This window comes from Limnohabitans sp. 2KL-27 (genome assembly GCF_001269345.1).
GTDB lineage: Bacteria > Pseudomonadota > Gammaproteobacteria > Burkholderiales > Burkholderiaceae_C > Limnohabitans_A.
In genome coordinates, this window is record NZ_CXOP01000002.1 from 1677220 (window position 1) to 1734890 (window position 57671).

The 57671-nt window shown below is 58.8% G+C and carries 49 protein-coding genes and 2 tRNA genes (2 of these 51 only partly in view); 37 read left to right on the forward strand and 14 right to left on the reverse strand.

Features of this window, described 5'->3' with window-relative positions; translation table 11 throughout:
* Nucleotides 1-997, reverse strand: the 5' portion of a protein-coding gene (gene msbA, locus LHAB_RS10910) for a lipid A export permease/ATP-binding protein MsbA (RefSeq protein WP_090046244.1). The gene continues 797 nt to the left of window position 1, outside the view; 997 of the gene's 1794 nt are visible here — the first part of the coding sequence; it begins with the start codon at nucleotides 995-997; the stop codon falls past the left edge of the window.
* 141 nt (nucleotides 998-1138) lie between these two features.
* Between msbA and tolB the strand changes: the two genes are divergently transcribed.
* The 6 genes from tolB (at nucleotide 1139) to LHAB_RS10940 (ending at nucleotide 5825) form a co-directional block, all read left to right on the forward strand.
* A complete protein-coding gene (gene tolB, locus LHAB_RS10915; RefSeq protein WP_228763466.1) occupies nucleotides 1139-2410 on the forward strand; it encodes a Tol-Pal system beta propeller repeat protein TolB in 1272 nt (423 codons plus the stop codon).
* A gap of 37 nt (nucleotides 2411-2447) precedes the next feature.
* The gene (gene pal / locus LHAB_RS10920; protein ID WP_090046249.1) at nucleotides 2448-2984 is read left to right on the forward strand and encodes a peptidoglycan-associated lipoprotein Pal; all 537 of its coding nucleotides are present in this window, start codon (nucleotides 2448-2450) and stop codon (nucleotides 2982-2984) included.
* A gap of 5 nt (nucleotides 2985-2989) precedes the next feature.
* Nucleotides 2990-3784, forward strand: a complete 795-nt coding sequence (gene ybgF / locus LHAB_RS10925) for a tol-pal system protein YbgF (protein ID WP_090046251.1) — start codon at nucleotides 2990-2992, stop codon at nucleotides 3782-3784.
* A gap of 64 nt (nucleotides 3785-3848) precedes the next feature.
* On the forward strand, nucleotides 3849-4919 hold the full coding sequence (locus tag LHAB_RS10930) for a YeeE/YedE family protein (protein ID WP_228763413.1): 1071 nt from the start codon (nucleotides 3849-3851) through the stop codon (nucleotides 4917-4919).
* On the forward strand, nucleotides 4916-5704 hold the full coding sequence (locus LHAB_RS10935; RefSeq protein WP_090046253.1) for a tRNA threonylcarbamoyladenosine dehydratase: 789 nt from the start codon (nucleotides 4916-4918) through the stop codon (nucleotides 5702-5704). The genes LHAB_RS10930 and LHAB_RS10935 overlap by 4 nt, the downstream gene beginning before the upstream one ends.
* Before the next feature lie 45 nt (nucleotides 5705-5749).
* A tRNA-Lys gene (locus LHAB_RS10940) sits at nucleotides 5750-5825 on the forward strand.
* A gap of 177 nt (nucleotides 5826-6002) precedes the next feature.
* Here the strand turns inward: LHAB_RS10940 and LHAB_RS10945 are convergent.
* The gene (locus tag LHAB_RS10945) at nucleotides 6003-6578 is read right to left on the reverse strand and encodes a recombinase family protein (RefSeq protein WP_090046257.1); all 576 of its coding nucleotides are present in this window, start codon (nucleotides 6576-6578) and stop codon (nucleotides 6003-6005) included.
* Between the two features lie 104 nt (nucleotides 6579-6682).
* On the opposite strand from LHAB_RS10945, the gene LHAB_RS14685 reads away from it, so the two are divergent.
* From LHAB_RS14685 to LHAB_RS10950, 3 genes are all read left to right on the forward strand, one after another.
* Nucleotides 6683-6973 (forward strand): hypothetical protein, encoded by a 291-nt coding sequence (locus LHAB_RS14685; protein ID WP_194943162.1) that lies wholly within the window; start codon nucleotides 6683-6685, stop codon nucleotides 6971-6973.
* 64 nt (nucleotides 6974-7037) lie between these two features.
* Nucleotides 7038-8495 (forward strand): hypothetical protein, encoded by a 1458-nt coding sequence (locus LHAB_RS14690; RefSeq protein WP_194943163.1) that lies wholly within the window; start codon nucleotides 7038-7040, stop codon nucleotides 8493-8495.
* 281 nt (nucleotides 8496-8776) lie between these two features.
* Nucleotides 8777-9028, forward strand: a complete 252-nt coding sequence (locus tag LHAB_RS10950) for a hypothetical protein (RefSeq protein WP_090047911.1) — start codon at nucleotides 8777-8779, stop codon at nucleotides 9026-9028.
* Nucleotides 9029-9090: 62 nt separating this feature from the next.
* Here LHAB_RS10950 and LHAB_RS10955 read toward each other — a convergent pair whose 3' ends face one another.
* The 4 genes from LHAB_RS10955 to dapC form a co-directional block, all read right to left on the reverse strand.
* Nucleotides 9091-11109 (reverse strand): ABC-F family ATP-binding cassette domain-containing protein, encoded by a 2019-nt coding sequence (locus LHAB_RS10955; protein WP_090046259.1) that lies wholly within the window; start codon nucleotides 11107-11109, stop codon nucleotides 9091-9093.
* A gap of 178 nt (nucleotides 11110-11287) precedes the next feature.
* Nucleotides 11288-12166, reverse strand: coding sequence for a 50S ribosomal protein L3 N(5)-glutamine methyltransferase (gene prmB, locus LHAB_RS10960; protein ID WP_090046261.1), 879 nt, complete (start codon nucleotides 12164-12166; stop codon nucleotides 11288-11290).
* Nucleotides 12163-13332, reverse strand: a complete 1170-nt coding sequence (dapE, locus tag LHAB_RS10965) for a succinyl-diaminopimelate desuccinylase (RefSeq protein ID WP_090046265.1) — start codon at nucleotides 13330-13332, stop codon at nucleotides 12163-12165. Before dapE ends, prmB begins: the two co-directional genes overlap by 4 nt.
* A gap of 3 nt (nucleotides 13333-13335) precedes the next feature.
* Nucleotides 13336-14550 (reverse strand): succinyldiaminopimelate transaminase, encoded by a 1215-nt coding sequence (gene dapC / locus LHAB_RS10970; protein ID WP_090046268.1) that lies wholly within the window; start codon nucleotides 14548-14550, stop codon nucleotides 13336-13338.
* A gap of 161 nt (nucleotides 14551-14711) precedes the next feature.
* Between dapC and smc the strand changes: the two genes are divergently transcribed.
* Genes smc through def form a run of 4 tightly spaced genes read left to right on the forward strand, consistent with a single transcriptional unit; the run spans nucleotide 14712 to nucleotide 21979 of the window.
* Entirely contained in the window at nucleotides 14712-18239 is a 3528-nt protein-coding gene (smc, locus tag LHAB_RS10975; RefSeq protein ID WP_090046270.1) for a chromosome segregation protein SMC, read from the forward strand.
* A gap of 19 nt (nucleotides 18240-18258) precedes the next feature.
* Nucleotides 18259-19296: a cell division protein ZipA C-terminal FtsZ-binding domain-containing protein gene (locus LHAB_RS10980; protein WP_090046273.1), complete on the forward strand. Its 1038-nt coding sequence runs from the start codon at nucleotides 18259-18261 to the stop codon at nucleotides 19294-19296.
* 17 nt (nucleotides 19297-19313) lie between these two features.
* Nucleotides 19314-21443: an NAD-dependent DNA ligase LigA gene (gene ligA / locus LHAB_RS10985; protein WP_090046275.1), complete on the forward strand. Its 2130-nt coding sequence runs from the start codon at nucleotides 19314-19316 to the stop codon at nucleotides 21441-21443.
* The gene (def, locus tag LHAB_RS10990; protein ID WP_090046277.1) at nucleotides 21440-21979 is read left to right on the forward strand and encodes a peptide deformylase; all 540 of its coding nucleotides are present in this window, start codon (nucleotides 21440-21442) and stop codon (nucleotides 21977-21979) included. The genes ligA and def overlap by 4 nt, the downstream gene beginning before the upstream one ends.
* A gap of 63 nt (nucleotides 21980-22042) precedes the next feature.
* Here def and LHAB_RS10995 read toward each other — a convergent pair whose 3' ends face one another.
* From LHAB_RS10995 to lptF, 5 genes are read right to left on the reverse strand one after another with little or no spacing between them, the layout of a single operon-like run.
* A complete protein-coding gene (locus LHAB_RS10995) occupies nucleotides 22043-23212 on the reverse strand; it encodes a pyridoxal phosphate-dependent aminotransferase (RefSeq protein ID WP_090046280.1) in 1170 nt (389 codons plus the stop codon).
* A gap of 5 nt (nucleotides 23213-23217) precedes the next feature.
* Entirely contained in the window at nucleotides 23218-24159 is a 942-nt protein-coding gene (locus tag LHAB_RS11000; protein ID WP_090046283.1) for a CysB family HTH-type transcriptional regulator, read from the reverse strand.
* Nucleotides 24160-24202: 43 nt separating this feature from the next.
* Nucleotides 24203-24595 carry a sirohydrochlorin chelatase gene (locus tag LHAB_RS11005; protein WP_090046286.1) on the reverse strand — a complete coding sequence of 131 codons (393 nt, stop codon included), beginning with the start codon at nucleotides 24593-24595 and terminating at the stop codon, nucleotides 24203-24205.
* A complete protein-coding gene (gene lptG, locus LHAB_RS11010; protein ID WP_090046290.1) occupies nucleotides 24592-25698 on the reverse strand; it encodes an LPS export ABC transporter permease LptG in 1107 nt (368 codons plus the stop codon). The genes LHAB_RS11005 and lptG overlap by 4 nt, the downstream gene beginning before the upstream one ends.
* A complete protein-coding gene (gene lptF / locus LHAB_RS11015; RefSeq protein WP_090046293.1) occupies nucleotides 25695-26804 on the reverse strand; it encodes an LPS export ABC transporter permease LptF in 1110 nt (369 codons plus the stop codon). Before lptF ends, lptG begins: the two co-directional genes overlap by 4 nt.
* A 23-nt stretch (nucleotides 26805-26827) precedes the next feature.
* On the opposite strand from lptF, the gene LHAB_RS11020 reads away from it, so the two are divergent.
* The 4 genes from LHAB_RS11020 (at nucleotide 26828) to LHAB_RS11035 (ending at nucleotide 30308) form a co-directional block, all read left to right on the forward strand.
* Nucleotides 26828-28315 (forward strand): leucyl aminopeptidase, encoded by a 1488-nt coding sequence (locus LHAB_RS11020; protein WP_090046296.1) that lies wholly within the window; start codon nucleotides 26828-26830, stop codon nucleotides 28313-28315.
* Between the two features lie 10 nt (nucleotides 28316-28325).
* Nucleotides 28326-28760, forward strand: a complete 435-nt coding sequence (locus LHAB_RS11025; protein ID WP_090046298.1) for a DNA polymerase III subunit chi — start codon at nucleotides 28326-28328, stop codon at nucleotides 28758-28760.
* On the forward strand, nucleotides 28757-29017 hold the full coding sequence (locus LHAB_RS11030; protein ID WP_090046301.1) for a hypothetical protein: 261 nt from the start codon (nucleotides 28757-28759) through the stop codon (nucleotides 29015-29017). The genes LHAB_RS11025 and LHAB_RS11030 overlap by 4 nt, the downstream gene beginning before the upstream one ends.
* A gap of 124 nt (nucleotides 29018-29141) precedes the next feature.
* Nucleotides 29142-30308, forward strand: coding sequence for a branched-chain amino acid ABC transporter substrate-binding protein (locus tag LHAB_RS11035; protein ID WP_090046304.1), 1167 nt, complete (start codon nucleotides 29142-29144; stop codon nucleotides 30306-30308).
* Nucleotides 30309-30418: 110 nt separating this feature from the next.
* Here LHAB_RS11035 and LHAB_RS11040 read toward each other — a convergent pair.
* Nucleotides 30419-30509: transfer RNA gene (locus tag LHAB_RS11040), tRNA-Ser, on the reverse strand.
* A 196-nt stretch (nucleotides 30510-30705) separates the two neighbouring features.
* Here LHAB_RS11040 and LHAB_RS11045 point away from each other — a divergent pair.
* A complete protein-coding gene (locus LHAB_RS11045) occupies nucleotides 30706-32979 on the forward strand; it encodes an arginine/lysine/ornithine decarboxylase (RefSeq protein ID WP_090046307.1) in 2274 nt (757 codons plus the stop codon).
* A gap of 432 nt (nucleotides 32980-33411) precedes the next feature.
* Here the strand turns inward: LHAB_RS11045 and fabI are convergent, their stop codons facing one another.
* Nucleotides 33412-34227: an enoyl-ACP reductase FabI gene (gene fabI / locus LHAB_RS11050; protein WP_062404610.1), complete on the reverse strand. Its 816-nt coding sequence runs from the start codon at nucleotides 34225-34227 to the stop codon at nucleotides 33412-33414.
* A gap of 37 nt (nucleotides 34228-34264) precedes the next feature.
* On the opposite strand from fabI, the gene LHAB_RS11055 reads away from it, so the two are divergent.
* From LHAB_RS11055 to LHAB_RS11110, 12 genes are all read left to right on the forward strand, one after another.
* A complete protein-coding gene (locus LHAB_RS11055) occupies nucleotides 34265-36145 on the forward strand; it encodes an extracellular solute-binding protein (protein WP_090046309.1) in 1881 nt (626 codons plus the stop codon).
* Between the two features lie 3 nt (nucleotides 36146-36148).
* Entirely contained in the window at nucleotides 36149-37186 is a 1038-nt protein-coding gene (locus tag LHAB_RS11060; protein WP_090046312.1) for a microcin C ABC transporter permease YejB, read from the forward strand.
* Complete coding sequence (locus LHAB_RS11065) at nucleotides 37183-38238, forward strand: ABC transporter permease (RefSeq protein ID WP_090046315.1); 1056 nt, start codon at nucleotides 37183-37185, stop codon at nucleotides 38236-38238. The genes LHAB_RS11060 and LHAB_RS11065 overlap by 4 nt, the downstream gene beginning before the upstream one ends.
* Nucleotides 38235-39836 carry an ABC transporter ATP-binding protein gene (locus LHAB_RS11070; RefSeq protein WP_090046318.1) on the forward strand — a complete coding sequence of 534 codons (1602 nt, stop codon included), beginning with the start codon at nucleotides 38235-38237 and terminating at the stop codon, nucleotides 39834-39836. Before LHAB_RS11065 ends, LHAB_RS11070 begins: the two co-directional genes overlap by 4 nt.
* A 154-nt stretch (nucleotides 39837-39990) precedes the next feature.
* Nucleotides 39991-40554, forward strand: coding sequence for a ribosome maturation factor RimP (gene rimP, locus LHAB_RS11075; protein WP_090046320.1), 564 nt, complete (start codon nucleotides 39991-39993; stop codon nucleotides 40552-40554).
* 69 nt (nucleotides 40555-40623) lie between these two features.
* Nucleotides 40624-42108: a transcription termination factor NusA gene (nusA, locus tag LHAB_RS11080; protein ID WP_090046322.1), complete on the forward strand. Its 1485-nt coding sequence runs from the start codon at nucleotides 40624-40626 to the stop codon at nucleotides 42106-42108.
* A 26-nt stretch (nucleotides 42109-42134) separates the two neighbouring features.
* Nucleotides 42135-45101 (forward strand): translation initiation factor IF-2, encoded by a 2967-nt coding sequence (gene infB, locus LHAB_RS11085; protein ID WP_090046324.1) that lies wholly within the window; start codon nucleotides 42135-42137, stop codon nucleotides 45099-45101.
* Complete coding sequence (gene rbfA / locus LHAB_RS11090) at nucleotides 45102-45476, forward strand: 30S ribosome-binding factor RbfA (protein ID WP_090046327.1); 375 nt, start codon at nucleotides 45102-45104, stop codon at nucleotides 45474-45476.
* 2 nt (nucleotides 45477-45478) lie between these two features.
* Nucleotides 45479-46459 carry a tRNA pseudouridine(55) synthase TruB gene (gene truB / locus LHAB_RS11095; protein ID WP_090046331.1) on the forward strand — a complete coding sequence of 327 codons (981 nt, stop codon included), beginning with the start codon at nucleotides 45479-45481 and terminating at the stop codon, nucleotides 46457-46459.
* A 13-nt stretch (nucleotides 46460-46472) separates the two neighbouring features.
* Nucleotides 46473-48290 carry a translational GTPase TypA gene (gene typA / locus LHAB_RS11100; protein ID WP_090046332.1) on the forward strand — a complete coding sequence of 606 codons (1818 nt, stop codon included), beginning with the start codon at nucleotides 46473-46475 and terminating at the stop codon, nucleotides 48288-48290.
* Between the two features lie 13 nt (nucleotides 48291-48303).
* Nucleotides 48304-49188: a DMT family transporter gene (locus tag LHAB_RS11105; protein WP_090046334.1), complete on the forward strand. Its 885-nt coding sequence runs from the start codon at nucleotides 48304-48306 to the stop codon at nucleotides 49186-49188.
* Complete coding sequence (locus LHAB_RS11110; RefSeq protein WP_090046336.1) at nucleotides 49181-50263, forward strand: enoyl-CoA hydratase/isomerase family protein; 1083 nt, start codon at nucleotides 49181-49183, stop codon at nucleotides 50261-50263. Before LHAB_RS11105 ends, LHAB_RS11110 begins: the two co-directional genes overlap by 8 nt.
* Before the next feature lie 7 nt (nucleotides 50264-50270).
* Here LHAB_RS11110 and smpB read toward each other — a convergent pair whose 3' ends face one another.
* Nucleotides 50271-50765 carry an SsrA-binding protein SmpB gene (gene smpB / locus LHAB_RS11115; RefSeq protein WP_090046339.1) on the reverse strand — a complete coding sequence of 165 codons (495 nt, stop codon included), beginning with the start codon at nucleotides 50763-50765 and terminating at the stop codon, nucleotides 50271-50273.
* Between the two features lie 94 nt (nucleotides 50766-50859).
* Here smpB and LHAB_RS11120 point away from each other — a divergent pair, with 94 nt between their 5' ends.
* The 7 genes from LHAB_RS11120 to tadA form a co-directional block, all read left to right on the forward strand.
* Entirely contained in the window at nucleotides 50860-51300 is a 441-nt protein-coding gene (locus tag LHAB_RS11120) for a type II toxin-antitoxin system RatA family toxin (RefSeq protein ID WP_090046342.1), read from the forward strand.
* A complete protein-coding gene (locus LHAB_RS11125; RefSeq protein ID WP_090046345.1) occupies nucleotides 51293-51661 on the forward strand; it encodes an RnfH family protein in 369 nt (122 codons plus the stop codon). The genes LHAB_RS11120 and LHAB_RS11125 overlap by 8 nt, the downstream gene beginning before the upstream one ends.
* A gap of 7 nt (nucleotides 51662-51668) precedes the next feature.
* Nucleotides 51669-52577 (forward strand): class I SAM-dependent methyltransferase, encoded by a 909-nt coding sequence (locus LHAB_RS11130; RefSeq protein WP_090046348.1) that lies wholly within the window; start codon nucleotides 51669-51671, stop codon nucleotides 52575-52577.
* A gap of 96 nt (nucleotides 52578-52673) precedes the next feature.
* Entirely contained in the window at nucleotides 52674-54143 is a 1470-nt protein-coding gene (gene guaB, locus LHAB_RS11135; protein WP_090046350.1) for an IMP dehydrogenase, read from the forward strand.
* Nucleotides 54144-54213: 70 nt separating this feature from the next.
* Complete coding sequence (gene guaA / locus LHAB_RS11140; protein WP_090046353.1) at nucleotides 54214-55827, forward strand: glutamine-hydrolyzing GMP synthase; 1614 nt, start codon at nucleotides 54214-54216, stop codon at nucleotides 55825-55827.
* A 45-nt stretch (nucleotides 55828-55872) separates the two neighbouring features.
* Entirely contained in the window at nucleotides 55873-56487 is a 615-nt protein-coding gene (locus LHAB_RS11145) for an FMN-binding negative transcriptional regulator (RefSeq protein WP_090046355.1), read from the forward strand.
* Nucleotides 56484-57671, forward strand: partial view of a tRNA adenosine(34) deaminase TadA gene (gene tadA, locus LHAB_RS11150; RefSeq protein WP_090046357.1) — the 5' portion only. The gene runs 192 nt beyond the window's last position; the window shows 1188 of its 1380 coding nt (coding positions 1-1188); its start codon is at nucleotides 56484-56486; its stop codon lies off the right edge, out of view. The genes LHAB_RS11145 and tadA overlap by 4 nt, the downstream gene beginning before the upstream one ends.

Consider the following 57671-nt stretch of genomic DNA (forward strand, 5'->3'; position numbering starts at 1 on the left):
CCTTGGCCTCGTGCAACAGGGCCAGGCCTCTTTCAAGTGCCGCCAAACCGCGGGTGATGGGGCTGGAAATTTCTGCCAGGCGCTTGATGGGGGCGACCAGCATCAGCATGGCGGTGATGAAGGCCACAAAACCACCCACGGTGGTGCCTGATGCGCCGTTCTGGCTTTGGTAAAGCGCGATCACCAGCACCATGGACAAGGACAAAGCCGCCATGATTTGGGTCAGGGGCGTCATGGCGGCGGACGCCACCGTGGTTTTGAGCGCGAGTCGGCGCAGCACCTGGGCCAACTGGCCAAAGCGCGCCATCTGGTGCGCCTGCCCGCCTTGCAGCCGAACCACCCGGTGCGCCAGCACGTTTTCCTCGACCACATAGGCCAGGTTGTCGGTCGCGGTTTGGCTTTCCTTGGTCAGTTTGTAAAGGCGACGGGTGAGGGCCTTGATGATCCAGCTCAAGCCCGGGGCCACGGTAAAGACCACCAGCGTCAGCTTCCAGTTGAGCCACATCAGGTAGCTGAGCAAGGCGATCAGCGTGAAACCGTCACGCGCCAGGGCGATGACGGCCGACACCAACTGCGCTGCACCGTTTTGGACTTCGTAAACAATGGTGTTGGACAAGGCGCTGGCCGATTGTCTGGAAAACAAGGACAAATCGGCCTTCATCAGTTGGGCAAACAACTGCGACCGGAGTTTTTCCATGCCATCGTTGGTCAACCTGGACAGCGCGTACTGGGAAATGAAGTTGGCGACGCCGCGCACGGTGAACAGGCCAACCACTGCGGCAGGAATGGCCCAAAGCGGGAGTTTGTTCTCGGCAAACCCCTTGTCCAGCAGGGGTTGAAACAGGGCCGGGATCATCGGCTCGGTCAGGGCCGCCATCAAGGTGCCCGCAATCGCCACCGCCCAGATGCCCCTTTGACTGCCGAAGTAGGGGACCAGTCGTTGCAGCCGGGCCCAGATGCTGGCTGGGGGCGTGGAAGGGAGGGGTGGCTGGCTCATGCCTCGATTGTAAGGAGGGCGCCGCAGATCAGCGGCCGACAATCATCCCTGATGGGGCATAAAGCTGTTTCTACGGTGTACGATCAGGGCTTTCCTGTTTTGAACAATCACCCTGTCCCCATGAATCTTCTTTTTTTGCGCATGGGCTGTTTGCCCTGGCTGTTGAAGCTGTTGGTTCTGAGTGCTTTGGCTTTACCCGCATGGGCCCAGTTCAGGGTCGAAGTGGCGGGCGTGGGCATGACCCAGTTGCCCGTGGTGATGGTGCCTTTCAAGGGCGAAGCCACCGCGCCGCAAAAGTTGGCTGGCATTGTTCAAGCTGATCTCGAGCGCAGTGGCCAATTCAAGGGCCTGGCCGCAGGCACCGCCTTGATGGATGAGAACAGCCGCCCCGAATGGACCCCTTGGCGTCAGTTGTCGGCTGAAGCCTTGCTGGCCGGCTCGGTCACTCGCTTGGCCGACGGTCGATACGATGTGCGTGCCCGTTTGTGGGATGTGGTCAAAGGCCAGGACAAAGGCGACTTCAAGGACACCGTGAGCGCCGCAGAACTGCGCTTGTCTGCACACCGGATCGCCGATTGGGTTTACCTACAGCTCACTGGAACACCGGGTGCCTTCGCGTCGCGCATCAGTTATGTCACCAAGTCGGCTGGACGCTATTCCCTTTGGATTGCTGACTCTGATGGCGAAAACGCGGCCTCGGCGCTGATCAGTCCTGAGCCCATCATCTCCCCCTCTTGGTCACCCAGCGGCACCCACTTGGCCTATGTGTCTTTTGAGCAACGCAAACCGGTGGTGTACGTGCACGAACTGGCCACAGGGCAGCGCCGCGCTGTGGCCAACTTCAAGGGTTCCAACAGTGCGCCTGCGTGGAGTGCCGATGGCAAGGCTTTGGCGGCCACCCTGAGCCGCGATGGCGGCTCCCAGCTGTTCAGGATCGATCTGCAAGGCGGTGAGCCGCGGCGTCTGACCCAATCGGGCAGCATCAATACCGAGCCCGCTTTCTCACCCGATGGCAGTGCACTGTTTTTTGTCAGTGACCGGGGTGGCAGCCCCCAGATTTACCGCATGCCAGCCCAAGGGGGCCCGGCCGAGCGGGTGACGTTTTCCGGCACTTACAATATCTCTCCCGCCGTCAGCCCCGACGGCCGTTGGTTGGCTTACGTGTCACGCATGGGTGGGTCATTTCGCTTGCACCTGATGGAGCTGTCCTCGGGCCAAGTCACTGCTTTGACCGACACATCGGCCGATGAGCGCCCCAGTTTCGCCCCCAACAGCCGCATGCTGGTCTATGCCACGGTTTTTCAAGGCCGTGAATCCTTGATGACCACTTCGCTGGACGGCCGCGTGAAGGCGCGTTTGGCGGGCCAGGGCGGCGACATCCGGGAGCCCCATTGGGGCCCTGTGCGCAAATGATGTTTGAGCAGACATTTTTTTAATTGACGAGGTAATCATGAAGAAGACATTTCTGAGCAGTTTGTTGTTGGCCGCTCTGCTGGCCGGTTGTGCATCTGGTGTGAAATTGGACGATGTGCCGGTGGAGGACAAGTCGGCCACATCATCGGGCGTGTCGACACAAGGCATTGACAACAACCAGAGCGGCGCCCAAACGGGTGTGGCCGGCGTGGTGGTCGACAAATCAGGAACTGGCATCGGCCCTGCAGGTGTTGCGCACGTCGTGTTTTTTGATTACGACAGTTTTGTGGTGCGTGCCGAGGCCCGTCCCGTGATCGAAAACCATGCCCGCTTCCTGCAAGCCAATAAGCAACGCAAGGCCAATTTGGAAGGCCATACCGACGAGCGCGGTGGCCGTGAGTACAACTTGGCACTGGGCCAAAAACGTGCAGAAGCTGTCCGTCAGGCCTTGAGCCTGTTGGGTGTGTCTGAAAGCCAGTTGGAAGCGGTCAGCTATGGCAAAGAAAAACCTGCTGCGCCAGGTGCTTCCGAAGCCGATCTGGCCAAGAACCGTCGCGTTGAAATCCGGTACTGAGCACCATGACCATGCGCGCGATGTCTTCTTTGGCCATTTTCCGTTGCGTTTGGGTGTGTGCGGTGTCTGCTCTGCTGGGCACGGCGCATGCCAGTCTTTTTGAAGACGACGAGGCCCGCAGGGCCATTTTGGATTTGCGTCAGCGCGTCGAGCAGTCGAATGCGGCGATCAAAGAGTCGAATGCGGCCATCAAGGGTCTTGGCGATGAAAACGGCCAGTTGCGCCGTGCATTGCTCGATTTACAGGGTCAAATCGAAGGGCTCAAGGCTGAACTGTCTCGAGGCCGCGGGGCTCAAGAGCAATTGGCCCGCGATTTGTCTGAAGTTCAAATGCGTCAAAAAGATGTGGTCACCGGCATGGACGAGCGCTTGCGTCGGTTTGAGCCTGTGAAGGTCACACTCGACGGCCAAGACTTCCTGGCCGAGCCCTCCGAAAAACGCGACTACGAAGCGGCCATGGAGATCTTCCGCAAGGGTGAGTTTGCGGCAGCCCAGTCGGCTTTGGGTCAATTTGTCCAGCGTTACCGCAAAAGTGGTTACACCCCGTCTGCCATGTTCTGGCTGGGCAATGCCCAATATGCCGTCAAGGACTACAAGGAGTCGATGGCGAATTTTCAGCAAATGCTGAAAACCGCACCGACCCATCCGCGTGCTCCTGAGGCGATGCTGGCGATCTCCAATGTCCAGATCGAATTGAAGGATCTGAAAGGGGCTCGCAAAACCATGGACGAGTTGATCAAGGCGTACCCGGCTTCTGACACAGCGGCCACTGCCCGCGAGCGCCTGACGCGTTTGCGCTGACTGCCTGGGCATTGCGTTGATCACGCTTGAGCAGCTCCACCTCCTGAGCAATTCGGTCCTGGCTTTGACCTTCCTTGTGGCCGCTGTGGCGGGGGGCTTGTTTCACCGCAGCCATTTTTGCACCATGGGGGCCATCAGCGACTGGGTCATCATGGGGGACAGTGGCCGTGCCAAGCAGTGGGCCACGGCCATTGCCGTGGCCATTTTGGGGTTTGGTTTGATGTCTTGGGTGGGCTGGGTCAGCCCGCTCAACACCATTTATGCCAGCCCGCAGCTGCCTTGGCTGTCCCTGTTGCTGGGTGGCTTGCTTTTCGGTGTGGGCATGGTGCTGGGGTCTGGTTGCGCGAGCAAATCGCTGATCCGTTTGGGCGCGGGTAATCTCAAATCGCTGGTGGTCTTGATGGCCATGGGCATTTCGGCTTTGGCTACTTTGCGGGGTTTGACGGCTGTATGGCGGGTCCACACCCTGGATCCCGTGCAGGTGAGCACTGGGCCGGGTCCTTTTGTCGGGCAATGGCTGGCCCTTGCCACGGGCTGGTCACAAGCCCAGGCTTGGCTGATGAGTGCATGTGTGGTGTCCGGCCTCTTGCTGCTTTGGATTTTCAAGGATTCACAGTCTGTGTCGCAATCTGCACGCCTGTCCGGTGCGGGCGTCGGTGCTGTGGTGGTGGCACTTTGGTGGATCAGCGGGGTGATGGGGTTTGTGCCCGAGCACCCCGACACCCTGGAGGTCGTGTTCTTGACCACAGCCAGCGCGCGGATGGAGTCCATGAGTTTGACCGCGCCCGTGGCCTATTGGTGGGATGCCTTCATGTATTTCAGCGATGGCAGCAAACGCTTGACCTTGGGCATGGCCACGGCTTTGGGTTTGTTGATGGGCGCTTTTGTCAGTGCCCGCCTGCAAGGCACATTCCGCTGGGAAGGGTTCACGCAGACACCCGATCTGACGCGCCATTTGTTGGGGGGTGCCTTGATGGGCATCGGGGGCGTCATGGCCATGGGCTGCACCATCGGGCAGGGACTGTCGGGTTTGTCGACCTTGAGCCTGGGCAGTTTCATCGCTGTGCTGGGCATCGTGTTGGGCGCTGTGCTTACTTTGCAGTGGCAGTTGCGCCGTGCTGGGGCCGAGGCATGAGCCTTATGCCGCCGGAGCAAGACGAAGAGGCGCGTCGTTTCGGGGGCTTGCAACGCCTGTATGGCGTGGAGGGTGCTAAGAACATCCGCCGCGCGCATGTGGCCGTTGTGGGCATTGGTGGTGTGGGCTCCTGGGTGGCCGAGGCCTTGGCACGCAGTGGTGTGGCCCGGCTCAGCTTGATCGATATGGACCACATTGCCGAGTCCAACATCAATCGTCAGATCCATGCCTTGACCTGCACCACAGGCCAGGCCAAGGTGCAGGCCATGCGAGAGCGCATCGCATGGATCCATCCGGCATGCCAGGTCGACGCCATCGATGAATTCGTCGGGCCAGACAATTGGCCGTCTGTGTTGCCTGATCAACCTGACGCAGTGGTCGATGCGTGTGACCAGGTCAAAGCCAAAGTGGCCATGGCCCAATGGGCGTTGCAAACCCACCAGGGCTTCATCACGGTGGGTGCTGCTGGCGGCAAGCGCATGGCGCACAAAGTCGATGTGGATGATTTGTCGAAGATCACCCACGATCCCTTGCTGGCCCAAGTGCGCTACCGCTTGCGCAAACACCATGGTGCCGCCAAGGGAGAGCGTCGAATCGGCATTCAGGGGGTGTTCAGTCGTGAGGCCGTTGCGCCGCCGGATGCCTCGTGCGCCCTGGAAGGCGATGGATCTCTCAACTGCCACGGCTACGGCTCGGTGGTCAGTGTGACGGCCACCTTCGGCATGTGCGCGGCCTCGGAAATTTTGAATTTTTTGGCCGCTGGCTTGCGCCACGGCAAAAAATAACGCTATAATTTGAGTCTTGCTGCAGTGTGCAAACGCTCTCGCAAAGGGACCATAGCTCAGTTGGTAGAGCAGCGGACTTTTAATCCGTTTGTCGTGGGTTCGACCCCCGCTGGTCCCACCAAAAATAGCAAAAAAGCACTTTGTATCTCGGTACAAAGTGCTTTTTTTCTGCCTTAAAGTATATAACCAAAGAGTTTTATACTTTTTAGACCTGTACGAGATCGTCAATGCTGATTCAAAGCACACACCACGGTGATATTTGAAGCATCTCCAGCTGGTCAAAAGTCAATAGCAGTTCTTACTGGGAACAAACTGACCTGATGCCGATGATGTTTGCTCTCGACACACCATAAGTTCGAGCAACTTCGCTGACAGACTTACCCTGCGCCAGCAAGTCACGAATCTCTAGACGTTGTGCTTCGCTCGTTTTGCATGGACGTCCGAGTCGCTTGCCTTCTGCTTTCGCTCTAGCAAGTCCAGCATGTGTTCTTTCAACTAATAGATCACGTTCCATCGATGCCACAGCGGACAACATTGTCAAAAGTAGTTTGTCAGCTGGTGAAGTTAAATCAGTTTGACCCAGTTGATGAACGATGACTTTGATCTGTCTATCTGAGAGCATTCGAACAGTCTGAAGCACATCAATAGAGTCACGCCCTAGTCGATCTAGCTTGTTCACGACAATTGTTTCACCGTCACGAATCTTCTCAAGCAGCCGAGCGAACTCTGGTCTCTGTGATGCACATGTCTTGCCGCTGATGCCTGTGTCGCTGAACCAAAAATCTAGGTTGAACCCAGCTTGCTCTAGCTCTAGCTTCTGGTTTATAGTGTTTTGAACTGTGGTGCTGACTCGTCCGTACCCAAAAATTGCCATGATGACTCCGTGTTGCTGTTAGAAAACGGTGTCACCATAAAGGTCCTGTTGGAAATGGCAAACGCTAGGTTTTCAACAGTCTGTGAAGCATCTCTTTGCTAGTGTTGGAAATCGTTGATTTGTTAAAAGAATGCAAAATAAGTGACGTAGTTGATAGTTATACTTCTCCAACTTCTGGGGAAATAGTTGGTAAAGGTCGTGCACGTTTTTATGTGGCTCCGTTTGAGCGATGTATTTCAAAAGATGTATTTTTAATTACAAATGATCGAGTGATTATCTACAACGAAATGCATGGATTTTCCCATATCACTTACTACGGCAAGTCAGGATCAGTAGTAGAGGGTTGGATACGTAGCAATAGAATTAAATATGCCGGTGATATAATGCCGAAGTAGATAATAAAAGTTTTATAATTTTAAAATATAAAGCAAAGATCAATCAACCGGTATCGGGGAAAAAATGGAATATCAATCAATCGCAATAATTTGGGTGGGGCTTTCCCTTCTTGTAGCTGGTATCGCTTGGTTAAAAAATAGATCTGTTGCAACGTGGTTAATTTCTGCACTTATTTTTAGCCCGCTCATTACTTTTTTAATAATTATATTCATGTCCGGAGTCGAAAAATATGAGTATACCGGAGAGGCGACATTAAATAATGAGGCGTACAAAATATACTTAACCAAGCAATATCATATTGAAAAAATAGAAACAATTGGTAAGTTTCAATCTCAAGATAAGACCTTCGATAAAGTATATGATGCTTTAAGATATGCTCAAAGTATTGATAGAGGAATTGCTCTTGAGTACTTGGATGGAATGGATCCAATTATTTCCTCTGATGATGCTCAGTTGCAATCAGATAATATCATCACAGAAAAATCAATAATAGATAATACAAGTAAGGAAATTTTGGAAAATAAAAAATTAGAAGCAAAAATCCAAAGCACGGGCGTGGTTTCTAAAAGTTCTGGAGGTTCTGGCTTTTTAATTGGACTTATAGCCATTCTTTGTTTGGTCGGATTATTTTATTTTTCAGCCAAAAATGATGCTCCAACTACTAATACGTTAAATTCACTCGAATCAAGAGAAGATGTTTCTAAATATAAAATCGATGGTGAATTGGCTAAAGCTTTTAATCTTAACTCAAAGTACACAGATGTTCAACGAGAAAATCTTTTAAAGCAAATCAAAGGTCAACTGATTATTTGGGAAGTTGAAATCTATGAGATAGATAAAAAGAGTGATAAAACTTATAAAATTCAAACATCGGGTGGTTTAAATATTGGTACTAGTGATGTTGGCACATTTGTTGAATTGACTGCTAAAGACACGCTTCAATCGAATTTCATAGAAGGATTAAAAACCGGTCAAGTAATACGTATAAAAGGTATCTTGACTGGAGAATCTACTTTAAGATCGTTGATAATTAAACCTGCAATTCTCTGGTATCCAGATGACAAAAAAACTGATGTACAAAAATCAGAAGCACCTTCTTTTATTGATGGTTTAAAAAATAGGGGCGAAATTTTCTCTATCTCTTCAGATTTGAAAATACTAATTGAAAAGGAAGAATATGTTCACATTCCCGAAAAACAACCTGGTCCTTATCAATGTCATTTAACTTCAACGATTTATGCTATTAATGGCGAAAAAAAGATCTCGTACGAAGATGTATTTGGTTCAGCTGACCCTAAACTCATATTGGAATCAATTAAAACAGGTAATAAAATAGAATCTGATGAATCATCTGTATTGAAAAGTATCGAAAATATTGATTTCAAGATTTTAAGTCAATTCGAATTTATACTAATTGACTCTGATAACGTAGTGGACACGTGCAATTTTCAGCATGGTCCTTTTAAAACTGACAGTATAAGACCATTCTTTACGGAGTTAATGAAGAGAAATTTGCAATAAATTTATAATTAATTTTTTAATAACTTGTCGTCAGTCCAAGAGTGAGTTGTGACTTTTATACAGAGTTATATACTTTTCGTCAACCATCTCTTGGAAGCCGCATGGATAATAGCTTTGAAGAAGTGTATACTCTCGGAAAGTGTACTTTTAATCCGTTTGTCGTGGGTTCGACCCCCGCTGGTCCCACCAAAAATAGCAAAAAAGCACTTTGTATCTCGGTACAAAGTGCTTTTTTCATGGGCGTGCGCTGTGTGCCCCGACCCCCAAGAAAGAGCCCGCTGATGACCATCGAATCGAATCGCCCAGATGACTTGAACAAGATGGTGCTGTGCGAGCCCTGCTCGGGTATTCAGCGCCATTGGCGTCGTGCGCCTGGCCATGCCGAATTGGTGCAAGGCGCCAACCGCAAGGAGCCACGCGCGTCGGGTCAGGTCACCATCACCCGCTATCGGTGCGACCGTTGCGGCACGGCCTGGGAATACGAGAATAACAAAGCTGACCAACACGCAGGGTGGTCGGTGATCGGCGGCTGAAGCGATCGAGCGACCGCTGCTGTGCGGTCTTCAAGCTCAGGTCTTAACGGCCCCAAGCGGGCTCAGGCCGAGACTTCCAGCAACTGCGTCAATTCCAACCAACGCTCCTCCAGTTTGGCCACCTCGTCGGCCAGTGTTTTGAGGCGTCGTCCGGCATCGGCCATCTCGGCGGGTGACACGGTTGTGGTCAACAGCTGTTCCAGCTGGTTCTTTTCAGCTTCGATGCTGACCATGCGCTGTTCGTTTTGCTCCAACTCCCGCTTGAGCGGGCGGGTTTGCGCCGCCAGTTGCTGGCGTTTTTGGGCGTCGAGTTTGCGCTGTTCTGCGCTGCTCAGGCCAGTCTCAGCAGCTGCCGTGGGCGCCCCCGCAGGTGCTGCGCTTGCCGCACTGGCCGAAGCTGCCGCATCCTGGACGGGTTCAGTCGGCGTGGCCAGTCCGTCACGCGCAGCATTTTTGGCCGCTTCGCGCAGGCGCTTGGACTCTTCCAGCAGGTACTTCTGGTAGTCGTCCAAGTCGCCATCAAAGGGTTCCACCTTCCCCCTGCCCACCATCCAGAATTCGTCGCACACGGCACGCAGCAAAGCGCGGTCGTGGCTGACCAGCATGACCGTGCCTTCAAATTCATTGAGCGCCATCGACAGCGCCTCACGTGTGGCCAGGTCCAGGTGGTTGGTGGGCTCGTCCAGCAGCAACAGGTTGGGGCGTTGCCACACGATCATGGCCAGCACCAGACGGGCTTTTTCGCCACCGCTCATGGAGCCCACGGCTTGTTTGACCATGTCGCCTGAGAAGTTGAAGGTGCCCAGGTAATTGCGCAGATCTTGTTCGCGACTGGGCTCGCCACTGTTGGGGCCCAGCTCTTTGGCCAGGCGAATCATGTGCTCCAGCGGGTTGTCATTCGGGTGCAGCACATCGAGTTCTTGCTGCGCGAAATAGCCAATGTTCAGACCCTTGCCCTCGGTCAGGGTGCCCGACAACTGAGGCATGGTGCGGGCGATGGTCTTGACCAGGGTCGATTTACCCTGACCGTTCGCACCCAAAATGCCGATGCGCTGACCGGCCAGCACCGATTTGCTGACACCTTGCACAATGGTTTTGGCTTCTCCATCGACCATGTAACCAAAGCTCGCCTCGCTGATGGCCAGCATGGGGTTGGGCAGGTTGTTGGGCTCCTTGAAGCCGAAGGTGAACTCGGCATCGGCCAGCAGCGGCGCCACTTTTTCCATGCGTTCCAGGGCCTTGACCCGGCTTTGCGCCTGTTTGGCCTTGCTGGCCTGCGCTTTGAAGCGGTTGATGAACTTTTGCAGGTGGGCGATCTTGTCTTGCTGCTTGGCAAACGAGGCTTGTTGCAGCTCCATTTGCTGGGCGCGCAAAATTTCAAAGCCGCTGTAGTTGCTGCCGTATCGGGTCAGTTTGGCGTGGTCGATGTGCAGCGTGACGTTCGTCACCGCATCGAGAAATTCGCGGTCGTGGCTGATCACGATCATGGTGCCCGCATAGCGCTGCAACCAGGCTTCCAGCCAGACCAAGGCGTCCAAGTCCAAGTGGTTGGTAGGTTCGTCGAGCAGCAGGATGTCCGATGGGCACATCAGCGCCCGGGCCAGCTGCAAGCGCATGCGCCAGCCGCCTGAGAAGCTGTTGACCGGGTTGTTGAGCTCATCGACCCGAAAGCCCAGGCCCAAGATCAAGGCTTCAGCGCGGGGCAGCGCGTCGTGGTCGCCCGCGTCGGCCAGGTCGGTGTAAACATGGGCCATTTCCATGCCGTCACCACTGGCTTCTGCGGCCACCAAGCGCTGGCGCAGTTCGGCCAATCGCGTGTCGCCTTCGAGGACGAAGTCGGCTGCTGGCTGGTCGGTTTCGGGCATGTTCTGCGCGACCTGGCCCATGCGCCAGTTGCGCGGCATGTCAAAGTCGCCGCCGTCTTCTTGCAGGGTTCCGTTGAACAGCGCAAACAGCGTGGACTTGCCCGCGCCATTGCGGCCGACCAGACCGACCTTTTCGCCGGGGTTCAGGGTGACCGAAGCTTGGTCCAGCAGCACCTTGGTGCCTCGGCGGAGGGTGACGTTTTTGAGGTTGATCATGAAAAAGCAGTGTCCGGAAGAGCTCCGGGGGTAAATGGTTTGTCATTCCCGCGAAGGCGGGAATCCAGGGTGTTCGGTCAGGGTAGGCATGAATCCCCGCCTGGGCGGGGATGACATTTGGGTGTCAGCGGGGATTCTCAGTATTGGGGCATAGATTCTCGGCGATGGCGCAAGGTTTTCAGCTTTGGAGCAGGGCTTCCCGGGTGATCAGCAGCACTTGGTCGTCGCCCGCACTGGTGTCCAGCCAGGCGACTTCGAGCCCAGGAAAGGCCGCGGTGAAGTGAGCCACCTCGTTGCCAATCTCCAGCACCAGCACCGCGTGCTCGCTCATCCGCGCTGGCGCATCCTTGAACAATTGCCGCACAAAGTCCATGCCGTCTGTGCCACCCGCCAAAGCCAGTTCGGGCTCGGCCCTGTATTCAGCGGGCAGCGCGTCCATGCTGGCCTGGCACACATAAGGCGGGTTGCACAAGATCAGGTCAAACGGACCGGGTAGGGCAGACAGGCCGTCGCTGTGCACCAGCGTCACGCGCTCTTGCAGATCGTGTCGCGCCACGTTGATCGAGGCCACGGCCAGCGCATCGTCTGAAATATCGGCCCCCGTCACCTGCACCTCGGGCCAGGCCAGCGCCGCCAGCACGGCCAGGCTGCCGTTGCCGGTACACAGGTCCAGCACTTGCCGCGTCTGGTCGCCCAGCCAGGCATCGATGGTGCCGTCGGCCAGGACCTCGGCGATCAGGCTGCGGGGCACGATGGCCCGCTCGTCGATATAAAAGGACACGCCTTGCAACCAAGTCTCACGCGTCAGGTAGGCGGCGGGTTTGCGGCCAGCGATGCGCTCCTCGATCAGCGCATTGCAGGCTGCTTGCTGCTCGGGCGACACGGCCTGATGGGCCACCTCGTCCAGATCGGTGTCGAGCGGCATGCCCAGGCGCCAAAGCACGAGCCAGACGGCTTCGTCGAAAGCGCTTTGGGTGCCGTGGCCAAAGGCCAAGCCCGCTTTCGCGAGCCGCTGTGACGATGCCTCGATCAAACCCGAAAGGGTCAAGGCGCTCATGCGGACAAGCCCGCGTTGAGTTGTTCCAGCGTGCGGCGGTAGATGGCCTTGAGGGGCGCGATGTCACTCAGCACCACATGCTCATTGACCTTGTGAATCGTCGCGTTGGGTGGGCCAAATTCGATCACTTGTGGGCAAATCTGCGCAATGAAGCGGCCGTCGCTGGTGCCGCCTGTGGTGGACAGCTCTGTGTTGAGGCCGGTTTCGTCGGTGATCGCTTTTTGTATGGCGGCGACCAAAGTGCCCGGTGTGGTCAAAAAGGGCAGGCCGCCGATGGTCCAGTTCAGCTCGTACTTCAGACCTTGGCGGTCGAGCACGTTGCTCAAGCGCTGCTGCAGGCTCTCGGGGGTGGATTCGGTGCAAAAGCGGAAGTTGAAATCCACCACGCAGTCGCCGGGGATCACATTGCTTGCGCCGGTGCCTGCGTGGATGTTGCTGACTTGCCAGCTGGTGGGCGGGAAAAAGGCATTGCCTTCGTCCCAGCGGACAGCGACCAGCTCGGCCAGTGCCGGTGCCAAGCGGTGAATCGGGTTGTCGGCCAGGTGCGGGTAGGCGATGTGGCCTTGTACACCCTTGACCGTCAGTTTGCCGCTCATCGTCCCGCGCCGGCCGTTCTTGATCATGTCGCCCGTCTGCTGCACCGAGGTGGGTTCGCCGACGATGCAAAACTGAGGCGAATCACCACGGGCTTGGAGCGCTTTGCACACCACCACCGTGCCGTCGATCGCCGGGCCTTCTTCGTCGCTGGTCAGCAAAAAAGCAATCCCCAATGCCGGGTTGGGGTGGGTGACCAGAAATTCCTGCACCGCGACCACCATGGCCGCCAGCGATGTTTTCATGTCGCTCGCGCCCCGGCCGAACAACTTGCCATCTTTGTGCGTGGGGGTGAAGGGGTCACTGTCCCATTGCGTGAGGGGGCCCGTGGGCACCACATCGGTGTGTCCGGCAAAGGCCAGCGTCTGGCCCGATGTGCCTGCGCGCTTGGCCCAGAGGTTGCGCACACGGAAGGTGTCAGGGCCAGAGTCCATGTATTCGCAGACAAAGCCCAGCGGCTTCAAGGCGTCTGCAATCAGGTCCATGCAGCCCGCATCGTCGGGTGTGACGGACGGGCGCGAGATCAATTGCTCGGCCAAGCGAAGGGTGTCGTGGCAGGTGGTGGCATTCATGGCTCAGGCCTTTTGGGAGTGCGCCCGCACAAAACGGGCGATGCGCTCGGCCGCATCCAGGCACTCGGCGGTTTCGGCCACAAGGGCCATGCGGATGCGGCCACGCCCGGGATTGCTGCCGTTGACGTCCCGCGCCAGATAGCTGCCAGGCAGCACGGTGACGTGTTCTGCTTTGTAGAGGGCTTGGGCAAACGCAGCGTCGTCGCCTTGCCACCCTGCCGGCACCCCCGCCCACAGGTAGAAGCTGGCATCGGGCAATTTCACGTCCAGCACTTCAGCCAGCACGGGCGTGACCTGGGCGAATTTGGTGCGGTACTGGTTGCGGTTGTCCACCACATGGGCCTCGTCGCCCCAAGCGGCCACGCTGGCGGCTTGCACCACCGGGCTCATGGCGCTGCCGTGGTAGGTGCGGTAGAGCAAAAACTGTTGAATGATGGCGGCATCACCGGCCACAAAGCCGCTGCGCAGGCCAGGCACGTTGCTGCGTTTGGAAAGACTTGTGAAGGCGATCAGGCGCTTGAAGTCGGTGCGGCCCAACTGGTGGGCGGCTTCCAGCCCCCCCAAAGGCGCTTCTTCGCGGAAATAAATCTCGCTGTAGCACTCGTCAGACGCGATCACGAAACCGTGCTGGTCGGACAGGGCAAACAGCTTTTCCCACTCGGACAGGGGCATGACTGCGCCGGTGGGGTTGCCGGGCGAGCAGACAAACAGCAGTTGGGTGCGTGCCCAGACCTCGGCGGGCACGCTGTCCCAGTCGTTGGCAAAGTTGCGGGCCGGGTCGCTGGGCACGTAGTAAGGCGTGGCCCCCGACAGCAAGGCCGCACCTTCGTAGATTTGGTAGAAAGGGTTGGGGCTGACCACCGTGGCGCCGGAGCGGGTCGGGTCGACCACGGTTTGCGTGAGGGCAAACAGGGCTTCGCGCGAACCGTTGACCGGCAGCACTTGCGTGGAGGGGTTCAGCGTCAGCCGGTAGCGGGTTTGCAGCCAAGCCGCGCAGGCCTTGCGCAGGGCCGGCTCACCGGCCGTGGCCGGGTAGGCCGAGAGGCCGGTGGCCACAGCGTTCTTGAGCGCTTCTTGGATGAAGGCGGGCGTGGCGTGTTTGGGCTCGCCAATCCCCAAGCTGATGGGTTGGAGGGACGGGTTCGGGGTGACGCTGGCGAACAGCTGTTTGAGCCGTTCAAAAGGATAGGGTTGAAGCTTGGCGAGAAGGGGATTCATTCCCCGATTATCCGGGATGAAGGGGGGCTGTTGGGCGCTGGGGTGGTCAGCGGGTTTTTCACCATGCCTGTCGGGTAATATTGACGCTTTACACGGTGTCGGCCCTTTGGGCTGGCCCCTTTATCTGATCTCCCAGCGATCCGACAACGAACCGACCTGCCGTGCGCCTCAATTCCATCAAGCTTTCAGGCTTCAAATCGTTTGCCGAACCGACCAATTTTCTGCTGCCTGGGCAACTGGTGGGCGTGGTCGGCCCCAACGGTTGCGGCAAGTCCAACATCATGGACGCGGTGCGTTGGGTGCTGGGCGAATCCAAGGCGTCCGAGCTGCGGGGTGAGTCCATGCAGGACGTCATCTTCAATGGCACCACCACACGCAAACCGGCCAGCCGCGCCAGCGTGGAGCTGGTGTTTGACAACGCCGATCACCGCGCCGGCGGCCAATGGGGGCAGTTTGCCGAGATCGCCGTCAAGCGCGTGCTCACCCGTGACGGCAACAGCAGTTATTACATCAACAACCAGCCGGTGCGCCGGCGCGATGTGCAGGATGTGTTTCTGGGCACGGGCCTCGGCCCTCGGGCCTACGCCATCATCGGCCAGGGCACCATCAGCCGCATCATCGAGTCGCGCCCCGAAGAGCTGCGCTTGTTCCTCGAAGAGGCCGCCGGGGTCTCCAAATACAAGGAACGCCGTCGCGAAACCGAAAACCGCCTGTCCGACACCCGAGAGAACCTCACCCGGGTTGACGACATCTTGCGCGAGCTGAACGCCAACCTCGAAAAGCTGGAAAAACAGGCCGAAGTGGCGCACCGTTACAACAGCTTGCAAGCCGACAGCACGCTCAAGCAGCACCAGCTGTGGTTTTTGAAGCGCCGTGACGCCGAGGCCGACCAGGGCCGTATGAAGTCCGACGTGGACCAGGCCGTCAATGCGCTGGAGTCGCGCTTGGCCGATCTGCGCCATGTGGAAGCCGATCTGGAGACCATCCGTCAGGCGCATTACGCCGCCGGTGACCAGGTCAACCAAGCGCAAGGGGCTTTGTACGAAGCCAGCGCCGAGGTGGGCCGCCTGGAAGCCGAGATTCGCTTTGTGGTGGAAGGCCGCCAACGTGCCGAGCAGCGCCTGCAGCAGTTGGTGGAACAAACCGCGCAATGGGGTACCCGCAGCCAAGATGCACAAGCCGAACTGGACAGCCTGGCCGAGCAAGCGGCCATGGCCGAAGACCAGAGCATGACACTGGCCGCGCAAGTGGAAGACCAGGCCATGGCGCTGCCCGATCTGGAAGAAGCCCTGCGCAAAGCCCAAAACGAGGCCACCGTCCAACGCGCCAGCGTGGTGCAGGTGCAGCAGCAAATCGGCGTGTTGGCCGCAGACCAGCGCAACGTCGAAGAACAATCGCGCCAACTCGACAACCGCCGCGAACGCCTGCTGAGCGACCGCAATGCGCTGGCCGCGCCAGACGAGGCCCGTCTGAGTCAGCTGCAAGAGCAACTGGCCGAGGCCGAGGCCTTGTCGGCCGAGTCCGAAGCCCGCCTGCAAGACCTGCAAAGCCAAGTGCCGGCGCTGGACGACGACCGCCGCCTGCGCCAAAGCGCTGTGAACCAGGAGTCGTCCAAGCTGGCTGACCTGAGTGCGCGTATTGAGGCGCTCAAGGCCTTGCAAGAAAAAGTCCGCACCGATGGCAAGCTCAAACCCTGGCTGGCCAAGCATGGCATGGAGGGCCTGGAGGGCCTGTGGAGCCGCATCCACATCGAGCCAGGCTGGGAAAACGCCTTGGAATCGGCCCTGCGAGAGCGCCTGTCGGCCTTGGAGGTCTCGCGCCTGGACATGGTGCGTGCTTTCGCCAACGATGCGCCGCCCGCCAAATTGAGTTTTTTCACTTCGCCTTTGGCCGCCAAAGCAGCGCCGCGCAGTGGCATGCCCGCAGGCTGCAAGCCTCTGGCCGAGTTGCTGCGTGTGCACGATGCCGGTTTGTCGGCCCTCTTGGCCGACTGGCTGCAAGGCTGTTACACCGCCCCCAACATGGAAGACGCGCTGGCTTGGCGCAGCCAGCTTCAAGCCGGTGAAACCCTGTTGGTGCAGGCAGGCCATGCGGTTCAACTCAACAGCGTGGTGTTTTACGCCCAAGACTCCGAGCAAGCCGGCTTGTTGGCCCGTGCTCAGGACATTGAGAACCTGGACAAGCAGCTGCGCGCCCAGACCTTGATCGCTGAGGAAAGTCGCAGCGCTCTGGTGCGGGCTGAAGCGGCCTATGCCGACGCCTCGCAGCGCCTGATCACGGTGCGCCGCGAAGCCAGCGAAAGCCAGTCGCGCACGCACGAGTTGCAGGTCGAGACCCTGCGCTTGTCTCAGTTGGTGGCCCAAACGCGTGCCCGCAGCGAGCAAATCAACAACGACCTGACCGAGGTCGAGGCCTTGCTGGACGAGTTGCAAGAGCGCCGTGTCACGGCCGAAGCCCGCTTCGAAGAGCTGGACATGCAACTGGCCGACAAGCAAGAGCGCCACGCCCAGCTGGACGAGCGCGTGATCGAGGCCGAGCGCAAGCTGGCCGAATGCCGCGAGCAGCAACGCAGCTTGGAGCGCCGTGCCCAAGAGGCCCAGTTCTCGCAGCGCAGCCTGGACGCCCGCCGGGCCGAACTGCAACGCACGATTGAAACCGCTCAGCAACAGGTGAGCAGCATCGACGCCGAAATGCAGCGGGCCCGCGACGAACTCAGTCGCCTGACCGATGCCGCCGCCCAAGCCGGTTTGCAAAACGTGCTGGCCCTCAAACTCGAGCGCGAACAAGCGCTGGGCACTTGCCGAAGCGCCTACGACGACCTGACGGCCAAACTGCGCGCCAGCGACGAGCGGCGCGTGAGCTTCGAGCGAGAACTCGACCCTTTGCGCCAACGCATCACCGATTTGCAGCTCAAGGAGCAAGCCGCCCGGCTGGGTCTGGAGCAATACACCCAGCTGCTGGCCGATGCCCAAGCTGATTTGCAAGCAGTGGCCCAGTCCATTGAAACGGGCCAAGTGCGCGTGACGGGCCTGCAAGCTGAGATCGACCGCATCCACCGCGACATCACAGCGCTCGGCCCGGTCAACCTGGCCGCGTTGGAGGAGCTGACCACGTCGCGAGAGCGCAAGGTCTTCCTGGACGCGCAGTGTGCCGACCTGACCGATGCCATGAATACCTTGGAAGACGCGATCCGCAAGATCGACGCCGAAACGCGCGATTTACTGGGCGGCACTTTCAAGATCGTCAACGAGCACTTCAGCCGCATGTTCCCCGAGTTGTTTGGTGGCGGCAATGCACGCTTGGTCATGACCGGTGACGAGATCCTGGACGCAGGCGTTCAGGTGCTGGCGCAGCCGCCAGGCAAGAAAAACCAGACGATCCACCTGCTGTCGGGCGGCGAAAAAGCCTTGACAGCCATCGCGCTGGTGTTCGCCATTTTCCAGCTCAATCCCGCGCCGTTTTGCTTGCTTGACGAGGTGGATGCGCCGCTGGACGACGCCAACACCGAGCGCTATGCGAAGCTGGTCAAGGGCATGGGCAAAGAGACCCAATTCCTGTTCATCAGCCACAACAAAATCGCCATGGAAATGGCCGAGCAATTGATTGGCGTGACCATGCAGGAGCAGGGCGTATCACGCATTGTGGCCGTGGACATGGAGTCTGCGGTGTCATTGGCCGACGTGGCCTGAGGAACTTATCTTGGAATCGATGAGCTCATTGCAGTTGAGTCTGGCCGCCATCGGGGCGCTCACCGTGGGTGCCGTGGTGATCTACAACTATTGGACCTCGCGTAAAAATGCGCCGCGCTTGGCCGAGCCCCCAACAGAACCCCAGCTGGACGTGCCAGAGGTGGCCCCCGAGCTGACTGAAACCCGTGAACCGGTTCTGACCGATGATTTTTCCAGCCTGCCCCAGCCCGAGCGCAAGCCCCAGCTGGACGCCCTGATCGATGTGATCGCCACCATGGAGGTGGACCACCCTGTGTCCGGGGATGCCGCTTTGGCGGCTTTGCCCGTCACACGCCGTGTCGGCACCAAGCCCTTTCATGTCGAGGGTTGCAGTGAACTCAGCGGCGAATGGGAAGTTTTGGCGGCCGGTCGCCGTTACTCGGCGTTTCAGGCCGGCGTTCAGTTGGCCAACCGAGTGGGCGCGCTCAATAACATCGAATTTTCAGAGTTTGTGGTCAAAACGCAGGCCTTTGCTGACTCTGTGGGCGGCAGCGCCAGTTTCAGCGACATGCTCGAAGAAGTGGCGCGTGCCCGTGAACTCGATCAATTTGCCAGCGCTCACGATGCCCAGTTGAGCTTCACGCTGTGCGCTCGGGCCTCGGCCTGGAGTCCTGGCTACATCCAGCAGCATGCTGCGCGACTGGGGTTTGTCGCGGGGGTGATTCCGGGCCGCATGGTGCTGCCGGCCGCCGTGACTGGCTTGCCCCCCATTTTGTCGCTGACTTTTGATTCCCAGGCCGCCATGGCCGATGACCCGGCCATGTCAGCCATCCGAGAGTTTTCGCTCAGTCTGGATGTGCCACAAATTGCCCGTGAAGACCAGCCTTTCGAGCGCTTGCGCGAGGCGGCCCGTTTGCTGGCAGAGCACATGGATGGCGTGGTCACCGATGGCAATGGTCAAATGCTGGGCGATGACGTGCTCGATCAAATTGCGACCGATTTGCAACAGCTTTATGACGCCCTGGCTGCGCGTGAGCTGTCGGCGGGCACGCCTCAGGCGCGTCGTCTGTTCTCCTGACCCGGTTGCTGAGCGTCATGTCCCATCCGGACCTGTTTGGCGACCTGCCACCCACCGGGCTTGTCTCCTTGCCCAGCAGCGCAACATTGGCGTCAGCTGCCGAAAAGGCTGAAAAGCTGCGTACGCTTTTGCACCACCATGCCCATGCTTATTACACCTTGGATGCGCCCGAAATCCCCGACGTTGAATACGACCGCCTGTTTCGTGAGCTGCAAGCCTTGGAGTCGTCGCACCCGCAGTTGTTGACGTCCGATTCCCCCACTCAGCGCGTGGGCGGGGCGGTGCTCGACGCCTTTGCGCAGGTCACGCACCGTGTGCCCATGCTCAGCATCCGCACCGAAACCGACACCGAAGCCAGCGGGGCAGAAGCCTTTGATGCCCGCATCCGCAAGGAGCTGGGCTGGGTTGAAACCGATCCGCCTGTGAGTTATGTGGGCGAGCTCAAATTTGACGGCCTGGCCATGAGCTTGCGCTATGAAAACGGGGTGCTGGTGCTGGCGGCCACCCGGGGCGATGGTGAAACGGGCGAAGAGGTCACGGCCAACATCCGCACCATCGGGCAAATCCCGCTGCGCTTGCCCAGCGATGCCCCTGCTGTGCTCGAAGTGCGTGGCGAGGTGTACATGCGCCGTGACGATTTCGAGGCGCTCAATGAGCGCCAGCGCCAACGCATTGCTGCTGGGCAAAAGGGTGAAAAAACCTTCGTCAATCCGCGCAATGCGGCCGCTGGTGCCGTGCGCCAGCTCGACTCGGGCATCGCCGCCGAGCGGCCCTTGAGTTTTTTTGCCTATGGCCTGGGCGACATCACGCCCGCTGCCGACGGCGGGCCGGCCTGGCTTGCGCATCACGACATGCTGATGCAGCTCAAGGCCTGGGGCTTTCCGGTGGCAGAGCAGACTGCGTGTGTGCAAGGCGCGGCAGGCCTGGTGGCTTTTCACCAGCGCATCGCGGCTGAGCGCGACACCTTGCCCTACGACATCGACGGCGTGGTCTACAAGGTCAACGATTTGGCGCTCCAAGCCCGGCTGGGCTATGTGACCCGCGAGCCGCGTTGGGCTGTGGCACACAAATACCCGGCGCAAGAAGCAATGACCACCGTTCAGACCATCGACGTGCAGGTGGGCCGCACCGGCAAGCTCACGCCTGTGGCCAAACTGTCCCCGGTGTTCGTGGGGGGGGTGACGGTGACCAACGCCACGCTGCACAACGAACTCGAGGCCCGCCGCAAGGATGTTCGGGTGGGCGACACGGTGATCGTGCGCCGCGCAGGCGATGTGATTCCCGAGGTGGTGTCGGTGGTGCTGGACCGTCGCCCGGCCGAGGCCCCCCAGTTCACCATGCTGAGCCATTGCCCCGTGTGCGGGAGTTTGGCCGAGCGGGAAGAGGGCGAAGCCGACCACCGCTGCACAGGGGGTCTGTTTTGCAGCGCCCAGCGCAAGCAAGCCATTTGGCATTTTGCCCACCGCCGCGCCATGGATGTGGATGGCTTGGGCGACAAACTGGTGGATCAGCTGGTCGATGCCGGGCACGTCAAAACCCTGGCGGATCTGTACCACTTGAAGCTCGAGACGCTCTCCAACATGGACCGCATGGCCGACAAATCGGCCGTGAACCTGCTCCAAGCGCTGGAACAATCCAAAAAAACCACCTTGGGCCGCTTTTTGTTCAGTTTGGGCATCCGCCATGTGGGCGAAGCGACGGCCAAGGAACTGGCCCGACACTTTGGCCAACTCGACGCCGTCATGGCCGCCAGCGAAGACGCTTTGCTGCAAGTGGCAGACGTTGGGCCCGTGGTGGCGCACAGCATCCACACTTTTTTTGCCCAACCGCACAACCGCGAGGTGGTGCAGGCCTTGCGGGATGCGGGCATCACCTGGCCCGAAGGGGAGGCCCTGGCCCCAACCGAGATGCCACTGGCCGGTATCACCGTGGTGCTCACGGGTACCTTGCAAAGCATGGGCCGCGATGAAGCCAAGGAAAGACTCGAAGCCTTGGGGGCCAAAGTGGCCGGTTCGGTCAGCCAAAAAACCCACTATGTGGTGGCCGGTGCCGAGGCGGGCAGCAAGCTCGACAAAGCCCTGGCGCTGGGCCTGCCTGTGTTGGACGATGCGGGGTTGGCCGTGCTGCTTTCTGGAGACAGACCATGACCGTCCGGGACATCCTCAAAATGGGCGATGCCCGACTCTTGCGCGTGGCTGAGCCTGTTCCATTGTTTGATACCCACGAACTGCATGACCTGATCGTCGACATGCGCGAAACCATGGCTGCGGTCCATGGTGCAGGTCTGGCTGCGCCCCAAATTGGGGTGAACCTGCAGTTGGTGATTTTCGGCAGCACAGCGGAAAACCCACGCTATCCCAACCGGCCTTTGGTGCCCCAAACGGTGCTCATCAACCCCGTCATCACGCCTTTGGGCGCAGACGAAGAAGAGGATTGGGAAGGTTGTTTGTCGGTGCCCGGCTTGCGCGGGGTGGTGCCACGCTGGTCACGCATCCGTTACACCGGGTTCAATGAAAAGGGCCAGCCCATCGACCGCACAGTCGATGGTTTCCATGCCCGGGTGGTGCAACACGAATGCGACCACCTGATCGGCAAGCTCTATCCCATGCGGGTGCGAGATTTCACCCGCTTTGGCTTCACGGAGGTGCTGTTTCCGGGCATCAGTGAGGCGCAAGACGACTGAGCTTTTGCGCTGCGCTCAGGCGGGGCCTGAGCGCTGTCCAAGGATCGCCACTGTGCGAAGTTGTCAAAGCCCCTTGAGCTTTTCCAGCGCTGCCAGCAACGTCTCATCTTTTTTGGCAAAGCAAAACCGGATGACTTTCTGGTCAAAACCATTGCCATAAAAGGCGGACAGCGGGATGGCGGCGACGCCGATGTCGGTGGTCAGCCATTTGCAGAAATCCGCTTCGCTCAGATTTTTTTCGGGCACCTTCAAGTCGGAAATGTCCACGCACTGAAAATAGGTGCCTTCGCCAGGCAGCAGCTTGAACTGGGTTTGGGCCAGACCTTGCCGGAACAGGTCGCGTTTGCGTTGGTAAAACGCGGGCAGTTCCAGATAGGGGGCCGGGTCGGCCATGAAGCGTGCCAGGGCATGCTGCATCGGGGTGTTCACCGTGAACACGTTGAACTGGTGAACCTTGCGAAATTCGGCGGTGTAGGCCGCAGGCGCCGCCACGGTGCCGATTTTCCATCCCGTGACATGGAAAGTCTTGCCAAAGCTGGACACGATGAACGCTCGTGCGGCCAGGCCATCAAAATGCGCGGCACTCCAGTGCTGGTTGGGCGCGTAGACCATGTGCTCGTAAACCTCATCGCTGATGAGCACGATGTCGGTTGGCGCCAGGATTTCCTGGAGCGTCAGCATGTCTTGCTGGGACCAGATCATGCCGCTCGGGTTGTGGGGTGAGTTGATCAGGATGGCCCGGGTCTTGGGGCTGATGGCTGCGCGGATTTTTTCAAAGTCGGGTCGGAAGGTGCCGGGTGTCAAGGGCACGCGCACCACCACGCCACCCGCCAGTTCGATGTTGGGGACATAGCTGTCATAGCAAGGCTCCAGCACAATGACCTCGTCGCCGGGATGAACAATCGCCAAAACAATGGTGAGGATGGCCTGGGTGGCCCCGGCCGTCACAGTGATCTCAGTGACCGGGTCGTAATGGCGGCCGTAAAGGGTCTCGATTTTTTTCGACACGACGTCACGCAATGGGGCCACACCGGTCATAGGGGGGTATTGGTTCAGTCCCTCCCGCATGGCGTTGTTGGCCAAATCGAGCAGCTTGGGGTCGCACGAGAAATCCGGAAAGCCCTGGCCTAAATTGACCGCATTTTTTTCTGCGGCCAAGGCCGACATGACGGTGAATATGGTGGTGCCCATGTGGGGCGCTTTGGAGTCGAGGTGGGGGGTGCGTGCGTTCATGGCGTTCAAAGTTCGTAGTCGTTGACGTGGCCGTTCATGGCCTTGGTGATCAGGGGGGCTGTCAGGCGATCGCTCAGCAACTCGGCGAAATGATAAACAAAGTGGCGAAGATAGGCCCCTCGCTTGAAGGCCACCCGGGCCACATTCATGCCCAGCAAGTGGCCCAGAGGACGGATGGCGAGGTCTTTCACAGGGTCGTCTTTGACGGCCATTTCGGCCACGATGCCAATGCCTAAACCCAGGCGCACATACGTTTTGATCACGTCCGAGTCAATGGCCTCGAGGGCGATGCGGGGTTGCAATTTCCTGGCGGCAAAGGCCTGATCGATTCGTCCACGCCCAGTGAATGAAGGGTGGTAGGTGATGAGGGGTTCGTGGGCAATGTCTTCCAGAGACACATGCGACTTGTTGGCCAAGGGGTGATCGAGGGGCAGCACCAAAACGTGTTGCCATTCGTAGCAGGGCAAGGTGACCAGCTCTTCGTAGGCGGACAAGGATTCGGTGGCGATGCCGATTTCAGCCACATCCTGCAACAACATCTGGGCCACTTGGTCGGGGGCACCTTGGTGCAGGCTGATGTTGACCTTGGGGTATTTTTCGCGCAGTTTGGCCACGGGCAGCGGCAGCACATAGCGGGCTTGGGTGTGCGTGGTGGCAATGGAGAGGGTGCCATTGTCTTGGGCGCTGAATTGATCACCGATTTTGCGCAAGTTCCCCACTTCGCGCAGGATGAGCTCAATGCTTTGCAGCACATGCTGGCCAGGCTCGGTGATGCGCTTGAGCCGCTTGCCATGGCGGGCAAAGATTTCGATGCCCAACTCTTCCTCGAGCTCGATGATGGCCTTGGAGACACCCGGCTGAGAGGTGTGAAGCGCCTTGGCCGTCTCCGTCAGATTGAGGTTGCGGCGTGCCGCCTCTTGGACAAAGCGAAATTGGTGCAGGTTCATATGGTAAATATCATATTGAATTGCATCATTATGCTTTATCGGTCTATGGTGTGCTCGCTGAGCCCGCGGCAATGTCCGCCATCAGCCGCGTCATCGCCGGGTGTTCTCCAATGGAGGGGAGCAATTCAAAGCGAACTTGGGGGTAGGCCTCGGTCAGTTCTGACACCAGTTGGGGCAAATCTTCCCGCGCATGACGGCCCACCCCGAGAAACATGGGCACGATGCGCAAATGGGTTTTGCCCTGCATCATCAAGGTCTCGACGGTGGTGGCCAGATCGGGTGTGGTCAGTTCCAAAAAAGCGCAGGCCACAGACATACCCGGCCAGCGCCGGGTCATGTCCTCGGCCACGGCGTCGATGGGCAAACGCCAGAGTGGATCGCGCGAGCCGTGGGCAAACAAAATCACGCCCGTTTGGGGATACAAATCAGTGGTCATCGCCGTAACACCATCCACCAAAATCCGAACAAGGAAATTGCGCTGTAAATCAAGCCAGGGGCCGCTGCGGTCAACCAAGGTTGCCAGTTTTGCAAATTGCCTGCAAAGCTGAACAGGTTGCTGAGCAAGGAAAAACTGATGCCCGCCAGCACGCCACCAAACACTTGCCCGGCCATCTGCCCCGAGCGAAAGTGCAGGTAGGCAAAGGGCAAAGCCATGACCAGCATGACCAAGCAGCTCAAGGGGTAGAACACTTTGCGCCAGAACTCGATTTCATAGCGCTGCGCATTCTGGTTGTTGTTGGACAGGTGGCGCATGTAATTGAACAGATCCCAAGTCCTCATGCGGTCCGGGCTGAGCACGGCAGCGGCCACCATGTCGGCGCTGATGCCCGTGGGCCAAGTCAGGCTGGCGTGTTGGGTGGATCGGTACCGCAAGGTTGGGCCTGCATCCACGGTCTGGAGGGTCTTTTCTTCGGCCTGATGTAACAGCCAAACGCCTTCTCCAATTTCGGCTTTGGGCGCGCTGGTGATGGCCAGCAACTGTCCTTTTTCGTTGAACTCGTGAATCCGGACATGCGCCATGTGGCGGATGGCGTCGAAGCTCCGGACATTCACCGCAAAGTGCCGCTGCGCTTGCCGCTCCTTGAGCCAGGCCCCGGTCTGACCGACGGTCAGGCTCCCCTGAAACCGGGCCTTCATCATCACGCCCTGACGGTCAGCCCATGGCGCTGCGTAATCGCCGATCAAAAATGTCAGGGTCACAAACACGAAACCCAGCTGCAACACAGTGTTCAGGGCTTTCATGGGGGCCAGACCCCCTGTGCGCAAAATGGTGAACTCGGAGCTTTGCGCCAGCCGTGCCATCACGAAAATACAGCCGATCAGCACCGAAATGGGCAACAGCTCATAAAGATGCGAAGGCGTTTTGAGGGCGACGTACAACAAGGCGTGATGCAGTTGATAACCTTGGCTGGCCAAGCGGCTCAGGTTCTGCAGTTCATCGACCAAGTCAAAAAACAGGAAAAGTGCCAAAAATCCGATCAGTACAAAACTGACGGCCCGGATGATTTCGCCATGCAGCAAGCGGCGAACGGTTTTCATGCCGCGCCCTTGTCGTGAGGGCCTGGTGTCGGCCAGAGGACGCGCCATGACCAGTTGTAATGGCGAATCGACAGCCACAGCATCGCCAGCAAAAAGACGCCGCCATGCACCACCACCATGAATGGCAAGACATCAAAGCGTCCTGTGCTGATCCAGCTTTGGCCGACATTGAGCATGTTGTAGTAGGCGATGAAGACAAACAAGGCCAAAGCCAGGTGGTAACTGCGTCCTGCCCTGGGGTTGACCGCTGAGACCGCCAGTGCAATCAGCAGCAAATTGATGCCCGCCAAGCCGATACCCAAGCGCCAAGACAATTCGCCCCAGTTTTCCCGGTTGGGTTGTTTCAACAAATCCCAAGAGCTGGTGTAGCGGCTGCTCATGGCCAAAGAGGGCAAATTGACCTCGTCGTCGATCAGCAGTTCGTAGTGTTCAAACTGCGTCACTCGGATTTCACCTGTTTCCCGGTCGGTCAACCATTGTTGCCCTTTGTCCAGAATCAGGAAGCGGTCATGGCCTGTCAACTCGATCCGTCCCTGTTGAGCCGTGGTCACGGTTTCTTTCTGACCGTCCACGCTGGAGATGAAGACATGCCGGCCGAAACGGTTGTCGGGTGTGTCTTTGTCAATGAAGAACACACGCTGCCCGCCGGATGATTCCTGAAACTGGCCGGGTGCCACGCGCTCGATGTCGTTGCGCTTTTCAAAGCGTTGCTTCAGGTCTTGGATCTGCTGGTTGCTCCAGGGCCAGGCGAAGAGGGCCAGCAAGGTCACGATGAGCAACACGGGCCATGAAAAACGCAGCAATGGCCGAATGAATCGGCCCAAGCCCTGACCGCTCGAAAACCAGATCACCATTTCGCTGTCGCCGTACATGCGCGAAAGGGTGGCCACCACGGCGATGAACAGGCTGAGTGTGATGATGGTGGTGAGCTGGCTCAGCACACTGAAACCCATGACCAGCAAAACCTCCGAGGGGTTGACGCTGCCGCGGCTGGCCTGGCCCAGTGTCCGGATCAAAATGATGGTGATCACAATGGTGACCAAAACCACCAAAGTGGCTCCGAAATTGCGGGCCAGGTCTTTGCGTAAAGAAGAATGGAATAACATCGGTGCGAAGGAAAAGCTGAATTATGAACTTCGAAATCCAAAAGCGCGCCCTGTCCAGTGTGATTCGTGACGATCTGGATGCCCTGATTGTCTTGTGGCCTTCGCAAGGTGGGGCGCGGGAGTCTGACAAAGACCCGATTTCCGGGCTGGTGCGAGGGGCCGCCACCCATGGCGATTTTGAGCACAAACCGGGCGCCGTGTTGTCTTTGTACGCCCAGCCTGGCATCCAAGCGCGCCATGTGGTGGTGGCTTGTATCGGCGAAGGCACTGTCGCTCAGGTGCGCAGCGCCGTGACCGCAGCTTGGGGCGTACTCAAGTCAGCCAAAATCAAACGAGTCGGTCTGCATGCCGCAACCGCGATCTCTGGCAAAACCCTGCAAGTGGCCGCTTCAGCGCTGGCCGATGCCAGTTACAGCTACACCAGCACCCTCAGCAAACCCCAACCCAGACGGCTCAAGCAGGTGGTGTTCAGTGCCGAATCGGTCAACGCTGAGCTTCGTGGGGCTTTGTCGCATGCGCAGGCGTTGGTGGCTGGCATGGAGGTGGCCAAGGAGTGGGCCAACAGGCCTGCCAACCATGCCACCCCGGCCTTGCTGGCTGGCGCAGCCAAAGCGATTGCCAAAGGACCGGCCTTCAAATGCCAAGTGATGGGCCCCAAAGAAGTGACCCAACTGGGTATGGGGGCCTTTTTGGCGGTGGCGCGTGGGGCGGCAGAGCCTTTGCGCTTCATCGTGATGCATTACAGCGGTGCGCCTGTGGCCCAGGCGCCGGTGGTTCTGGTCGGCAAAGGCATCACTTTTGACACCGGTGGCATTTCCATCAAGCCCGCCGCTGAGATGGACGAGATGAAATACGACATGTGCGGCGCAGCCAGTGTTCTGGGTGTTTTCAAGGCTTTGGGTGAACTCAAGCCAGCCATCAACGTGGTGGGCCTGATTCCGGCCACCGAGAACATGCCCGATGGCCTGGCAGTGAAGCCGGGGGATGTGGTCACCAGCATGAGCGGTCAGACCATTGAAATCTTGAACACCGATGCCGAAGGTCGTCTGGTGCTGTGTGATGCTTTGACATATGCAGAGCGCTTCAAGCCCAAGGCTGTGATCGACATTGCCACCCTCACGGGCGCCTGCGTCATCGCGCTCGGCGGCGTACGAACCGGGCTTTTTTCCAGCGATGACGCTTTGGCGCAAGCCTTGCAGTTGGCGGGGGATGCGTCTGGCGATGCCTGCTGGCGCATGCCTTTGGACGAGGAGTATGCCGAAGGCCTGAAGTCACGCTATGCCGATGTGGCCAACGTGGCTGGCCGTCAGGCGGGCTCGGTCACTGCGGCCAAGTTTTTGCAGCGCTTCGCTTCGCGTTACCCCTGGGCGCACTTGGACATCGCGGGGACGGCTTGGCGCAGCGGTGCTGCCAAGGGGGCTACCGGCAGGCCTGTGGGCTTGTTGCTGTCGTATCTGCTGGCACAGGCCGGCCCAGCCGCAGCCAAAACCGCGACACGCCATCGCCGCTGACGGTCGGGCGATGACCCAAATCGAGTTCCACTTCAACACCACCGAGCGTTTGCAATACGCTTGCCGGCTGCTGCGCAAGGCGCATGGCCAAGCCTTGCGCATGGGTGTGGTCGGCTCGCCAGCCAGCTTGCGCCAGCTCGATGCGGCCTTGTGGGCTTTCTCGGAGGTCGACTTCTTGCCGCACAGCACCGCAGCCGCTTCCCCTGAAATTCAAAACGCATCACCGATCCGGCTGCACCCTGACCCTTTGCAACTGAGCGGGCTGGATGTCTTGGTGAACCTGGGCGATGATGTTCCCACGGGGTTTGAGTCGTTCAAGCGCCTCATCGAGATCGTGGCGACCGATGACCATGGCCGCATGACGGCCCGCCAGCGCTGGCGGCACTACACCGCGCAAGGCTACACCTTGGTGCAGCACGATTTGTCCAAGACGGCCGCATCATGAGTCTTCCCATCTTGGCGGCCGCGTCCGGCATGCCCGATACCGCCTTGCCGGTGTTGACGGCGGTGGTGCCCGAATCCGACGTCTGCGATGCGATGCGGGCGGCTCTGGATGGCCTTGACCATGACAAGCGGGCTTTTATGGCCATGTCAGACGCGATGCTGGATGCCTTGCGCCCAGACATAGAGCGCATGGCCACCGAACTGGTGCGCAACAGCCTGCACCAAGCTTGGCGCATGCGTTCCCGATCAGGCGACTGAGTCGTGGGCGCCAATATTCCCTATTGATTTGCGAGAATTTTGGTTTTCCCTAGGCTACAAAGGCACTGTTTTGCAGTATCTTAGCGGCTTGCTTGATTGAAGCAATTTATTCTTCGGAGTTTCCATGAAATTTTCTGGTACACGTACTTTGACCCTTGTGGCTGTGGCTGTGGCTGCAGTTGTTTTGGCAGCTTGCGGCAAAAAAGAGGCCGCCTCGGATGTTCAAGTGATCAAAATTGGTCACGTCGGTCCTGTCAGCGGCGCGATCGCTCACTTGGGCAAAGACAACGAAAACGGTGCCCGCATGGCCATCGAAGAACTCAATGCTGCGGCTCTCAAGATCGGTGACAAAGTTGTCAAATTCGAGTTGCTGGCAGAAGACGATGCCGCGGACCCCAAGCAGGGTACTGCTGCGGCCCAGAAACTGGTCGATGCCAAAGTCAACGGCGTGATTGGTCACCTCAATTCCGGCACCACCATTCCCGCTTCACAGCTTTACAACACAGCTGGCATTCCCCAGATCTCGCCATCGGCCACCAAACCCAAGTACACCCGTCAAGGCTATGCGGGTGCATTCCGCGTGGTGGCTGACGATGTGCACCTGGGCGGTACCCTCGGCAAATACGCGGTGGAAACGCTCAAAGGCAAAAACATCGCGGTCATCGATGACCGTACAGCTTACGGCCAAGGCGTGGCTGAAGAGTTCAAAAAGGGCGCTACCGCTGCAGGCGGCGCCATCGTGGGCCACGAGTTCACCACCGACAAAGCCTCTGACTTCAATGCCATCTTGACCACCCTGAAAGCCAAGAAGCCTGACATCGTCTTCTTCGGCGGCATGGATGCTGTGGCCGGCCCGATGCTGCGTCAAATGAAATCCTTGGGCATCAACGCCAAGTTCCTTGGCGGCGATGGCATCTGCACATCCGAGTTGGCCAAGTTGGCTGGCGATGCCATGAAGGACGAGTCGGTTTTCTGTGCTGAAGCCGGCGGTGTGGAAGGCGAGCAAAAGGCCGGCATGGACAAGTTCCGTGCAGACTTCAAAGCCAAGTACAACGCCGACGTGCAGGTCTATGCACCCTATGTGTATGACGCTGTGAAAGTCATGGCCACGGCCATGGTGACCGCCGGTTCTGCTGACCCAGCCAAGTACTTGCCAGCTTTGAAAGCGATCAACTACAAAGGCGTGACCGGCAACATCGCCTTTGACGAAAAAGGCGACATCAAGAACGGCGCTTTGACGCTGTACACCTACAAGGGTGGCGAGCGCTCGCAACTCGCTGTGGTTCGCTGATCTGTCCGGCCCTCCTCTGAGGGGAGGGCTTCATTTCATGGGGGGCAAATCGCCGCGCATGAGATGAACAGACGAAAAAAAGCCTGCACACTGTGCAGGCTTTTTTGTTTTGGCGGAGCAGGCGGGATTCGAACCCGCGGTGGGCTATTAACCCACACACGCTTTCCAGGCGTGCGACTTAAACCACTCATCCACCGCTCCGAAGCCTGCGATTGTAGCAGTGGAAAAACGGGTTTTCGGACGCCTGGGCAATTCTTGTGCGATCGCGGCTGGCCGTTGAGGGACAGGTTTTTTGCCAATTTGTGATCTGCGTCGCTCAGTGGGGCCTTTTTGTCCTTAAACTTCGCCACTGTTTCAAATCCCTTTGACCTTTCTTTGGCGCACAGCCCACCAGCCCATGAAATTTCGTTTCCCCATCGTCATCATTGACGAAGATTACCGCTCCGAAAACACCTCGGGCCTGGGTATACGCGCTTTGGCTGATGCCATCATTGCCGAGGGTTTCGAGGTCTTGGGCGTGACCAGTTATGGTGACTTGTCGCAGTTTGCGCAGCAGCAAAGCCGCGCCAGTGCATTCATTTTGTCGATTGACGACGAAGAGTTCTCACCGGGCCCGGACTTGGACCCGGCCGTGATCAATTTACGGGCCTTCATTGACGAAGTGCGTCGCAAGAACGCCGACGTGCCCATTTACATTTATGGCGAGACCAAGACCTCGCGCCATTTGCCCAACGACATCCTGCGCGAATTGCACGGCTTCATCCACATGTTTGAAGACACCCCCGAGTTCGTGGCACGTCACATCATCCGCGAGGCCAAAAGCTATCTGGAGGGCGTTCAGCCGCCATTTTTCAAGGCGCTGCTCGATTACGCCGAAGACGGCTCCTATTCGTGGCACTGCCCCGGCCACTCCGGTGGCGTGGCTTTTCTCAAGAGCCCTGTGGGCCAGATGTACCACCAGTTTTATGGCGAAAACATGCTGCGTGCCGACGTGTGCAACGCCGTGGAAGAGTTGGGCCAGCTGTTGGACCACAACGGCGCCATCGGCGAGAGCGAACGCAACGCCGCGCGCATTTTCAATGCCGACCATTGCTTCTTCGTGACCAACGGCACCAGCACCTCCAACAAGATTGTCTGGCACCACACGGTGGCACCCGGCGATGTGGTGGTCGTGGACCGCAACTGCCACAAATCCATCCTGCACGCCATCATCATGACCGGTGCGGTGCCGGTGTTCATGAAGCCCACACGCAACCATTTCGGCATCATTGGGCCCATTCCCAAAAGCGAGTTTGAGCCTGCGGCCATCATGGCCAAAATCAAGGCCAACCCCTTGCTCAAAGGCGTGGATCCCAAAAAGGTCAAGCCCCGCGTGATGACCCTGACCCAGTCCACCTACGACGGGGTGCTCTACAACACCGAAACCATCAAGAGCATGCTCGACGGTTACGTGGACAACCTGCACTTTGACGAAGCCTGGCTGCCCCATGCGGCCTTTCACCCCTTTTATGGCCCCTACCACGCGATGGGCAAAAAGCGCGCTCGACCCAAAGAGTCCATGGTGTACGCCACGCAATCCATCCACAAGCTGTTGGCGGGTATCAGCCAGGCCAGCCATGTGCTGGTGCAGGACGCGCAAAACACCAAGCTGGACAGGCCGCTGTTCAACGAGGCGTACCTGATGCACACCTCGACCAGCCCGCAGTACAGCATCATTGCCAGCTGTGACGTGGCTGCCGCCATGATGGAGCCGCCCGGTGGCACTGCGCTGGTGGAAGAGAGCATTGCAGAGGCATTGGATTTTCGCCGCGCCATGCGCAAGGTGGACGAGGATTACGGCAAGGACTGGTGGTTCAAGGTCTGGGGCCCTGAAAAGTTTGCCGACGAGGGCATTGGCCGCGCCGACGATTGGATCTTGCGCAACGACCCTCGCAAAAAGGCCAGCAAGTGGCATGGCTTCGGCCAGCAACTGGCCGATGGCTTCAACATGTTGGACCCCATCAAGTCGACCATCGTCACACCGGGCCTGAACCTCGACGGCAAGTTCGACAAAACCGGCATTCCGGCATCCATCGTTAGCAAGTTCCTGACCGAGCATGGGGTGGTGGTGGAAAAGACGGGCCTTTACAGCTTTTTCATCATGTTCACCATCGGCATCACCAAGGGCCGCTGGAACACTTTGCTCACGGCCTTGCAGCAGTTCAAGGACGAATACGCCAAGAACCAGCCCATGTGGAAAATCATGCCGGAGTTCTGCCAGAAATACCCGCGCTACGAGCGCATGGGCTTGCGCGACCTGTGCCAGCATGTGCACGAGATGTACGCCAAGTACGATATCGCTCGCCTGACCACCGACATGTATTTGTCCGACCTGGCCCCGGCCATGCGGCCGTCTGACGCCTACGCCCACATTGCGCACCGCAAGACCGAGCGGGTGGAAATCGACCACCTGGAAGGCCGTATCACCGTGGGTTTGGTCACGCCGTACCCGCCCGGCATTCCGCTCTTGATCCCTGGCGAGGTTTTCAACAAGAAGATCGTCGATTACCTCAAGTTCGCGCGTGAGTTCAACGAGAAGTGCCCGGGCTTCGAAACAGACATCCATGGTCTGGTGGAGATCAAAGACGATGACGGCAAGAAGCGGTACTTTGCGGATTGCGTGAAGGTTTAAGACTTTTGCCTTGGCGATGCGTCTCAAGGCTTTAGGGGGCAGGTGAGTTGGGGCCCTGTGCGGGGGCTCAGAGGCGCTTCGCTTAGCCACATCGCCCCCGCACAGGGCTCCAACTCACCTGCGGGGGAGCATTAAAAAAAGCGGCTGATGCCGCTTTTTTAAATTCCAGGAGATGTTTGTTCTGTCCCACTTTTTATGGCCAGTGTCCAACCGTTGATGGTTGAACCAGACCGTGCGCTTGAGCATTACTGCCACGTTTACCAGCCCCATGGGCACACGATCATCCACTCAGCCCGAGACGAGGTGGGTGCTGAACCGGGCGATTTGGCGAGCGAAGCGATTGATGAGCCCGGACAGCGCTCGCATCGCCTCAGGCGGTCATTGCAAAAGCTGAAGCCCGTCTTCGCGGGCTTCAGAGGCATAGACAAAACATCAAGCCGCAGCCGCTGGCTCCGCAATGCCACCGACCACTTGGCTGAAACCACCGTCCACATACGTGATCTCGGCCGTCACGCCCGCAGCCAAATCGCTCAGCATGAAGGCGGCCACATTGCCCACGTCCTCAATGGTCACATTGCGGCGAATCGGAGAGGCTTCTGCCACCACCGACAAAATCTTGCCAAAACCCTTGATGCCACTGGCCGCCAGCGTCTTGATGGGGCCGGCCGAAATGCCGTTGGCACGCAGGCCACGGTTTTGGCTGCCCAGCGACTCGGCCAGGTAGCGCACCGAGGCTTCCAGGCTCGCCTTGGCCAGGCCCATGGTGTTGTAGTTGGGCACCGTGCGGATCGCGCCCAAATAGGTCAAGGTCAGCACAGCCGACTTGTCGTTCAGGTAAGGCAAGGCCGCTTTGGCCATGGCGGGGAAGCTGTAGGCGCTGATGTCGTGCGCGATCTTGAAGCCTTCGCGCGACAAACCGTCCAGAAAATCACCGGCAATCGCTTCGCGTGGTGCGTAGCCAATGGCATGCACAAAACCGTCGAACTTGGGCCAAGTGGCCGACAGGTCGGTGAACAATTTTTCAATCTGTTCGTCGCTGCCCACATCGCAATCAAAGATCAATTTGGAGTCGAAATCGGCCGCGAACTCGGTGATTCGGTCCTTGAAGCGCTCGCCCACGTAGCTGAAGGCCAGCTCGGCCCCTTGCGCATGGCAGGCCTTGGCGATGCCGTAAGCGATCGAGCGGTTGGACAGCACGCCGGTGATCAGCAGCTTTTTACCCGACAGAAATCCTGTTTTTGTAGTCATGTCTTCAACTCCTGAAAAATGTGTGCAGAATTGTCGCATGCGAAGACCCTTGGCCCGTTTCTGGACACACTGCTGCTTGGCCCTTGGGCTGGGGTTGGCGGCCAATGCTTGGGCCGCACACGCTTATGCCCAATTCGGGGACATCCGCTACCCGGCCGGGTTTGCCCATTTCGCGTACGTCAACCCAGTTGCGCCCAAAGGCGGCGAGATCATGCTGGTGCCGCCGACTCGGCAGTCCAACTTCGATAAATACAACCCCTTCACCTTGAAGGGGAGTGCTCCCCCGTCCATGTTGGGCATGCTTTTTGACACCTTGCTGGTGGGCAACATGGACGAACCGACCACGGCCTATGGCCTGCTGGCTTCGGATGTCTTTGTGGCCCCCGACCGCATGTCGGTGACCTTTCAGATTCACCCGCAAGCGCGCTTTCACAATGGTGACCCGGTGCTGGCGCTCGATGTGCGCCATTCTTTTGAGCGCTTGACCAGCAAGCAGGCCGCGCCCCAGTACCGCACGTTTTTTGGCGAAGTCAAAGGCGCCACAGTCCTCGCCGAGCGCAGCATCCGCTTTGACTTTGTTCGCCCCAACAGTGAGCTGCCCTTGATCGTGGGCAGCTTGCCTGTGTTCAGCCACAAGTGGGGGCTGCAGGGCAGCGCTCACAAGCCTTTGGACCAGATCGTGATGGACATCCCGATTGCGTCAGGCCCTTACCGCATCGGCCGTGTGCAGTTTGGCAAGGACATCACCTACGAGCGCGATCCGGCGTATTGGGCGCGTGACTTGAACGTCCGAAAAGGCCAATTCAATTTCGACCGCATCACCTACAAAATCTACAAGGACAGCACCGCCCAGCTTGAAGCCTTCAAGGCGGGCGAGTTCGATTACATGCAGTCCTTCATCGCGAGGGAATGGGCCAGGGCCTTCACAGGCCGGGCCTTTGAGCGGGGTGAGTTGATCAAGGCCGAGCTGCCGCACGGCAATGCCGGCGACTTTCAGGGCTTTTTGTTCAACACGCGCCGCGACAAATTCCAAGATGTTCGGGTGCGCCAAGCCATCGCGCTGGCCATGGACTTCGAGTGGTTGAACCGCCAACTTTTTTACAACGCTTACAGCCGTGTGCGTGGTTATTTTGTGGCCAGCGACTTTGAGGCCAAAGGCCGACCGGGCGCCGACGAGTTGGCCTTGCTCACGCCTTTGCGCGCCCAGCTGCCTGCTGCCGTGTTCGAGCAGGAAGTCCCGCAACCGCCACAGACCGCGCTGGAGCCGGCTTCGGGCCACACCCTGCGCGACCATTTGCGCCAAGCGCGTGGTCTGCTGCAAGACGCCGGATGGACCTACCGCGATGGCGCTTTGCGCAACGCCAAGGGGCAAGCCTTCAGCATTGAGTTTTTGGACAGTTCGGGCTCAATGGGGCGCGTGGTCACGCCATTTGCCAAGAATTTGGAAAAACTGGGCATCCAGGTTCAGTACAAAGTGATCGACTTTGCGTTGCTGCAAAAGCGCATGGACGTGTTTGACTTTGACATCGTCAGCAACCGAACCGTGGGCAGTGAAGCCCCTGGCACCGAGTTGCTCGAGCGCTACGGCAGCCGATCGGCCGACGTCGAGGGTTCAGGCAATGTGATCGGCCTCAAAGACCCAGCCGTGGATGCCTTGCTGGACAAGGTGGTGAGCGCCACGTCACGGCCTGAGCTGGTGACCCGCCTGCGTGCTTTGGACAGGGTGCTGCGGCACGGCCACTATGTGGTGCCACACTGGTACGGTGCGGTGCACAGGGTGTCTTGGCGGGCCAAGGTGTTTGCACGTCCTGCCGATTTGCCGCGTTTTTACCAACCAGAGAAATTGGTGACCACCGTGTGGTGGTCCCCAGATGCCTCAACTTCAACGGCCGCTCAAGCGGCCCCCAAGGCCCCCTGACCCATGCTGGCCTACATTTTCAAACGCTTGCTGCTGATGATTCCGACCTTGTTCGGCGTGTTGTTGATGACTTTCGTGGTGATCCAGTTTGTGCCCGGTGGCCCGGTTGAGCAGATGGTGGCCCAGCTGCAAGGCCGTGACACGGGCGGGGAGGGAGCAGCCGCCGCGGGCAGCGGTTATCGGGGCAGGCAGGGCGTGGATGCCGCCCGCATTGCCGAAATTAAAACGCTGTACGGTTTTGACAAGCCCCCCACGGAGCGGTTCTGGATGATGCTCCAGCAATTTGCGCAGTTCGATCTGGGCAAGAGCTTTTTTTACCCCAAAGACGTCTGGAGTCTGATCAAGGAAAAATTACCCGTGTCCATCAGTCTGGGCTTGTGGACGTTTTTCCTGAGTTATTTGGTCTCGGTGCCCTTGGGCATTGCCAAGGCCGTGCGGGCGGGCACGCGTTTTGACACGCTCAGCAGTTTGCTGGTGCTGGTGGGCTATGCCATTCCAGGTTTTGTGCTGGGTGTCGCCTTGCTGGTGATTTTTGGTGGACAGCTGCAGTGGTTTCCACTGCGCGGCCTGACCTCGTCCAATTGGGAGCAGCTGAGCTGGGGTGCCAAAGTGGTCGACTATCTGTGGCATATCGCCTTGCCGGTCACGGCCAGTGTGTTGGGCTCGTTTGCCGTGATCACCATGCTGACCAAGAACGCATTTTTGGAAGAAATCCGCAAACAGTATGTGCTGACGGCACGCGCCAAAGGCCTGAGTGAAAACCGGGTGCTCTACCGCCATGTCATGCGCAACGCCTTGATTCCGCTGGTCACGGGTTTTCCTGCGGCCTTCATTGGCGCCTTTTTCACCGGTTCACTGCTGATCGAAACCCTGTTTTCGCTCGATGGACTGGGTTTGCTCAGTTATGAGGCCGTGATCCGACGCGACTACCCGGTGGTGCTGGGTACCTTGTATTTGTTCACCCTGATCGGGCTGGTCACCAAGCTGATCAGTGACCTGTGCTACCTGTGGGTCGACCCCCGCGTGAAGTTTGACAAATGACCGCAGCGACCAACACCGCCTTGCTGCACCAGACCTCGCCCTCAGCCCGGGCTTGGCAGCGTTTCAGGCGCAACCGCCTGGGCTTTGGCAGCCTGATCATTTTTGTCACCCTGTTCATCCTGAGCTTGGGTGCCGAGTTCTTGTCCAACGACAAACCCCTGGTGGTGCGTTTTGAGGGGCAGTGGTACTTTCCCGTGGTGCAGACCTTGCCTGAAAAAGTGTTTGGCGGTGACTTCGAGACACCTGCCGATTACCTGGACCCTTTCATCCAGCAACAGCTGCACAAGGGTGACAACTGGGCTTTGCAAGCCCTCAATCCATACCACCACAGCACCCTCGACTATTTCGCGCCTTTGCCCAACCCGGCCCCGCCCACTGGGCGCAACTGGCTGGGGACAGATGACCGGGGGCGTGATGTCTTGGCGCGTTTGCTTTATGGCTTTCGGGTCTCGGTGCTGTTTGCTTTGGCGCTCACCCTGTTTGGTGTGGTGCTGGGCGTGTTGACCGGCGCGGTACAGGGCTTTTTTGTGGGCAAGACCGACCTGGTGTTTCAGCGCTTCATCGAAGTCTGGAGCGCCATGCCTGAGCTGTATTTGCTCATCATCTTCTCGGCCGTGTTCGAGCCCAGCGTGGGATTGCTGCTCTTGCTGCTGGGCCTGTTCGGTTGGATGGGTTTGTCCGACTATGTGCGGGCCGAGTTTTTGCGCAACCGGCAGCTCGATTACGTCAAATCGGCTCGTGCGCTGGGCTTGGGCCATTGGCAGATCATGTGGCGGCATGTGCTGCCCAACAGCATGACCCCGGTGGTGACCTTTTTGCCGTTTCGCATGAGCGGCGCCATTTTGGCCCTGACCTCGCTGGACTTTTTGGGCCTGGGCGTGCCCCCTGGCACACCCTCGTTGGGGGAGTTGCTGGCCCAAGGCAAAAACAACATCGACGCCTGGTGGATATCGATGTCCACTTTCGTGGTGTTGGTGGTGACCTTGCTGCTCTTGACCTTCATGGGCGACGCCTTGCGCGACGCACTCGACCCGCGAAAGGTGGACACATGAGCACCCCACAAGCTTTGTTGGAACTCCAAGACCTGCGCATCGCCTTTGGCGGTCAGCCCGTGGTGCATGGCGTGAACCTGAGCATTCAAGCGGGTGAGCGCGTGGCTTTGGTGGGGGAGTCGGGATCGGGCAAGTCGGTCACCGCGCTGTCGGTGCTGCGTTTGCTGGAATCCGCCGAGCTTTCGGGTCAGGTGCTGTGGCAAGGCCAAAACTTGCTGCAGCAAACCCCTGCTGAGATGCAGCGCATCCGTGGCGACGAGATCGCCATGATTTTTCAGGAGCCCATGACGGCGCTCAACCCTTTGATGACGGTGGGGTCGCAGATCTCGGAAGTGCTGCAGCTCAAAAAGCTCATGCATCGGCGCGACGCCGATGCGCGTGCCGTGCATTTGTTGTCCGAAACCGGGATCGACGACTCAGAGCGCCGTTTTGGGGCTTACCCGCACCAGTTGTCAGGCGGCCAACGCCAACGCGCCATGATGGCCATGGCCCTCGCGTCTGAGCCCAAGCTGCTGCTGGCGGACGAGCCCACCACCGCCCTGGACGCCAGTTTGCGGCTGCAGATGCTGCAGCTGCTGGCCGATTTGCAGCAAAAAACCGGCATGGCTGTGCTGCTGATCACACACGATTTGGCCCTGGTGCGCCACTTTGCCGACCGCGTGGCGGTGATGGAAAAAGGCCATTTGGTGGAGCAGGGCGCTTTGGCCGATGTGTTCTCGCATCCGAAGCACCCCTACACCCAAAAGCTCTTGGACAGCCGGCCTGGACGAGAGGGTTTGGTCGAGGTCCCCGCCGCAGCGACCCCTTTGATGCAGGCCAAGGGATTGCAGGTGCGCTACCCCATGGCGGTGCCAGGTTTTCGGAACTGGTTTCGCCAGCACCATTTCACGGCCTTGCATCCGGCAGACTTCAGCATTTCACCGGGCACCACTTTGGGGGTGATGGGGGAGTCGGGGTCTGGCAAATCCAGTTTGGCGCAGGCCGTGTTGGGCTTGATCCCCTTTGGTGGAGCGCTCTCCTTCGGGGGGCAGACCTGGCAAGGTGTTCCCCGCAGAGACCAGACCTTGCGGCAGCGGGTGCAGGTGGTTTTTCAGGACCCATACGGCAGCTTGTCACCGCGCATGACGGTGGGTGAAATCGTCTCGGAAGGCTTGCGACTGCACCAGCCGCAATGGTCCGAAGCGGTCATCGAAGCCCGGGTGGTGGCGACCTTGGCCGAAGTAGGGCTGAGCTCGAGCGACTTTGCGGACTTGCTCAACCGCTACCCCCATGCTTTTTCTGGGGGGCAAAGGCAGCGCATTGCTTTGGCACGTGCACTGGTCATGGCGCCGCAATTGCTGGTGCTGGATGAACCAACCAGTGCGCTCGATGTCACCGTGCAAAAGCAAATCCTCAAGTTACTTCAGGCGTTGCAAAAAAATCGAAACATGGCGTATTTATTGATTACCCATGACATCGACGTTTTGCGGGCCATGTCTCATCAGGTGATGGTGCTGCAAGCCGGACGGATTGTGGAGGCGGGGCCTGCTGAGCAGGTGCTGCACCAGCCCGGGCATGACTACACCCGCCGTTTGTTGGCCGCCTTTCCAGATGGCTGAGCCATCCCAGGGCCATTCGGGTCTCGTTTTCCTTCAAAATCACGCACTTAGCGCGTTTTTCGGCTAGAATACTGGCTTCACGACCAAACGGGCGGGTTTTCACCGCCCGTTTTTTTTGGGTCTTTCTTTTTTAACGTTGACATTCCGAAGCTCTGTGGCATTGCAGCAAATTGTTCAAGAAACCGTGACCGGCCTGGGCTATGACCTGGTTGAGATTGACCGCACAGCGGGCGGTTTGTTGCGCATCACCATCGACTGGCCTTGGCAGCCGGGCTCGGAGTTGTTCATCAACGTGGAAGATTGCGAAAAAGTCAATCGGCAGCTGCAGTTTGCCCTTGAGGTCGACGGTGTGACCTACAACCGGCTCGAGGTGTCATCGCCCGGTATTGATCGCCCCTTGCGCAATGCGCAAGACTTTGAGCGTTTCGTCGGTGAGTTGATCGATCTCACCCTCAAAGCCCCTATGGGCGAGAGCGCTGCTGGGATGGTCAACCCGACGCGTAAAAAATTTCGCGGCACGCTCGAGCGTGACGCCACCGGCCAAGGCTGGCAAATCGTCTGGAGCGATGCGCCCGCTGTCAAGCCCGGTCAAAAAGTCAGTCCAAAGCGAGCCCCTGCACCGTTGCATGCACTGGGGTTCACATTGGACGAATTGCGCGAGGCCCGTTTGGCCCCCGTGGTGGATTTCAAAGGGCGCAAGCCAAAGGTTGAAACCTGACCGGGTGTCAGGTTTTGAGCATTTTTATCGGGTCTGAACCGCAGACCCAGTGGAACAGGAGAGTCATTCATGAATCGCGAAATGTTGATGTTGGTCGAAGCCATCTCACGTGAAAAGAACGTTGAGCGCGACGTGGTGTTTGGTGCCGTTGAAGCTGCATTGGCCCAAGCCACCAAGAAGCTGTACGCCGGTGAGGTGGACATCCGCGTGGCGGTGGACCGTGACAACGGCAACTACGATACTTTCCGCCGCTGGCACGTGGTCCCCGATGAGGCCGGTCTGCAGTTGCCGGAACAGGAAATCCTGTTGTTTGAAGCCAAAGAACAGATCTCCGACATTGAAGTCGACGAGTACATCGAAGAGCCGATCGAATCTGTGCCCATTGGCCGCATCGGTGCCATGGCGGCCAAGCAGGTCATCCTGCAAAAAATCCGGGACGCCGAGCGTGAAATGCTGCTCAACGACTTCATGTCGCGGGGCGAGAAGATTTTTGTGGGCACCGTCAAACGCATGGACAAGGGCGACATCATCTGTGAAGCCGGCCGCATCGAAGGCCGTCTGCGTCGCAGCGAAATGATCCCCAAGGAAAACCTGCGCAGCGGTGACCGTGTGCGCGCCATGATCATGGAAGTGGACCTGACTTTGCGGGGTGCGCCCATCTTGTTGTCGCGTTCCGCCCCCGAGTTCATGATCGAACTCTTTCGCCAAGAAGTGCCTGAGATCGAGCAAGGCCTGCTGGAAATCAAGACCTGCGCCCGCGACCCGGGCTCACGCGCCAAAATTGCCGTTTTGTCACACGACAAACGCGTGGACCCCATCGGCACCTGCGTCGGTGTGCGCGGCACCCGTGTCAATGCCGTTACCAATGAATTGGCTGGCGAGCGCGTCGACATTGTCTTGTGGAGTGAAGACCCGGCCCAGTTCGTGATCGGCGCGTTGGCCCCAGCCAATGTCCAGTCCATCGTGGTGGACGAAGAAAAGCACGCCATGGACGTGGTGGTGGACGAAGAAAACTTGGCGATCGCGATCGGTCGCGGCGGCCAGAACGTGCGCTTGGCTTCTGACTTGACCGGCTGGAAGATCAACATCATGGACGCGGCCGAGTCTGCCCAGAAGCAGGCCGAAGAAACAACTGGCATTCGCCAGCTGTTCATGGAAAAGCTCGATGTCGACCAAGAGATTGCTGACATCCTGATCAGCGAAGGGTTCACCAGCCTGGAAGAAGTGGCCTATGTGCCGATCCAGGAAATGCAGGAGATCGAAAGCTTCGACGAAGACACGATCAACGAATTGCGTACACGTGCCAAAGACGCCTTGCTGACGCTCGAAATTGCGCGTGAAGAGAGTGTTGAAGACGTGTCTCAGGACCTGCGTGACCTGCCAGGCCTGACGCCTGAGCTCATTTCCAAGCTGGTTGAAGCGGGTATCCATACCCGTGATGACTTGGCTGATTTGGCCACCGACGAACTGACTGACATCACCGCTCAGACAGCTGAAGAGGCGACCACCCTGATCATGAAAGCCCGCGAACATTGGTTCGCTGGCCAGGCCTGAAGTCTGATGGAGGCTTGAACAAAATTATGTCCAGTACCACTGTTGCCGAGTTCGCCAATGAACTCAAAAAATCTGCCGATGTCTTGTTGGATCAATTGCGATCAGCAGGCGTTGCCAAGACCTCGGACAGCGACACGCTGACCGATACCGACAAACAAAAACTGCTGAGTTATTTGCAAGCCAGTCACGGCACTGTGACAGCTGATCGCAAGAAGATCACCTTGGTGAAAAAGTCCACCAGTGAGATCAAGCAGGCCGATGCTTCAGGCAGAGCACGTACGATCCAGGTCGAAGTGCGCAAGAAGCGCACCCTGATCAAGCGTGACGATGAACCCGCCGCGCAGCCTGAAGAGCCCGTGATCGATCATGCGGATTTGGCGCGTCGTGAAGAAGAAGCCCGTCGCCAGGCCGAGTTGATCAGCCGTCAGGAAGAGGAGCTCGCCGAAAAACGCCGTTTGCGTGAAGCGCAGGAAGCGCAGGAGCGAACAGAATTGGCAGCGCAAGAGGCCAAGGCCCGTGCTGAAGTTCAGGCACTCGCTGAAGCTGCAGCCTTGGCAGCTGGCCATGCCGCACCTTCCAAGCCTCAAATCAGCCGCGAAGACCGTGAGCAGTTGGCCCGCGCAGAAGCGGCCAGCATCAATGCGGCATCGCAGGCCAAGCCGGCGCCTGTTGTGTCTGCCGAAAGCCAGGCTGCAGCCAAGGCTGCCGAGTTGGCTGAAGCTGCTGCTGCCAAAGCCAAGACAGAGCACGCTGTACGCGAAGCTGCTTCCTTGAAAGCTGCAGCCGATTCAAAGGCCAAAGCCGATGAAGAAACGGCCCGCGCTCAGGACCTGGATGCACGTCGTCGCAAAGCCTTGGCCGAAGCCGAAGCCATCCGGACCATGATGAGCGCCCCTAAAAAGGTGTTGGTCGCCAAAAAAGATGAGCCCAAAGTTGAAGCCAAGGCCCCTGTCAAAGGCACCTTGCACAAACCCGCAGGCACGCCCGCCCCCGGTACCCGCGCAGCTGCAGCGCAGGCTGCGGCACCCGCTGCCCCTGGCGCGAACAAAGAAGTCAAGTCGGCCAAGCTGTCATCCAGCTGGGCAGGTGATCCGGCCAAGAAAAAGGCCATTCCCACACGTGGCGACACCAGTGGAGGTGTGGGCCGTAACAACTGGCGCACCGGCCCACGTGGCCGACGCGGCAACGACCGCGACCGCGACGATGGCCAAAGTCAGCAGGCCCCTGCTGAAGTGCGTGTGCTCGAAGTGCATGTGCCCGAAACCATCACCGTGGCCGAATTGGCCCACAAGATGGCCATCAAGGCCTCTGAGGTCATCAAACACCTCATGAAGTTGGGCCAGATGGCCACCATGAACCAGCCGCTGGACCAAGACACCGCCATGATCGTGGTGGAAGAAATGGGCCACAAAGCGGTGGTGGCGGCGCTGGACGATCCGGAAGCCTTCACCGACGACGAAGTGTCGGACCAACACGCCGAATTGCTCTCCCGTGCCCCCGTGGTGACCGTCATGGGCCACGTGGACCACGGTAAAACCTCTTTGCTGGACTACATTCGCCGGGCCAAAGTGGCCTCGGGCGAAGCCGGTGGCATCACCCAGCACATTGGCGCTTACCACGTTGAAACGCCTCGCGGCATGATCTCCTTCCTCGACACCCCCGGTCACGAGGCCTTCACGGCCATGCGCGCCCGTGGTGCTCAAGCCACCGACATCGTCATCCTCGTGGTGGCCGGTGACGACGGCGTGATGCCGCAAACCAAGGAAGCGATCAAGCACGCCAAAGCAGCCGGTGTGCCGATTGTGGTGGCCATCAACAAGATGGACAAACCCGATGCCAACATTGAGCGTGTGCGCGCTGAGCTGATTGCCGAAGAAGTCGTGCCCGAAGAATTCGGTGGCGAATCGCCTTTTGTCTCCGTGTCGGCCAAAACCGGCATGGGCATCGACAATCTGCTGGAGCAAGTGCTCTTGCAGGCCGAAGTGCTGGAACTCAAGGCCCCGGTGCAAGCCGCAGCCAAGGGTCTCGTGATCGAGGCGCGTCTGGACAAGGGGCGTGGTCCTGTGGCCACCATCCTGGTGCAGTCCGGCACCTTGAACACAGGCGATGTGGTGCTGGCGGGTCAGACCTTTGGTCGCGTGCGTGCCATGTTGGACGAAAACGGCGCGACCATCAAATCTGCGGGTCCATCGATTCCCGTCGAGATTCAGGGCCTGACCGAAGTGCCGCAAGCCGGTGACGAGTTCATGGTCATGGGCGACGAGCGCCGTGCCCGCGAGATCGCCACTTACCGTGCGGGCAAGTTCCGCAACACCAAGCTGGCCAAGCAACAAGCGGCCAAGCTCGAGAACATGTTCACCGACATTTCGGCGGGCGAAGTCAAGATGCTGCCCATCATCATCAAGGCCGACGTGCAGGGTTCTCAGGAAGCATTGGGCGCATCCTTGCTCAAATTGTCGAACGAAGAAGTCAAAGTCCAGCTGGTTTACTCCGGCGTGGGCGGCATCAGCGAGTCGGACATCAACCTGGCGATCGCCTCCAAGGCCATCGTGATCGGTTTCAATGTGCGTGCCGATGCGGGTGCGCGCAAGTTGGCCGAAGGCAATGGCGTGGATCTGCATTACTACAACATCATTTATGACGCTGTGGACGAGCTCAAGGCCGCCATGTCGGGCATGTTGGCACCCGAGCAGCGCGAAGAAATCATGGGCATGGCCGAAATCCGGACCGTGTTCGTGGCGTCCAAAATCGGTACGGTGGCCGGCTGTATGGTCACCTCAGGTCAAGTCACCCGCAGCGCCAAGTTCCGTTTGTTGCGCGACAACGTGGTCATCTACACCGGTGAGCTCGACTCGCTCAAGCGACTCAAGGACGACGTGCGCGAAGTCAAAGAAGGCTTCGAGTGCGGTATCAAGCTCAAAAACTACAACGACATCAAAGAAGGTGATCAACTCGAATTCTTTGACGTCAAGGAAATTGCGAGAACGCTGTAAATGGCGCGTAAAAAGCAGTCCTCTTTGCCCAATCGCGGATTCCGCGTGGCCGACCAGATCCAGCGTGATCTGGCCGAGTTGATTGCGCGCGAGCTGAAAGATCCGCGTGTGGGCATGGTCACGATCAATGCGATCGAGGTCACGCCCGACTACGCGCACGCCAAGGTCTATTTCAGTGTGTTGACGGGCAACCCCGAAGAAGCCACCGAGGGCCTCAATGCCGCAGCAGGTTTTCTGCGCAATGGCTTGTTCAAGCGTTTGCACATCCACACCGTGCCCACTTTGCACTTTTTGTTTGACCAGACCACCGAACGTGCGTCGGACATGAATGCATTGATTGCCAAGGCCGTGTCGTCTCGCGCCCAGGAGGACTGAGCATGAACGCGCCACGCACCAGGGTGCAGAGGCGCCCTGTGCATGGGGTGCTTCTGCTCGACAAACCACTGGGTCTTTCCAGCAACCAGGCTTTGCAAAAAGCCAAATGGTTGCTGCGCGCAGAAAAAGCGGGCCACACCGGTACGCTGGACCCTTTGGCGACTGGGGTGTTGCCCTTGTGTTTTGGGGCGGCCACCAAATTCAGCCAGCAACACCTGGACGCCGACAAGACTTACGAGACCACGGTTCGCTTGGGTTTGAAAACCAGCACAGGCGATGCCGAGGGCGAGGTCATTTCTGTCCGAGAAGTGTCATGTTCAGCGGGTATGGTGGTCGAGGTGCTGGACAGGTTCATGGGGCCCATCAGCCAAGTGCCGCCGATGCACAGCGCCTTGAAAAAGGATGGCAAGGCCTTGTACGAATATGCCCGACAGGGTGAAACCGTGGCGCGCGAAGCGCGCCACGTGGTGATCCATGATCTGGATTTGTTGGACATGCAACTGCAGGGCGACGCGCCTTTTTTGCGTTTGCGTGTGCGCTGCTCCAAAGGCACTTACATCCGCACGCTGGGCGAAGACATCGCCGAAGCCCTGGGTTGTGGTGGCCATTTGAGCGCTTTGCGCCGTGTGGTGACCGGGCCTTTTGAGCAAGCCCTGTGCGTATCGCTCGTGCAGCTTGAAGCCATGGACGAAAGCCAGCGCTTGGCGGCTTTGCTGCCGGTGCATGTCTTGTTGCCGGGTTATACCGAGGTGCAGTTGGACAAAGACAGCACCGATCGTTTTTTGAATGGGGTGCGCAGACGCGGCCCTTGGGTTGATTGTGATCAAGTCGTGGTGTATGGAGAACATCCTCGTGCCTTGCTGGGAACAGCACATGTGCACGGCGGCGAATTGATTCCGGGTCGATTGTTGAGCCCGATGGAAATTCAACAGATTTTAGAAAAATCACCTGCCACCGAGCCGTTGCTGGCCGAGCAGGTTTAAAGGAAGAGAAAGCATGACCAAGCAAATCCGCAACATCGCCATCATCGCCCACGTTGACCATGGCAAAACCACCATGGTGGACCAACTGCTTCGCCAGTCGGGCACCTTCGCTGACCACGAGAAAATCGTGGACACCGTGATGGACAACAACGCCATCGAACGTGAGCGTGGCATCACCATTTTGGCCAAGAACTGCGCCGTGAGCTGGGAAGGCACCCACATCAACATCGTGGACACCCCGGGCCACGCGGACTTCGGCGGCGAAGTGGAACGCGCCTTGTCCATGGTTGACGGCGTGGTCTTGTTGATCGACGCGCAAGAAGGCCCCATGCCGCAAACCCGTTTTGTGACCAAGAAAGCCCTGGCCCTGGGTCTCAAGCCGATCGTGGTGGTCAACAAGGTGGACAAGCCCGGTGCCAACCCCGACAAAGTGGTGAACGCCGCTTTTGACTTGTTCGACAAACTCGGCGCCAACGATGAGCAGCTGGATTTCCCCGTGGTGTATGCCTCCGGTATCAACGGCTGGACATCGCTCGAAGAAGGTGCACCGGGTGAGCAGTGGGGCCCCGACATGTCGGCCTTGTTCAACACCGTGCTCAAGCACGTGCCGCCACAACAAGGTGACCCTGCGGCGCCATTGCAGCTGCAAATCTCTGCGCTCGACTTCTCCACATTCGTGGGCCGTATCGGTGTGGGCCGCATCAGCCAAGGCACCATCAAACCTCAAATGGATGTGGTCGTCATGGAAGGCGCGGACGGCAAAGCCATCAAAGGCCGTGTCAACCAAGTCCTTAAATTCCAAGGCTTGGACCGCGTGCAGGTGACCGAAGCCGGTCCGGGTGACATCGTGTTGATCAACGGCATTGCCGATCTGAACATAGGTGTGACCGTCACCGACGTCGCCAACCCTGCACCGCTGCCCATGTTGAAGGTGGACGAGCCCACGCTGACCATGAACTTCTGCGTCAACACCAGCCCTTTGGCCGGTCGTGAAGGCAAGTATGTGACCAGCCGCCAGATTTGGGACCGTTTGCAAAAAGAACTGCAGCACAACGTGGCTTTGCGCGTCAAGGAAACCGACGAAGAAGGCATCTTTGAAGTCATGGGCCGGGGCGAATTGCACCTGACCATCTTGCTGGAAAACATGCGCCGTGAAGGCTACGAAATGGCTGTTTCCAAGCCACGCGTGGTGTTCCGCGATGTCAATGGCGAGCGCCATGAGCCCATCGAACTGGTCACGGCGGACATCGAAGAAACCCACCAGGGTGGCGTGATGCAAGCTTTGGGCGAGCGCAAGGGTGAATTGGTCAACATGGAACCCGATGGCCGTGGCCGCGTCCGTTTGGAATACCGCATTCCAGCGCGCGGTCTGATCGGTTTCACCAACGAATTCCTGAACCTGACGCGTGGCTCTGGCCTGATCTCCAACATCTTCGACAGCTACGAAGCCCACAAGGGTGACATCGGCGGCCGCAAGAACGGCGTGCTGATTTCCATGGACGACGGTGAAATCTTCACCTACGCTTTGGGCAAGCTCGACGACCGTGGCCGCATGTTCGTGAAGGCGAACGACCCGGTGTACGAAGGCATGATTGTGGGCATCCACAGCCGTGACAACGACCTGGTGGTGAACGCCACACGCACCAAGCAGTTGACCAACTTCCGTGTGTCCGGCAAGGAAGACGCGATCAAGATCACACCACCCATCGACCTGACGCTGGAATACGGTGTGGAGTTCATCGAGGACGACGAGTTGGTCGAAATCACACCCAAGAGCGTTCGTCTGCGCAAGCGTTTCCTGAAGGAAAGCGACCGCAAGCGCAACAAGTGATCCGATCAGCGCCATGAAAATGTCACACGGTATGGCCGTCTGGGTCATGGTCGGCAATGCGGCCTTGTGGTCGACAGCCGGCGTGGTGACGCGGCATTTGGAAGAAGCACGCAGCTTTGAAGTGACTTTCTGGCGCAGTTTTTTCACCGTGCTCTCGTTGCTGGTGATCTTGCCGCTGTGGCAGGGCAAGGGAATTTTTTCCCGCTTGCCCTGGCGCAACCGTTATTTCTGGCTTTCTGGCGTTTGCTGGAGTGTCATGTTCACTGCCTTCATGGTGGCTTTGACATTGACAGCCGTCGCCAATGTCTTGATCACCTTGGCTGTCGGCCCCTTGCTCACGGCTTTGATCACTCGGGTTTTTTTGGGCCATCGCTTGCCTGGGCGAACCTGGTTGGCGATCGCTTTGGCGGGTATCGGCATAGGCTGGATGTATGGCAACCAACTGAGTTTGGGCGATCCGAATTTCCTGTTGGGGTCTTTGGTGGCGCTGTGTGTGCCTGTTGCGGGTGCCATCCAATGGACGATCGTGCAAAAAAGTCAGAGTGAAGGGCAAAACCTGGATCTGGTTCCTTCGGTCCTCTTGGGGGCCATCTTTTCATGTGTGTTGACCTTGCCACTGGCCGCCCCATTTCAGGCCTCGGTGCATGATGTGGGTTTGTTGGCTGGATTGGGTTTGTTTCAACTGGCCATTCCCTGCGCTTTGTCCGTGGTTTGTGCCCGTGTGCTCAAAGCGCCAGAAGTGTCCTTGCTGGCTTTGCTGGAAATCGTGTTTGGCATTGCATTGGCTTGGTGGGGGGCCAACGAAACGCCTCAGTTGAGCGTGCTCTTTGGGGGTACTCTGGTTTTGGGAGCCTTGCTTCTCAATGAATGGTTAGGCTGGAGGCAGAACAATGTCTGACGTCATCGCGCACATCGAAGGCCGCATCGGCTGCATCACCCTCAACCGCCCCAAGGCGCTGAACGCCTTGTCGCTCGACATGGTGCGGGCCTTGACCCAAGCTTTGCGCGATTGGCAAGCCAATGAGCAAGTGTTGGCCGTGGCTGTGCGCGGCACCGGCAAAGAAGGGCCGTTCGGCGCTTTCTGTGCGGGCGGCGACATCCGATTTTTCCATCAGGCCGCACACGCAGGCGACGCTTCCTTGGGTGACTTTTTCACCGAGGAGTACCGCCTCAACCACCTGATCCACACCTACCCCAAGCCTTATATCGCCTTCATGGACGGCATCGTCATGGGCGGCGGCATGGGCATCAGCCAGGGCGCCAGCGTGCGTGTGGTGACCGAGCGCACCAAGATGGCCATGCCCGAAACCCACATCGGTCTGTTCCCGGATGTGGGCGGCGGTTATTTCCTCAGCCGTTGTCCGGGGCGTCTGGGTGAATACCTAGGGCTGACGGGGCAGATGCTGAACGGCGCACAGGCCGTGGCCGCCAAACTGGCCGATATTGCCTTGCCCAGCGGCATGCTGGAGCCCATCTGGCAGACCTTGATCAGCAGCCCCTTTGAGAACGCCGAATCGGTGGAGCGTTGGGTGCTGGCCCAAGCGGGGGCTATGACGCCAGAAAAGCTCACACCACAGCCACAAATTGACGAGGTGTTTGGTTTGCCTTCGGTGGCCGACATGCTGACCCGGTTGGAATCGTCGTCCGATGAATGGAGCCAGAAAACGGCCCACACCTTGCGCCACCGCTCCCCCCTGATGCTGCACGTCGTGCTCGAACAGATCCGCCGTGCCCGTCAAATGAGCTTGGCCGATGACCTGCGCCTAGAGCGGGACATGGTGCACCACTGTTTCCACTTGCGCGCGGTGGCGGACAGTGACACGGTGGAGGGCATCCGCGCCTTGGCGATCGACAAGGACCACAGCCCCCAATGGAAACCGGCCCGGGTGGAGGATGTGGATTTGTCCGAAGCTGCGCGGTTCTTTGTGAGTCCGTGGCCTTCGGACCACCACCCCCTGCGCGATTTGAGCTGAGGCCGCGTCAGCGGTCGCGGTGGCGGCTTTTCATGGCGCGTTCGACTTCGCGCTTGCCTTCGCGGTCTTTGATGGTGTCGCGTTTGTCGTGCTCGGCCTTGCCCTTGGCCAGCGCGATGTCACATTTGACCTTGCCGGCTTTCCAGTGCAAATTGATTGGCACCAGGGTGTAGCCCTTTTGCTCGATCTTGCCGATCAGCCGCTTGATCTCTTCCTTGTTCAGCAGTAATTTGCGCGTGCGTGCGGCCTCGGGGTTGATGTGGGTGGAAGCGGTTTTGAGCGGGTTGATCAGGCAGCCGATGATGAACAGCTCGCCATTGCGAATGACCACATAACCATCGGTCAACTGCACTTTGCCTTCGCGGATGGCCTTGACCTCCCAGCCCTCGAGCACCATGCCGGCCTCGTAGCGTTCTTCAAAAAAATAGTCGAATGACGCTTTTTTGTTCTCGGCAATCTTGGCAAAAACGGGGGCAGCAGGGGACTTTTTGGTGGTGGCCATGAGGAGCAGATAAGGACGGCACGGCCGTTCGCAAGGGTGTGCAGTCGGCTCAAGCGCCCGAAGGCGCATTGAAAAACTACAATCGCTGCATTGTATGAAGAATATCCACAAGTCCGTTCTGATCTGGTACTCGCCAGAAGAAATGTTTCGCCTCGTGACCGACGTGGCGCGCTACCCCGAATTTTTGCCCTGGTGTGACCGTGCCAGCGTGCTCGAAACCGACGCCCAAGGCATGATGGCCGAAGTGGGCATCAGCCTGGGCGGCATCCAGCAAACCTTCACCACCCGCAACACCCATGAAGAAGGGCGCTCGGTGGGCATGAGCTTGGTCAAAGGCCCGTTTTCCAACCTGAGCGGCATGTGGCGCTTCACACCCGTGGGCGACGGCACCCAACGCGCCTGCAAAGTCGAGCTGGATTTGCAGTACGGTTTTTCCAGCAAAACCTTGGCCGCGCTGGTGGGCCCTGTCTTTGACAAGATCGCGGCCAGCCTGGTCGATGCTTTTGTGAAACGCGCCGAAGCCGTCTATGGCTGAGCCCGCCGTTTGGGTCACGCTCTGCTGGAGCTTGGCGCCCCGACACGTCCATGAGATGCGCTTGCTGGTGCCCGCTGGCAGTACGGTGGCCTCTGCGCTGGAACTGGGTGTGGCGCAGTGCGTGCAAAACCCGGGTTCAAAGGACAACGCTTCTTTGTCTTCCCTGCGCTTTCAGCAGCCTGGTATCTGGGGCAAAAAAGTACCTTGGACGCATGTTGTGCATGCCGATGACCGGATTGAGCTGTACCGTCCGCTCAAGGTCGATCCCAAAGTCGCGCGCCGCCAGCGCTTCAAGCGCCAAGGCAAAGGCCGTACAGGTCTTTTTGCGAACCGCAAAAACGGCTCAGCCGCTGGGTATTGAAAAAACCATGCAAGCGCTGTTGAACGCCATTGCCCAGATGCAAGTCACCGCCGATGCACACCGGGTGTTTCATGGTCGGGGTGGCCTGTACCCCGGTTGCGAGCACTGGACACTGGATTGGTTTTCGCCTGTTTGGGTCCTGACCAGCTTCAAACCCGTCGGCGAAGATGAGCTGGCTTTGTGCCATGCCGCCTTGCAAGCGCGCTGGCAAGTGTTGGCGCCCAACGCGACGCTCAATTGGGTGTTCCAGTGCCGCGCGCCAGGCGAGGCCCAAACCCGGCTCATGGCCGGCAGCGTGCCCGAGCCGCATGTGGTGAACGAGCTGGGGGCCAAGTACCAGGTGCATGTGATGCGGGGCCAGAACCATGGCCTGTTTCTGGACATGGCCAACGGGCGCGAATGGCTCAAACGGCACGCCCAACAGGAAAACATCCTCAACCTGTTTGCTTACACCTGCGCGTTTTCCGTGGTGGCCTTGCAGGGCGGGGCGGCGCAGGTGGTCAATCTGGACATGAGCCAGGCCGCGCTGGCGGTGGGTCAACAAAACCACCGGCTGAACGATTTGCCAGCGAAAGCCCGTTTTCTGGGCCACGACATCTTCAAAACCTGGGGCAAGATCAGCAAGATGGGGCCCTATGGCGTGATCGTGATCGACCCGCCCAGCTACCAAAAGGGCAGTTTCATCGCCACCAAAGACTACATCAAGCTGATCCGGCGCCTGCCCGATTTGCTGGAGCCGCAAGGCCATGTGCTGCTGTGTTTGAACGCGCCCGAGCTGGACACGGCTTTTTTGCACGCGCAAGTGGCCGAAGCGGCGCCCGGCTTGCGCTTTGTTGAGCGCCTGGCCAACCCGGCAGCCTTTGCCGACATCGATCCGCAAAAGTCGCTCAAGGTGCTTCACTACCAAAACGCCTGAGCCTTTTCTACCCTGCACGGGGCCTGATTTCTGGACGCGAATCAGGGAAATCCCTTGGCCTGCACGGGTACAATCCATTTTTTGGAGCCTTCGCTTATGCGCCTACTCGGTAAAGCCCTGACTTTTGACGACGTCCTCCTCGTCCCTGCTTACTCCCAAGTCCTGCCCAAGGACACGTCGCTGGCGACGCAATTCACCCGAAACATCCGACTGAACCTTCCCCTGGTGTCCGCTGCCATGGACACGGTCACCGAAGCCCGTTTGGCCATTGCCATCGCCCAAGAAGGCGGCATCGGCATCGTGCACAAAAACCTGACGGCGCAAGAGCAAGCGGCCCAAGTGGCCAAGGTCAAGCGTTACGAATCGGGTGTGCTGCGCGACCCGGTTGTCATCACGCCGGACACCACTGTGCGCCAGGTCATGGCCCTGAGCGACGAACTGGGTGTGTCGGGCTTTCCGGTGTGCGATGGTCGCCAAGTGGTGGGTATCGTCACCGGCCGTGACCTTCGCTTTGAAACCCGCTATGACCAAAAAGTCAGCGAGATCATGACACCCCGCGAGCGTCTGATCACCGTGCCCGAGGGCACCACGCCCGAGCAGGCCAAACACCTGCTCAACAAGCACAAATTGGAACGCCTGCTGGTCATCAACGACGCCTTTGAACTCAAAGGTCTGATCACCGTCAAAGACATCACCAAACAGCTGAACTTCCCCAACGCCGCGCGCGACGGTGCGGGCAAATTGCGTGTGGGTGCGGCTGTGGGCGTGGGCGAGGGCACCGAAGAACGCGTGGAAGCCCTGGCCCGTGCGGGTGTGGACGCCATCGTGGTGGACACCGCGCACGGCCACAGCAAAGGCGTGCTCGACCGCGTGCGCTGGGTCAAGCAAAACTACCCGCACATCGAAGTCATTGGCGGCAACATCGCCACCGGGGCTGCCGCTTTGGCGCTGGTCGAAGCCGGTGCCGATGCGGTCAAGGTGGGCATTGGCCCCGGATCGATCTGCACCACCCGCATTGTGGCGGGCGTGGGCGTGCCGCAAATCATGGCGGTCGACAGCGTGGCCACGGCCCTCAAAGGCACTGGCGTGCCATTGATCGCTGACGGCGGCATCCGCTACAGCGGCGACATCGCTAAAGCCATTGCCGCAGGGGCGGGCACCGTGATGATGGGCGGCATGTTTGCGGGCACCGAAGAGGCGCCCGGCGAAATCGTGTTGTTCCAGGGCCGCAGCTACAAAAGCTACCGCGGAATGGGCTCGATTGGCGCGATGCAGCAGGGCAGTGCCGACCGTTACTTTCAAGAGTCCAGCACCGGCAACCCGAATGCCGACAAACTGGTGCCCGAAGGCATCGAAGGGCGCGTGCCTTACAAAGGCTCGGTGGTTTCCATCATTTACCAAATGGCCGGCGGCTTGCGCGCCAGCATGGGCTACTGCGGCTGCGCCACCATCGAGGCCATGCACAACGAATCGCAGTTTGTGGAAATCACCGCTGCGGGCATCCGTGAAAGCCATGTGCACGACGTGCAGATCACCAAAGAAGCGCCGAACTACCGGGCCGACTAAAATCTGCTCCTGATCACCAAGGCGTCTGTACCCCAGACGCCTTTTCATTTCTCTAAGAACGCCGTTTGCCATGCAGCATTCCAAAATCCTGATCCTCGACTTCGGCTCGCAAGTCACCCAGCTGATTGCCCGCCGCGTGCGCGAAGCGCATGTTTTTTGCGAAGTCCACCCCTGTGATGTGAGCAGCGACTGGGTGCGCGAGTACGCCAAAGACGGCAACCTCAAAGGCATCATCTTGTCGGGCTCGCATGCCAGCGTCTACGAGGTGGACGACCGCGCGCCCGAAGCCGTGTTCGAGTTGGGCGTTCCGGTGCTGGGCATTTGCTACGGCATGCAAACCATGGCGCAGCAACTCGGAGGCAAAGTGGAAGCCGGGCACACCCGTGAATTTGGCTATGCCGAAGTGCGTGCGCATGGCCACACCGAATTGCTCAAGGGCATTGAAGACTTTGCCACGGCCGAAGGCCACGGCATGCTCAAGGTCTGGATGAGCCACGGTGACAAGGTCACCCAGATGCCCGAGGGCTTCAAGGTCATGGCCTCCACCCCGGCTTGCCCCATCGCCGGCATGGCCGATGAATCCCGCCACTTTTATGCCGTGCAGTTCCACCCTGAAGTCACGCACACCGTGCAGGGCCAGGCGCTGCTCAACCGCTTTGTGCTGGACATCTGCCAGGCCCGCCCTGACTGGATCATGGGCGACTACATCGAAGAAGCCGTGGCCAAAATCCGCGAGCAAGTGGGTGACGAAGAAGTCATCCTCGGCTTGTCGGGCGGCGTCGATTCGTCGGTGGCGGCTGCCTTGATCCACCGCGCCATCGGCGACAAACTGACCTGCGTCTTTGTGGACCACGGCCTGCTGCGCTTGAACGAGGGCGACATGGTCATGGAGATGTTCGTTGGCAAGCTGCACGCGAAAGTCATCCGTGTGGATGCCAGTGACTTGTTTCTTGGCAAACTGTCCGGCGTGAGCGAGCCCGAAGCCAAGCGCAAGATCATCGGTGGCTTGTTCGTCGATGTATTCAAAGAGCAGGCCGCGAAACTCAAGGCGGGAGATGGAGGCCACAAGGGCGCGACGTTCTTGGCCCAAGGCACGATTTACCCCGACGTGATCGAGTCGGGTGGTGCCAAGAGCAAGAAGGCTGTGACCATCAAGAGCCACCACAACGTGGGCGGTTTGCCCGAGCAACTGGGCTTGAAACTGCTGGAGCCCCTGCGCGAATTGTTCAAGGACGAAGTGCGCGAACTGGGCGTGGCGCTGGGCTTGCCCCGTGAGATGGTCTACCGCCACCCCTTCCCCGGCCCCGGCCTGGGCGTGCGCATCTTGGGTGAAGTCAAAAAAGAATACGCCGACCTGCTGCGCCGTGCGGATGCGATCTTTATTGAAGAGCTGCGCAACTTCACCGACGAATCGGGCAAAACTTGGTACGACCTGACCAGCCAAGCCTTCACGGTGTTCTTGCCCGTGAAAAGCGTGGGCGTGATGGGCGATGGCCGCACCTATGACTACGTGGTGGCCTTGCGCGCTGTGCAAACCAGCGACTTCATGACCGCCGACTGGGCCGAGCTGCCGTATGCGCTGCTGAAAAAGGTGTCGGGACGCATCATCAACGAGGTGCGCGGCATCAACCGGGTGACCTACGACGTGAGTTCAAAACCGCCGGCGACGATCGAGTGGGAGTGACACAAAAGGCACCTTCGGGTGCCTTTGCTTTGGTACAGTCTTTCCATGTACTTGCCCCAACAATTCAACCACCCGCAACACGCTGCGGCCATCATGCGCGAGCACCCTTTTGCCAATGTGGTGTCCACCGACGGTGATGGCTTCCCCTTTGTCACGCATTTGCCGCTCAAGCTGATCGAGGAGGGCGGCCAGCCGATGGCGCTGCTGGGTCACTGTGCACGTGCCAATCCGCATGCCGCATTTTTGCAAGAGCGGCCGCAGGCGCTGGTGACCTTCATGGGGCCGCAGGCCTACATGTCGCCCGCGGTTTACCCCGATTTGCTGCGCGTGCCAACCTGGACTTATCTGGCCGTGCATGCGCGAGTGGAGGCCCGCTTGCTCGAAGGCGAGGAGGCCAAAGATGCTTTGCTCAAACAATTGATTGCCGACCACGAGCCCGCTTATGCCGCGCAGTGGCGCGCGCTGCCCGAGAGCTATGCCCATGGCATGCTGAACGGCATTGTGGCGTTTGAATTGAAGATTCTGGATCTCAAAACCAAGGTCAAGATCAACCAGCACCGACCCGAATCGCACGCGGCCATGCACGCGGCTTATGCCCAAGGCGGCGAACAGGAAAAGGCCTTGGCGCTGTGGATGCAACGGCTGGGCATGGTGGCTTGACCGTGGACGCGCAGCCTCAAGACGCTCACTGGATAGGCCTGGCTTTGGAACAGGCGCGTCAGGCTGCCTTGGCGGGTGAAGTGCCGGTGGGCGCGGTGGTCGTCAAGGACGGGCAAGTGATCGCCACAGGCCGCAACGCACCGATCGCCAGCCACGACCCGACGGCGCACGCCGAGGTGGTGGCTCTGCGCGAAGCGGCTCGCGGGCTGGGCAATTACCGGCTGGACGGTTGCACCTTGTATGTGACGCTGGAGCCCTGCGCCATGTGCAGCGGAGCCATGCTGCACGCCCGGTTGGACCGCGTGGTGTTTGGTGCGCCCGACCTGCGCACCGGGGTGGCGGGCTCGGTGCTCAACCTCTTTGACCACACGCAACTGAACCACCAAACCCAGGTCACGGGCGGCGTGCTGGCCGATGAATGCGGCCAGTTACTCAAAGACTTTTTCAAGCCCAAGAGAATGAACCCCCACCCCCTCAGAGAAGACGCATTGCGCACCCCCGACGCGGCATTTGCCGATTTGCCGGATTACCCCTGGCAGCCGCGCTACATGAACGACCTGCCCAGCATCGCCGGGCTGCGCATGCACTACTTGGATGAGGGCGATGTGAAGGCCCCCTTGACCTGGCTGTGCCTGCATGGCAACCCGGCTTGGAGTTACCTCTACCGCAAGATGATCCCGGTCTGGCTGGCTGCAGGGCACCGTGTGGTCGCCCCTGATTGGATTGGTTTTGGCAAAAGCGACAAGCCCAAAAAGGACAGTTTTCACCAATTCGAAACGCATCGTCAAAGCCTTCTCGATTTGATCGAGCGGCTCGACCTGCAGCGCGTGGTGCTGGTGGTACAGGACTGGGGCGGCATTTTGGGCTTGACCCTGCCCATGGCGGCCCCCGAGCGATTCAAGGGCCTGCTGGTCATGAACACCACTTTGGCCACCGGGGAGCAGCCTCTGAGCGACGGCTTTTTGGCATGGCGCAACTGGTGCCACAGCCAACCGCTGTTCGATGTGGGCAAGCTGTTCAAGCGTGGCAACCCCGGTATGTCGCCGCAAGAGACAGCGGCCTACAACGTGCCCTTCCCGGACAAAGGCTACCGCGCTGCGCTGCGCGCCTTCCCGCCCATGGTGCCGGAATTCGCCGATTCACCGGGGGCTGGCTTGTCGCGGCAAGCGCGTGACTTTTGGCGC

Bases quoted from the DNA above. Each gene is read 5' to 3' on its own strand.
- tolB (WP_228763466.1), top strand. From the start codon at position 1,139: ATGGGCTGTTTGCCCTGGCTGTTGAAGCTGTTGGTTCTGAGTGCTTTG.
- pal (WP_090046249.1), top strand. From the start codon at position 2,448: ATGAAGAAGACATTTCTGAGCAGTTTGTTGTTGGCCGCTCTGCTGGCC.
- ybgF (WP_090046251.1), top strand. From the start codon at position 2,990: ATGACCATGCGCGCGATGTCTTCTTTGGCCATTTTCCGTTGCGTTTGG.
- LHAB_RS10935 (WP_090046253.1), top strand. From the start codon at position 4,916: ATGAGCCTTATGCCGCCGGAGCAAGACGAAGAGGCGCGTCGTTTCGGG.
- LHAB_RS10945 (WP_090046257.1), bottom strand. From the start codon at position 6,578: ATGGCAATTTTTGGGTACGGACGAGTCAGCACCACAGTTCAAAACACT.
- LHAB_RS14690 (WP_194943163.1), top strand. From the start codon at position 7,038: ATGGAATATCAATCAATCGCAATAATTTGGGTGGGGCTTTCCCTTCTT.
- LHAB_RS10950 (WP_090047911.1), top strand. From the start codon at position 8,777: ATGACCATCGAATCGAATCGCCCAGATGACTTGAACAAGATGGTGCTG.
- LHAB_RS10955 (WP_090046259.1), bottom strand. From the start codon at position 11,109: ATGATCAACCTCAAAAACGTCACCCTCCGCCGAGGCACCAAGGTGCTG.
- prmB (WP_090046261.1), bottom strand. From the start codon at position 12,166: ATGAGCGCCTTGACCCTTTCGGGTTTGATCGAGGCATCGTCACAGCGG.
- dapE (WP_090046265.1), bottom strand. From the start codon at position 13,332: ATGAATGCCACCACCTGCCACGACACCCTTCGCTTGGCCGAGCAATTG.
- dapC (WP_090046268.1), bottom strand. From the start codon at position 14,550: ATGAATCCCCTTCTCGCCAAGCTTCAACCCTATCCTTTTGAACGGCTC.
- LHAB_RS10980 (WP_090046273.1), top strand. From the start codon at position 18,259: ATGAGCTCATTGCAGTTGAGTCTGGCCGCCATCGGGGCGCTCACCGTG.
- ligA (WP_090046275.1), top strand. From the start codon at position 19,314: ATGTCCCATCCGGACCTGTTTGGCGACCTGCCACCCACCGGGCTTGTC.
- def (WP_090046277.1), top strand. From the start codon at position 21,440: ATGACCGTCCGGGACATCCTCAAAATGGGCGATGCCCGACTCTTGCGC.
- LHAB_RS10995 (WP_090046280.1), bottom strand. From the start codon at position 23,212: ATGAACGCACGCACCCCCCACCTCGACTCCAAAGCGCCCCACATGGGC.
- LHAB_RS11000 (WP_090046283.1), bottom strand. From the start codon at position 24,159: ATGAACCTGCACCAATTTCGCTTTGTCCAAGAGGCGGCACGCCGCAAC.
- LHAB_RS11005 (WP_090046286.1), bottom strand. From the start codon at position 24,595: ATGACCACTGATTTGTATCCCCAAACGGGCGTGATTTTGTTTGCCCAC.
- lptG (WP_090046290.1), bottom strand. From the start codon at position 25,698: ATGAAAACCGTTCGCCGCTTGCTGCATGGCGAAATCATCCGGGCCGTC.
- lptF (WP_090046293.1), bottom strand. From the start codon at position 26,804: ATGTTATTCCATTCTTCTTTACGCAAAGACCTGGCCCGCAATTTCGGA.
- LHAB_RS11020 (WP_090046296.1), top strand. From the start codon at position 26,828: ATGAACTTCGAAATCCAAAAGCGCGCCCTGTCCAGTGTGATTCGTGAC.
- LHAB_RS11025 (WP_090046298.1), top strand. From the start codon at position 28,326: ATGACCCAAATCGAGTTCCACTTCAACACCACCGAGCGTTTGCAATAC.
- LHAB_RS11030 (WP_090046301.1), top strand. From the start codon at position 28,757: ATGAGTCTTCCCATCTTGGCGGCCGCGTCCGGCATGCCCGATACCGCC.
- LHAB_RS11035 (WP_090046304.1), top strand. From the start codon at position 29,142: ATGAAATTTTCTGGTACACGTACTTTGACCCTTGTGGCTGTGGCTGTG.
- LHAB_RS11045 (WP_090046307.1), top strand. From the start codon at position 30,706: ATGAAATTTCGTTTCCCCATCGTCATCATTGACGAAGATTACCGCTCC.
- fabI (WP_062404610.1), bottom strand. From the start codon at position 34,227: ATGACTACAAAAACAGGATTTCTGTCGGGTAAAAAGCTGCTGATCACC.
- LHAB_RS11055 (WP_090046309.1), top strand. From the start codon at position 34,265: ATGCGAAGACCCTTGGCCCGTTTCTGGACACACTGCTGCTTGGCCCTT.
- LHAB_RS11060 (WP_090046312.1), top strand. From the start codon at position 36,149: ATGCTGGCCTACATTTTCAAACGCTTGCTGCTGATGATTCCGACCTTG.
- LHAB_RS11065 (WP_090046315.1), top strand. From the start codon at position 37,183: ATGACCGCAGCGACCAACACCGCCTTGCTGCACCAGACCTCGCCCTCA.
- LHAB_RS11070 (WP_090046318.1), top strand. From the start codon at position 38,235: ATGAGCACCCCACAAGCTTTGTTGGAACTCCAAGACCTGCGCATCGCC.
- nusA (WP_090046322.1), top strand. From the start codon at position 40,624: ATGAATCGCGAAATGTTGATGTTGGTCGAAGCCATCTCACGTGAAAAG.
- infB (WP_090046324.1), top strand. From the start codon at position 42,135: ATGTCCAGTACCACTGTTGCCGAGTTCGCCAATGAACTCAAAAAATCT.
- rbfA (WP_090046327.1), top strand. From the start codon at position 45,102: ATGGCGCGTAAAAAGCAGTCCTCTTTGCCCAATCGCGGATTCCGCGTG.
- truB (WP_090046331.1), top strand. From the start codon at position 45,479: ATGAACGCGCCACGCACCAGGGTGCAGAGGCGCCCTGTGCATGGGGTG.
- typA (WP_090046332.1), top strand. From the start codon at position 46,473: ATGACCAAGCAAATCCGCAACATCGCCATCATCGCCCACGTTGACCAT.
- LHAB_RS11105 (WP_090046334.1), top strand. From the start codon at position 48,304: ATGAAAATGTCACACGGTATGGCCGTCTGGGTCATGGTCGGCAATGCG.
- LHAB_RS11110 (WP_090046336.1), top strand. From the start codon at position 49,181: ATGTCTGACGTCATCGCGCACATCGAAGGCCGCATCGGCTGCATCACC.
- smpB (WP_090046339.1), bottom strand. From the start codon at position 50,765: ATGGCCACCACCAAAAAGTCCCCTGCTGCCCCCGTTTTTGCCAAGATT.
- LHAB_RS11120 (WP_090046342.1), top strand. From the start codon at position 50,860: ATGAAGAATATCCACAAGTCCGTTCTGATCTGGTACTCGCCAGAAGAA.
- LHAB_RS11125 (WP_090046345.1), top strand. From the start codon at position 51,293: ATGGCTGAGCCCGCCGTTTGGGTCACGCTCTGCTGGAGCTTGGCGCCC.
- LHAB_RS11130 (WP_090046348.1), top strand. From the start codon at position 51,669: ATGCAAGCGCTGTTGAACGCCATTGCCCAGATGCAAGTCACCGCCGAT.
- guaB (WP_090046350.1), top strand. From the start codon at position 52,674: ATGCGCCTACTCGGTAAAGCCCTGACTTTTGACGACGTCCTCCTCGTC.
- guaA (WP_090046353.1), top strand. From the start codon at position 54,214: ATGCAGCATTCCAAAATCCTGATCCTCGACTTCGGCTCGCAAGTCACC.
- LHAB_RS11145 (WP_090046355.1), top strand. From the start codon at position 55,873: ATGTACTTGCCCCAACAATTCAACCACCCGCAACACGCTGCGGCCATC.